General features: G+C 40.8%; 47 protein-coding genes and 1 pseudogene (1 of these 48 running past the window's edge). 25 read left to right on the top strand and 23 right to left on the bottom strand.

What is annotated here, in order from left to right; all coding sequences use genetic code 11:
• Positions 1–530 precede the first annotated feature (530 nt).
• Positions 531–1,187, top strand: coding sequence for a DUF1361 domain-containing protein (locus tag G1O98_RS04335; protein ID WP_163927450.1), 657 nt, complete (start codon positions 531–533; stop codon positions 1,185–1,187).
• Positions 1,188–1,412: 225 nt separating this feature from the next.
• A complete protein-coding gene (locus G1O98_RS04340) occupies positions 1,413–2,585 on the top strand; it encodes a hypothetical protein (RefSeq protein WP_163927451.1) in 1,173 nt (390 codons plus the stop codon).
• Positions 2,586–2,696: 111 nt separating this feature from the next.
• Here the strand turns inward: G1O98_RS04340 and G1O98_RS04345 are convergent, their stop codons facing one another.
• Together G1O98_RS04345 and G1O98_RS04350 are read right to left on the bottom strand one after the other, a co-directional pair.
• Positions 2,697–3,533, bottom strand: coding sequence for a hypothetical protein (locus G1O98_RS04345; RefSeq protein ID WP_163927452.1), 837 nt, complete (start codon positions 3,531–3,533; stop codon positions 2,697–2,699).
• A 375-nt stretch (positions 3,534–3,908) separates the two neighbouring features.
• A complete protein-coding gene (locus G1O98_RS04350; protein WP_163927453.1) occupies positions 3,909–6,254 on the bottom strand; it encodes a putative PEP-binding protein in 2,346 nt (781 codons plus the stop codon).
• A 502-nt stretch (positions 6,255–6,756) separates the two neighbouring features.
• On the opposite strand from G1O98_RS04350, the gene G1O98_RS04355 reads away from it, so the two are divergent.
• Positions 6,757–7,215: an MgtC/SapB family protein gene (locus G1O98_RS04355; protein WP_163927454.1), complete on the top strand. Its 459-nt coding sequence runs from the start codon at positions 6,757–6,759 to the stop codon at positions 7,213–7,215.
• Between the two features lie 255 nt (positions 7,216–7,470).
• On the opposite strand, the gene recF is transcribed toward G1O98_RS04355, so the two are convergent.
• Both recF and G1O98_RS04365 read right to left on the bottom strand, forming a co-directional pair.
• The gene (gene recF / locus G1O98_RS04360; protein WP_163927455.1) at positions 7,471–8,592 is read right to left on the bottom strand and encodes a DNA replication/repair protein RecF; all 1,122 of its coding nucleotides are present in this window, start codon (positions 8,590–8,592) and stop codon (positions 7,471–7,473) included.
• Positions 8,593–8,738: 146 nt separating this feature from the next.
• Positions 8,739–11,597 (bottom strand): cation-translocating P-type ATPase, encoded by a 2,859-nt coding sequence (locus G1O98_RS04365; RefSeq protein ID WP_163927456.1) that lies wholly within the window; start codon positions 11,595–11,597, stop codon positions 8,739–8,741.
• A 636-nt stretch (positions 11,598–12,233) separates the two neighbouring features.
• On the opposite strand from G1O98_RS04365, the gene G1O98_RS04370 reads away from it, so the two are divergent.
• Entirely contained in the window at positions 12,234–13,904 is a 1,671-nt protein-coding gene (locus G1O98_RS04370; protein ID WP_163927457.1) for a transglutaminase family protein, read from the top strand.
• 546 nt (positions 13,905–14,450) lie between these two features.
• Here G1O98_RS04370 and G1O98_RS04375 read toward each other — a convergent pair.
• Positions 14,451–15,305, bottom strand: a complete 855-nt coding sequence (locus tag G1O98_RS04375; protein WP_163927458.1) for a PD-(D/E)XK nuclease family protein — start codon at positions 15,303–15,305, stop codon at positions 14,451–14,453.
• Positions 15,306–15,451: 146 nt separating this feature from the next.
• Between G1O98_RS04375 and G1O98_RS04380 the strand changes: the two genes are divergently transcribed.
• From G1O98_RS04380 to G1O98_RS04400, 5 genes are all read left to right on the top strand, one after another.
• Positions 15,452–16,867 (top strand): phosphoglucomutase/phosphomannomutase family protein, encoded by a 1,416-nt coding sequence (locus tag G1O98_RS04380; RefSeq protein WP_163927459.1) that lies wholly within the window; start codon positions 15,452–15,454, stop codon positions 16,865–16,867.
• Positions 16,868–16,953: 86 nt separating this feature from the next.
• Positions 16,954–17,232, top strand: a complete 279-nt coding sequence (locus tag G1O98_RS04385; protein ID WP_163927460.1) for a LapA family protein — start codon at positions 16,954–16,956, stop codon at positions 17,230–17,232.
• A 12-nt stretch (positions 17,233–17,244) separates the two neighbouring features.
• Positions 17,245–17,442 (top strand): DUF433 domain-containing protein, encoded by a 198-nt coding sequence (locus G1O98_RS04390; protein WP_163927461.1) that lies wholly within the window; start codon positions 17,245–17,247, stop codon positions 17,440–17,442.
• 5 nt (positions 17,443–17,447) lie between these two features.
• A complete protein-coding gene (locus tag G1O98_RS39705; protein WP_163927462.1) occupies positions 17,448–17,573 on the top strand; it encodes a DUF29 domain-containing protein in 126 nt (41 codons plus the stop codon).
• 140 nt (positions 17,574–17,713) lie between these two features.
• The gene (locus tag G1O98_RS04400; RefSeq protein WP_163927463.1) at positions 17,714–17,887 is read left to right on the top strand and encodes a hypothetical protein; all 174 of its coding nucleotides are present in this window, start codon (positions 17,714–17,716) and stop codon (positions 17,885–17,887) included.
• A 300-nt stretch (positions 17,888–18,187) separates the two neighbouring features.
• Here the strand turns inward: G1O98_RS04400 and G1O98_RS04410 are convergent, their stop codons facing one another.
• The 4 genes from G1O98_RS04410 to G1O98_RS04425 all read right to left on the bottom strand — a co-directional run bounded on the left by G1O98_RS04410 (position 18,188) and on the right by G1O98_RS04425 (position 20,384).
• Positions 18,188–18,529 carry a DUF5615 family PIN-like protein gene (locus G1O98_RS04410; RefSeq protein ID WP_163927464.1) on the bottom strand — a complete coding sequence of 114 codons (342 nt, stop codon included), beginning with the start codon at positions 18,527–18,529 and terminating at the stop codon, positions 18,188–18,190.
• A complete protein-coding gene (locus G1O98_RS04415) occupies positions 18,526–18,759 on the bottom strand; it encodes a DUF433 domain-containing protein (protein ID WP_094347793.1) in 234 nt (77 codons plus the stop codon). Before G1O98_RS04415 ends, G1O98_RS04410 begins: the two co-directional genes overlap by 4 nt.
• Before the next feature lie 44 nt (positions 18,760–18,803).
• Positions 18,804–19,511: a hypothetical protein gene (locus tag G1O98_RS04420; RefSeq protein ID WP_163927465.1), complete on the bottom strand. Its 708-nt coding sequence runs from the start codon at positions 19,509–19,511 to the stop codon at positions 18,804–18,806.
• Between the two features lie 150 nt (positions 19,512–19,661).
• Positions 19,662–20,384 carry a Uma2 family endonuclease gene (locus G1O98_RS04425; protein ID WP_163927466.1) on the bottom strand — a complete coding sequence of 241 codons (723 nt, stop codon included), beginning with the start codon at positions 20,382–20,384 and terminating at the stop codon, positions 19,662–19,664.
• A 421-nt stretch (positions 20,385–20,805) separates the two neighbouring features.
• Here G1O98_RS04425 and G1O98_RS04430 point away from each other — a divergent pair, with 421 nt between their 5' ends.
• Entirely contained in the window at positions 20,806–23,406 is a 2,601-nt protein-coding gene (locus tag G1O98_RS04430) for an ATP-binding protein (RefSeq protein ID WP_163927467.1), read from the top strand.
• A 289-nt stretch (positions 23,407–23,695) separates the two neighbouring features.
• On the opposite strand, the gene G1O98_RS04435 is transcribed toward G1O98_RS04430, so the two are convergent.
• A complete protein-coding gene (locus G1O98_RS04435) occupies positions 23,696–25,273 on the bottom strand; it encodes an NAD(P)H-quinone oxidoreductase subunit 4 (RefSeq protein ID WP_163927468.1) in 1,578 nt (525 codons plus the stop codon).
• A 349-nt stretch (positions 25,274–25,622) separates the two neighbouring features.
• Between G1O98_RS04435 and G1O98_RS04440 the strand changes: the two genes are divergently transcribed.
• The 4 genes from G1O98_RS04440 (at position 25,623) to G1O98_RS04455 (ending at position 27,232) form a co-directional block, all read left to right on the top strand.
• Positions 25,623–25,886: a hypothetical protein gene (locus G1O98_RS04440; protein ID WP_163927469.1), complete on the top strand. Its 264-nt coding sequence runs from the start codon at positions 25,623–25,625 to the stop codon at positions 25,884–25,886.
• Between the two features lie 49 nt (positions 25,887–25,935).
• Positions 25,936–26,166 (top strand): hypothetical protein, encoded by a 231-nt coding sequence (locus tag G1O98_RS04445; RefSeq protein WP_163927470.1) that lies wholly within the window; start codon positions 25,936–25,938, stop codon positions 26,164–26,166.
• Positions 26,163–26,426: a hypothetical protein gene (locus tag G1O98_RS39710; protein ID WP_163927471.1), complete on the top strand. Its 264-nt coding sequence runs from the start codon at positions 26,163–26,165 to the stop codon at positions 26,424–26,426. The genes G1O98_RS04445 and G1O98_RS39710 overlap by 4 nt, the downstream gene beginning before the upstream one ends.
• A 236-nt stretch (positions 26,427–26,662) precedes the next feature.
• On the top strand, positions 26,663–27,232 hold the full coding sequence (locus G1O98_RS04455; protein WP_163927472.1) for a hypothetical protein: 570 nt from the start codon (positions 26,663–26,665) through the stop codon (positions 27,230–27,232).
• Between the two features lie 220 nt (positions 27,233–27,452).
• Here G1O98_RS04455 and G1O98_RS04460 read toward each other — a convergent pair whose 3' ends face one another.
• The 3 genes from G1O98_RS04460 to G1O98_RS04470 form a co-directional block, all read right to left on the bottom strand.
• Entirely contained in the window at positions 27,453–29,555 is a 2,103-nt protein-coding gene (locus tag G1O98_RS04460) for an NAD(P)H-quinone oxidoreductase subunit 5 (RefSeq protein ID WP_163927473.1), read from the bottom strand.
• Positions 29,556–29,775: 220 nt separating this feature from the next.
• Positions 29,776–30,162, bottom strand: coding sequence for a thioredoxin domain-containing protein (locus G1O98_RS04465; protein ID WP_163927474.1), 387 nt, complete (start codon positions 30,160–30,162; stop codon positions 29,776–29,778).
• 414 nt (positions 30,163–30,576) lie between these two features.
• Positions 30,577–31,299, bottom strand: a complete 723-nt coding sequence (locus G1O98_RS04470; protein ID WP_175586533.1) for an NnrU family protein — start codon at positions 31,297–31,299, stop codon at positions 30,577–30,579.
• 212 nt (positions 31,300–31,511) lie between these two features.
• Here G1O98_RS04470 and G1O98_RS04475 point away from each other — a divergent pair, with 212 nt between their 5' ends.
• From G1O98_RS04475 to G1O98_RS04495, 5 genes and pseudogenes are all read left to right on the top strand, one after another.
• Entirely contained in the window at positions 31,512–32,525 is a 1,014-nt protein-coding gene (locus G1O98_RS04475) for a LysR family transcriptional regulator (protein ID WP_114084359.1), read from the top strand.
• A gap of 253 nt (positions 32,526–32,778) precedes the next feature.
• Entirely contained in the window at positions 32,779–34,176 is a 1,398-nt protein-coding gene (locus tag G1O98_RS04480; RefSeq protein ID WP_163927475.1) for a serine/threonine-protein kinase, read from the top strand.
• 51 nt (positions 34,177–34,227) lie between these two features.
• Positions 34,228–34,551, top strand: a pseudogene (locus G1O98_RS04485) (phosphate ABC transporter substrate-binding protein); the annotation flags it as partial.
• Positions 34,552–34,608: 57 nt separating this feature from the next.
• Positions 34,609–36,009: an ABC transporter substrate-binding protein gene (locus G1O98_RS04490; RefSeq protein ID WP_163927476.1), complete on the top strand. Its 1,401-nt coding sequence runs from the start codon at positions 34,609–34,611 to the stop codon at positions 36,007–36,009.
• 288 nt (positions 36,010–36,297) lie between these two features.
• Entirely contained in the window at positions 36,298–37,344 is a 1,047-nt protein-coding gene (locus tag G1O98_RS04495; protein ID WP_163927477.1) for a PstS family phosphate ABC transporter substrate-binding protein, read from the top strand.
• Between the two features lie 54 nt (positions 37,345–37,398).
• On the opposite strand, the gene G1O98_RS04500 is transcribed toward G1O98_RS04495, so the two are convergent.
• On the bottom strand, positions 37,399–38,118 hold the full coding sequence (locus G1O98_RS04500) for a Crp/Fnr family transcriptional regulator (RefSeq protein ID WP_012412419.1): 720 nt from the start codon (positions 38,116–38,118) through the stop codon (positions 37,399–37,401).
• Positions 38,119–38,429: 311 nt separating this feature from the next.
• Here G1O98_RS04500 and G1O98_RS04505 point away from each other — a divergent pair, with 311 nt between their 5' ends.
• Positions 38,430–39,329, top strand: coding sequence for a DALR anticodon-binding domain-containing protein (locus G1O98_RS04505; RefSeq protein WP_163927478.1), 900 nt, complete (start codon positions 38,430–38,432; stop codon positions 39,327–39,329).
• Positions 39,330–39,509: 180 nt separating this feature from the next.
• Here G1O98_RS04505 and G1O98_RS04510 read toward each other — a convergent pair whose 3' ends face one another.
• Together G1O98_RS04510 and G1O98_RS04515 are read right to left on the bottom strand one after the other, a co-directional pair.
• On the bottom strand, positions 39,510–40,379 hold the full coding sequence (locus tag G1O98_RS04510) for a Cof-type HAD-IIB family hydrolase (protein ID WP_163927479.1): 870 nt from the start codon (positions 40,377–40,379) through the stop codon (positions 39,510–39,512).
• 284 nt (positions 40,380–40,663) lie between these two features.
• Positions 40,664–41,362, bottom strand: coding sequence for a choice-of-anchor E domain-containing protein (locus G1O98_RS04515; protein WP_163927480.1), 699 nt, complete (start codon positions 41,360–41,362; stop codon positions 40,664–40,666).
• A gap of 553 nt (positions 41,363–41,915) precedes the next feature.
• Between G1O98_RS04515 and polA the strand changes: the two genes are divergently transcribed.
• Positions 41,916–44,852, top strand: a complete 2,937-nt coding sequence (polA, locus tag G1O98_RS04520) for a DNA polymerase I (RefSeq protein WP_163927481.1) — start codon at positions 41,916–41,918, stop codon at positions 44,850–44,852.
• A 217-nt stretch (positions 44,853–45,069) separates the two neighbouring features.
• Here the strand turns inward: polA and psb27 are convergent, their stop codons facing one another.
• The 6 genes from psb27 to G1O98_RS04550 form a co-directional block, all read right to left on the bottom strand.
• Positions 45,070–45,474, bottom strand: a complete 405-nt coding sequence (psb27, locus tag G1O98_RS04525; RefSeq protein WP_175586534.1) for a photosystem II protein Psb27 — start codon at positions 45,472–45,474, stop codon at positions 45,070–45,072.
• 812 nt (positions 45,475–46,286) lie between these two features.
• Positions 46,287–46,985 carry a phosphatase PAP2 family protein gene (locus G1O98_RS04530; RefSeq protein WP_163927482.1) on the bottom strand — a complete coding sequence of 233 codons (699 nt, stop codon included), beginning with the start codon at positions 46,983–46,985 and terminating at the stop codon, positions 46,287–46,289.
• A gap of 147 nt (positions 46,986–47,132) precedes the next feature.
• On the bottom strand, positions 47,133–48,275 hold the full coding sequence (cofH, locus tag G1O98_RS04535) for a 7,8-didemethyl-8-hydroxy-5-deazariboflavin synthase subunit CofH (RefSeq protein ID WP_163927483.1): 1,143 nt from the start codon (positions 48,273–48,275) through the stop codon (positions 47,133–47,135).
• A gap of 48 nt (positions 48,276–48,323) precedes the next feature.
• Positions 48,324–50,270, bottom strand: a complete 1,947-nt coding sequence (locus tag G1O98_RS04540) for a glycosyltransferase family 39 protein (protein ID WP_163927484.1) — start codon at positions 50,268–50,270, stop codon at positions 48,324–48,326.
• Between the two features lie 413 nt (positions 50,271–50,683).
• A complete protein-coding gene (locus tag G1O98_RS04545) occupies positions 50,684–51,862 on the bottom strand; it encodes a hypothetical protein (RefSeq protein ID WP_163927485.1) in 1,179 nt (392 codons plus the stop codon).
• Between the two features lie 296 nt (positions 51,863–52,158).
• The gene (locus G1O98_RS04550; protein ID WP_163927486.1) at positions 52,159–52,350 is read right to left on the bottom strand and encodes a CbtB domain-containing protein; all 192 of its coding nucleotides are present in this window, start codon (positions 52,348–52,350) and stop codon (positions 52,159–52,161) included.
• Positions 52,351–53,061: 711 nt separating this feature from the next.
• On the opposite strand from G1O98_RS04550, the gene G1O98_RS04555 reads away from it, so the two are divergent.
• The 4 genes from G1O98_RS04555 (at position 53,062) to G1O98_RS04570 (ending at position 56,994) form a co-directional block, all read left to right on the top strand.
• Positions 53,062–54,087: a multicopper oxidase domain-containing protein gene (locus G1O98_RS04555; RefSeq protein ID WP_163927487.1), complete on the top strand. Its 1,026-nt coding sequence runs from the start codon at positions 53,062–53,064 to the stop codon at positions 54,085–54,087.
• Positions 54,088–54,252: 165 nt separating this feature from the next.
• Positions 54,253–55,290: a helix-hairpin-helix domain-containing protein gene (locus G1O98_RS04560; RefSeq protein ID WP_163927488.1), complete on the top strand. Its 1,038-nt coding sequence runs from the start codon at positions 54,253–54,255 to the stop codon at positions 55,288–55,290.
• 187 nt (positions 55,291–55,477) lie between these two features.
• Positions 55,478–55,912, top strand: coding sequence for a ferritin-like domain-containing protein (locus G1O98_RS04565; RefSeq protein WP_012412436.1), 435 nt, complete (start codon positions 55,478–55,480; stop codon positions 55,910–55,912).
• A 113-nt stretch (positions 55,913–56,025) separates the two neighbouring features.
• Positions 56,026–56,994 (top strand): FTR1 family protein, encoded by a 969-nt coding sequence (locus tag G1O98_RS04570; protein WP_163927489.1) that lies wholly within the window; start codon positions 56,026–56,028, stop codon positions 56,992–56,994.
• A 102-nt stretch (positions 56,995–57,096) separates the two neighbouring features.
• On the opposite strand, the gene G1O98_RS04575 is transcribed toward G1O98_RS04570, so the two are convergent.
• Positions 57,097–57,671, bottom strand: the 3' portion of a protein-coding gene (locus G1O98_RS04575) for an ABC transporter substrate-binding protein (protein WP_163927490.1). 361 nt of this gene lie beyond the right edge of the window; 575 of the gene's 936 nt are visible here — the last part of the coding sequence; its start codon lies beyond the right edge, outside the window; its stop codon occupies positions 57,097–57,099.

The following is a 57,671-nucleotide window of genomic DNA, read 5'->3' on the forward strand; positions in this document are numbered from 1 at the left end:
CATGGTTCACTCTTAGACCGATATTTACCTCAGTATTATCTCGTAGTCTTTTTCAAAAATCAAATATGATTCCTATAGCTCTGTAAACTGAGGAGGTTGGGGATGTGGTCTTGGCAAAAGTTTTAAGGTGCTTCTGGAATTCTAGCAGGACAAAATGGAATAAATATGATACCCAGGACAGGGGCAACATTGCAATTAAAAAAGTCCACTAGAAGTTATTCGTGGTGTTTTGGTTGCTCAGGCTTCGTCTCAGTGGTAGATTTTACCCTGATGATTTTCTGGCTATACTAGTGATTTAAGCTGATTGATTGATAAATTTAATCCCCCAGTATGAAAAACATAAAAACTATAAATTTCAGACATAATATTAAGTGTGCATTTCCTTTTAAGTGACACAAAAGCCTTGTCTGCTCTTAGAGGAAATAAATTTCCTTGGGGGTAAAAAATTTCATCAGTCAATCACTGAGGTTATTAACACTAACATTACAGAGTCAATCTAGAACAATCAAACATCTTCTGAGTTAGCACCTATGAAAGAAGAATTGATAGCCAGAATTATACAAGTATTGCAAATTAATATGAGGTGGATGACTTGGAATTTATTTCTGGCTTTTATACCTTTGGTCTTGAGTGTATGGCTATTTCGCATGAGGCGCGGCGGCACTTGGCTTTGGTGGCTAGGATTCTTAGTTTTCTATGCTTTCTTACCAAATGCACCGTATTTGTTGACCGATGTAATCCACTTGATAGATGATATCCGCACAATTCAATCTGTGTGGATGATTACTTTAGTACTCATACCTCTGTATTTGCTAGTAATTCTCGGTGGATTTGAAGCTTATGTAATCTCGTTAATTAATTGGGGTTACTACTTACATCGTATCGGTAAGAGTCAATGGATTTGGCGCGTTGAGTTAATTACACATTTTCTCTGCGCTGTTGGTGTTTATTGGGGACGATTTTTACGTTTCAACAGTTGGGATTTTATTACTCAACCCGATGCCTTACTTACTAAAGGAGTAGAAGAAATTCTGGGAAAACAACCCTTAGTAATTATTGCTATCACCTTTGTGGTACTTGCAGGTTTGTACTGGATTATGAAACGAGTAACTTTAGGTCTTAGCAAGCCAGGTAGTAGAATCGGAATCAAGTCAGAAAGCACTAACTCTAACACGCCAAACATTTGATGCTCCTGGCGATTTCAGATTTTAAATTGGGGTTTTCATTAGTAATTCTATTGATGAATATTGCCTATCAAAAGAAAGATGCAACTAAACCCTCCTTAAGGTGAAATAAACTCAGAGACAAACGGTCGGACTTTGACCACCATCTGAGAATAACGTCCTATCAGATCATTGAAAATCGATGGTCTGATCTGATGTTTTTGATCGCGTTCATAGGAGGGGTATCTTATGGAATTAATCTCTAGAGAAGAAATAAAGACATTAATAGAACAGCCAAAAGGAAATTGTGTTTCAATTTATATGCCAATGCACCCAGCCGGGCCAGAAGTGCGACAAAATCCAATTCGCTTTAAAAATTTGGTCAAGGAAGCGGAGACTCGTTTAATTGATGCGGGTTTGGAGGAGAAAGATGCGATCGCATTATTGGAAAAATCCCATGAAATTGATACCCAAGAGTTTTGGGAGCAAAAGGGAGAACCAGGGTTAGCGATTTTTATTTCTGAAAATATTTTTCGCTATTATCCTCTGCCAATTGATTTTCAAGAGTTGGTTGTGGTTACAGACCGATTTCACATCAAGCCACTGCTGCCAATTTTAAATGGCAATGGTCGCTTTTATATGCTGGCGTTGAGCCAAAAAGATGTCAGATTCTTTGAAGGAACACGCTACAGTGTTAATGAGGTGGAAGTAGAAAATCTCCCTAAAAGTCGAGATGAAGCTCTGCAAATAGACGAGACTGCCCAAGAAGGTGAGTTCCACCTCGCACCATCAAAAGGAGGAACCACTAATCCTTTTTCGCAGTCAGGCACATTTCACGGTCAGGGAAGTCCAGACAGAGATAAACAACAAGAATACATACTACAATTCTTTCAGATTATTGATCGCGCATTACATGAGAAACTGAAATTGCAAAAAGCGCCTTTGGTACTGGCTGGGGTAGAGTATCTCTTGCCTTTATATAAACAGGCAAATACTTACCAGCATTTGATGGATGAAGCTATTACTGGTAATCCAGAAATTCTCAGTGCCCAAGAGTTACATGACCAAGCTTGGCCGATTGTCGAGGCTGATTTCCAGAAGTCTCAAGAAGGGTTTTTAGAGCAATTTCACGAATTGTTTGGTGGTGGTACTGGTAAGGCATCTAACAACCTGAAAGAAATTGTCTCAGCAGCTTATTACCAACGAGTGGATTCATTATTAGTTGCAGTTGGTCAACAACAGTGGGGTTTATTCGATCCAACCTCAGAAACGGTTTATTTGCACCCAGAAAAAGAAACTGGTGATGAAGATTTGTTGGATTTTGTTGCTGCTCATACTTTATTAAATGGTGGCACGGTTTACGCTGTTCCTCCAGAACAGGTTCCATATAGCACACCTGTTGTAGCAATTTATCGATATTGAACAAACATTTTGACGGTGTTGTATAAAGCTGAATGTGCTATGTACAACACCAACGATGATTACTATTCGCTGCTTTAGGGACGTTTGGAAAGTATTTCGTCTGGAAGCCGCTTATGGATTTAATTTAATTGGGAAACTAGGATTAATCGGTAAATTAGGATTAATCGTGATACTAGGAACTACTTTAATCAGGCGAGAAACAGTGATATCAATCAGCTTATCTTGATTTGAGGCACTATGTCCTCCTTGTGATTGTCCAACGGAACATAAGTCATTTTTGTTCGGTACGAATAACCAGCTAGAAGGAGAGCAACCTATCCAAAAGTGTCTGATCATTTGAATTCTTGCTGTTGCCACAAACTCTCCCAGATTATTATAAGTTATGGGGCCACTAGCAATTAAGTATTGAGCAGAAGCAGGGGAAGGAGGCTCATCCGTTGGGCCTGCGTGTGTAAATTGTTTTACTACTGTTTGCGGATTTGATGAAATGCCGGAGTTAAATGTCACCTTATTATTCGTAAAAATTGTTGAGCTAGGATATAAAATTGGCCATGTGGTACCAGCACCAACATGAGGAACATACTTTGTACCATTTTCTTGATAGGATGCAGGTAAGAAGTATTGAGGGCCAATAAAAAAGTTTACCGATTCTCCTGATTTAATAACTAATGGATTGGGAGGAGAAGAAGTTCCACCGTATTGAGCTCCAAGACTTGGATTTAATAATGGTCTATTTTCTCTTGGCATGAGATTTAGAGCTTCATAAACATCAATATCCAAGCACGTCTTTGTTGAAGCACCAGGGCAACTATTAGTTTTTTGAGCTACAGCTTTTGAAGTTTGTGAATCTGTCCACGAATCCCAAGTTACAATTGTTGCTGTCAGACTAGCAATGGAAATACAAGCCACAATTGCTGTTGTAATAAATACGAGAATTTTTTTATTCATAAATTCAACTCCAAATCAATCAAAATTTATTAAAAATATCTCTGTTTTGCCAAAGCAAATCTAAACTATGAATAGGATCTCCAAAGATTTTGACTAGTTTCCGCCCTAGCGCATAAAAATAAAATCTATATAGACTACAGAGAAAATACCTTGCCTTTCGGAAAATATTTCAAAATAATTTCGTCAGCTTTTAGTGCGAGCTAACCTAGAAAAAATCATTGTTCGCAATTACAGAACATATTATATTTAGTCACGCCCATCTACTTAAAGCGCTTTTCTTGTGTAAAATACTGTAATTCATTGTGTGACAAAGTATTATAATAGATAATACTTCTTAATAAATTTATTCATCAGGTGTTTCTTATGCCCTTGCGCCTATTGTTGACGACGCGCTGCTGCTAAAATTAGGCGTTGTTCAGCACGAGCGATCGCCTGATATGTTCGCTCAACTGCCTCCGGTTCAACAGAAATGGAAGTTATGCCCCATTCCACTAATTTATCGATGATTTCTGGATAGAGGGCTGGTGCTTGACCGCAGATTGAACAAGGTATACCGGCACTTTTAGCCATTTGGATCAGTTGAGCGATCGCACCCATAACTGCGGGATGACGTTCATTAAATACTTTTGCTAGCTGTCCTTGTTCTCGATCCACTCCGAGCAATAATTGGGTTAGGTCGTTTGTACCAATGGAAATTCCGGCTGCACCTGCTTTCACATATTCCGGCAGCAAAAATAGTACGCTTGGCACTTCCGCCATCATCCACAATTGAAACTGCGACACCTCGGTTAAAAGAGCTTGCTCAACTTTGCGACGGCAAAAGACAAATTCTTCTACAGTCCGCACAAATGGTAATAGTAGGTTGACATTGCTGTAACCAGCCTGCTGTACCCTTGCTAAAGCTTGCAGTTCTAACTCAAACACTGCGGGATTTCGTAAATAGCTGAAGGTGCCGCGTTCACCCAACATCGACTGGGGTGAATATTCTAAATTATCACTCAATGATGGTAAATCCTGCGATCGCCAATCTAAAGAACGATAAAAAACTGGTCTTGGTGCAAAAGCACGAGCAAATTGCCTAATCTGCTCAGACCATAACTCTAATAATTCTGCCTGACGACCGCCTAAAATCCAACTATTGGGATGTTGTCCGTCCAATATATTTAATACCATCAATTCTGAGCGCAATAATCCCACGCCATCTACAGGGAAGCTTTGCACTTGTTCTATTAAACTGGACTGACTCAAGTTAACCAGTAGTTGGGTAGCAATCATGGGTAGATGAGAAGTAAAAGTAGGATAGGGCGCTTTCGGGTTGGGGTGATGTGGGGAAAGAAGTTTTTCTTCTCTCTCTTTCTCCATCTCCTCCTTTGAGTCTCCTTTGATGCGATAAACTTCTCCTCTGTCGCCATCAAGCAGTAGTCGTTCGCCCGTTTGGATTAAGGTTGTGGCAGATGTTGCGTTTACTACTGCTGTGATCCTTAATTCTCTCGCCAGAATTGCGGCATGGCTGGTTAATCCACCTTGTTCTGTGATAATACCAGCAACTTGGTGTAGTAATGGTAGCCAATCAGGAGTGATTGTTGGTACTACTAAAATCACATCCTTGGGTAGTTGTTCGGGTTTCTGTTGTGAATTATTAATTACTAAGGCATTGGCCACAACACGTCCCCCTGCTGCTCCTAGTCCCCTGATGAATTGTCCGTGGGGAATTACAGATTGGGGAGAACTAACTTGTGTGATGTAGAGTTTGTTAGATGTGGTTTGTTGAGCAATAGTCCATTTAATAGTGAAAGTTTTGCCTAGTTCACTTACTAGTTGAGTTCCCAGAGCAATTATTTGCTGTAAATATTCTTCTTGTAAAGCGTACTGTTCTTGTTGGGCTTTTTGAAGTACGTAGGTATTTAGAGAAATATGATCTGGTGTTAGCACTGAGTTAGGTGTGGGTTGCGAAAAAGCTTCAGATGCTGCATCATTCACACCATAAGCCAGCATTTTATTGCCTAACTGTTGCTCAAGCACAACCCCCGTTGCCTGTTGAATGTAGTAAATATCTGGCTGGACTTCACCAAGAGCGATCGCAATTCCTAATCCCCTAGTAGCCTCAATTTCCCACCCAGAGGAGTTGGCTTTGAGCAAACCACTGGCGATCGCATTCTCAACAGGTTGCACCAAAACTGCTAGATTTATTTGTTGTAGATTAATTCCTGCTCGTTGCCAATATAGGAGACTTCTGGCACGAAATATCTGACTCCAAGTGCGCTTTAACGCCCAAGCGATCGCTTCAGGTTCGCACTGGCAAAACACCGACTCCAGCAAACCAGATATATTCTTTATACCTGGAGTCGTATTTGATATTGATAAGGTAGGTCGAAGAATCAGACAGCTAGTTTGCCATTCCTTAGCTGCTTGGAAAATTGTACTCACCCACTGCTGCGGCACAGTCGCAGTGAGAATTTCTTGGCGCAAGCGACCAGCTACCTGCTGAAGTTGCCGCCAATTAGTAACATCTAGATGTAACGAAGAATGGGGTAAGTCAGCTACTAATGACTCTGAACTATTGAGATTTTCAAGAAATTGCCGCAAAATTTCTGCCGAAACGACAAAACCAGGCACCACCGGATAGCCACGCTGCATGATTCTGCTCAAGTAAAATGCTTTGTCACCTACTTTGGCGCGGTCTTGTAATTTAATTTGGTCTAGCCAGTAGAGTTTGTCCACTCAATTTGTTAGTTGTCTATTTGTAGCCACAGGCATTTCCTTCGGGTGCGTTATCAGCCATAAATCCACTGACTCTCTACTAGGAGGAGTTTCCAGTATTTACATTTAATTTGCTGACCTTATTAGGGGTTAATTGCTAGTGGTCTGTCTCATTAATTTTCCTAGGTGTTCAGATCCCCGACTTCTTTAAGAAGTCGGGGATCTGAACACCTTAACCTTTCAGAAATTGCCTATTAAGCCAAGATTAAGTTCAAAAAATAAAGCAGATGACTAGATGATATAAACTTTCAATTACATCCATTGAATTAGACTCTACCAATATAAAGAGTAAAATATTTTTGCACTATTTTGTAAAAAAATTAATAATTAACCTAGTACACTCTGGCGGAAAGTTGCCAACCTTTAACAAAGGTATTTTTTCCCAAGTCTTGTTAATTGAGATGGTAACTGCATTTTCCCGTGCTGTACTATGTATATAAAATTATTTACACCAGACTAAACATTGCCAAACACTTACTACATTGCAACTAATGATTGGCTAAATATCAGCTTCAGATTATGCTTTGCGTTATTTATAGGAGCGATTATCGGCTTAGAACGCCAAATTAGCCGCAAACCAGCTGGTTTAAGAACTCACACGCTAGTGAGTCTAGGTTCAGCTGTGTTTACCTTGATAATTATGCAAACAGGAGGATTGCAAAATAGTCCTGATGCACTTAGCCGCGTCATTCAAGGAATTGCAGCCGGTGTAGGATTTCTCGGTGCTGGAGAAATTGTGCGCCAATCTTCTCAAGAATCACAGCAACTTGAAATTCACGGACTCACATCAGCAGCAGCTATTTGGGTTTCGGCTGCATTGGGAATTGCTGCCGGTTGTGGTTTGTGGCAGTTAGGATTGATTGGTACTCTACTGACTTTTCTGATTCTCAACGTTTTTAAAAGGTTAGAAAAACGTCAATAAAAATTAGGATTTCAGCCTGACCCATAAATATTAACTATTGTCAATCAGCCATTTTTAAGGAATTAAACGGTTAACAAATCCCTTTTCATCTATGTGTTTTATAGTTGTTAGGTAGTTTATTTAACTACCTTTAAACCTCAGAGGTGTAGAGAAGCCAGTACGTTGCAGGGATTCTCACCGTTGTAGCAACTGGCCCAACACAGAGAAAAAAAGAGATTTTAGAGTCATCTTGAAAGGGCTAATCCTAAATCATCATTAATTTGCGATTATTTCTCCTGCTTTCACAAAAAGAATTTGGGAGGACTTTAACCACTGGGAATCAAAAGAACCCAAGTGAGTGGTAGTAATTAGGGTTTGAAAGCGGTCTTGAATAGCATCAAGCAATTGATTTTGACGGGATAAATCTAGTTCGGCAAGAACATCATCAAGTAATAGCAATGGTGGCTCTTTGACGACTTCTTCAATTAATTGTAATTCGGCTAATTTTAAGGCTAGAACCAGCGTTCGTTGTTGACCTTGAGAACCGTATTGACGAGCGGGTGTCTGGTTAATAGTTAATTCTATTTCGTCTCGATGGGGGCCGACAAGAGTAGTACCTTGGTGCATTTCAGCAACGGCTCGCTGCTGAATTTTTGCTAAAAAAGCTTGCTGTACTTCTTCTGGCTGGTTATCCTCTAAAGGAATATTAGGTACATATTTAATTTGTAGAACTTCTGTACTACCGCTAATACTGGCGTGCCAAGCACTAGCAATAGGAGCCAATCTTTGGATGGCGCGATCGCGTCTTCTAATTACTCTGGTTCCTGTGGTCGCTAACTGTGCATCCCATACCGCCAGTTCTGAGTGTAGAGACGTTGCATCCAAAGTCTCTACATGGCGTTTTAAAAAGGCATTGCGCTGGCGTAATACATGATTATACTGCTGCAAAATGTGAGCATAAACTGGTTCGAGTTGAATTAAGAGTGTATCCAACCAGTTGCGGCGACCTTCCGGGCCGCCGCGTACTAGGTCTAAATCCAGGCTGGAAAACTGCACTGCGTTGAGAACGCCGAGAAAATCCATTTGACGGCGGATAGACTCACCATTGAGAGCAACGCTCCGGCGACCATTGCGCCGGAGGGTTAAGGTAAGGTCACTAACGCCTGTTTGTCGCTCAAGGGTGGCATTAATTTGGGCTATAGCTTCCCCTTCTTGAACCAAATCGCGATCGCGGGTCATGCGGTGCGATCGCAATGTCGCCAGCAACTCTACCGCCTCCAACAAATTCGATTTTCCCTGAGCGTTATTACCTACCAAAATTGTTTTGGCAGCAGTAAATTCAACCTTTTGGTCTTGATAATTGCGAAATTGTCGGAGGTTTAGAGTTTTCAGGTACATAGCAGGGATTGGGAATTGGGAATTGGGAATTGGGAATTGAGCATTAGGAAGGATGGAGAAAAATAAGAAGTAAAAGATTAGAGGGGTAGAAGAGAATAACCAATGCCCCATTCCCCATTTCCCATTCCCAATTCCCCATGCCCAATTTACACAGCCTTCTTGCCCATAATCCGCAGAAATATCTTCTCCGCTTCAATCCAGACAAACATTAAGGCACTGAAGCCAATACAAACCCCCAACTCTTGCATATTCAGGTAGTGAGTACCAAAGAAATCTCGCAGGGGTGGAACATAAACTAGCATTAGCTGCAAAATCGTGGTGACGACAACAGCCGCTAGTACAAATATATTAGAGAAGGGATTCATCTCGATGGCTAGGCGATTGTTAGAGCGAATAGCGATCGCATGTCCCATTTGGGCAATACACAAGGTAGTAAATACCATTGTTTTCCAAGCTTCGGGATCGCCCTGATACCCAGCAGCATGGGTATGTTGATAAGCCCACCACATTAAGGCAATGCTGATAATGGCAAAAATGATCCCAATGCGAATCATGTAAGAACCCAATCCCCTAGCAAAAATACTTTCGCGGGGGCTAAAAGGCGGACGTTGCATGACATCCGGTTCTGGAGGTTCCACAGCTAATGCCAAGGCTGGTAAACCGTCTGTCACCAAGTTCATCCACAAAATTTGTAAGGGAGTCAGGGGAACGCCTCCCAAACCAATTAAGGGTGCAGCGGCAATTGTCAGAACTTCACCAATGTTACTGCCCAAGATGTATTTAATAAAGCGGCGAATGTTGGTATAAACAACTCTACCTTCCTTGGTGGCGCTGACAATTGTAGCGAAGTTGTCATCAAGTAACACCATATCGCTGGCTTCTTTACTGACATCAGTGCCAGTAATGCCCATTGCAATACCGATGTCGGCTTGTTTGAGGGCTGGGGCATCGTTAACACCATCGCCCGTCATGGCGACAAATCGACCCCGGCGTTGCAGTGCTTGGACAATTCGCAGTTTGTGTTCTGGGGAAACCCTAGCATAGATGCTCACCAGGTCAACGTTTTGCTCTAATTCCTCGTCACTCATCCGTTGCAATTCTTGACCTGTGAGAACACGATCGCCTTCTTGGGCAATTCCCAAATCGGTAGCGATCGCTCGTGCTGTTAATTGGTGGTCGCCAGTAATCATTACTGGGCGAATACCTGCATCCCGACATTCTTGGACTGCTGCCCTCACCTCTGGGCGTGGCGCATCCAGCATTCCCACCAATCCCAGCCATACCAAGCCTTGCTCAGATGCTTCATCTGAACCTTCCGGTGGAATTTCCGCAAGAGATTTGTAGGCAAAACCTAGTACCCGTAAACCTTTACTAGCCATTTGGTCATTTTCTGCCAAAATTTTCTGGCGTTGTTCTTCGGTTAAGGGGGCCGAGTGATTGCCCAAATAAATCTGAGTGGAACGTGCCAAGGTTAACTCTGGAGAACCTTTGGTAAACATTAAGTAAGGTTCAGATTGGAGAAAATCGGCGATCGCTGGGTCAACGCCTCTCGAAGACGCTTCACCTGTGGCGACTCCCTCCACTTGAGAAATCACGCTCATCCGCTTGCGTTCCGAAGAAAAGGGGAACTCAGCGACGCGAGGTAACTTACTGTTCCACTGGTCTTTTTCGATTCCGGCTTTTCCCGCCAGGCTAACTAATGCCCCCTCTGTCGGATCTCCCAAAATTGCCCATTCACCTTGTTCTTTTTGCAACACTGAATCATTGCAAACAGCACAGGCGACTGATAACGCGGAAATTTCTGGAGACTCCTCTAAGGAAACTTTTTGACCATCTAACTGAAAGTCCCCTGTAGGAGCATAACCTTCGCCGGTGACGCGAAAAGTTTTGTCATTGGTATAAACCGATTGCACGACCATTTTATTTTGAGTCAGAGTGCCGGTTTTATCAGAACAGATGGTTGTTACAGAACCTAATGTTTCTACTGCTGGCAGTTTGCGAATCAAGGCATTTTGGCGCACCATTCGCTGGGTTCCCAGTGCCAGTGTAACGGTAATTACAGCTGGTAAACCTTCTGGTACCACAGCAACCGCCATACTCAAGGAAACTTCCAAGAGTTCTTGGATGTTTTTAAAACCTCCGTCCTTGATGACACCACCAACGACAACGATCGCCACCAGAATTAAAGAACCCGTAACTAGGACATTACCCAGTTGAGTCATACGTTGCTGTAAAGGCGTAGGTTCACTTTCCACCGCCTGCAACATCGCAGCAATTTTACCCAATTCTGTTGTCATGCCGGTGTTAGTCACCAGAACCTTACCGCGTCCTTGGACTACTTCGGTTCCTTGATACACGACATTAAGGCGATCGCCTAATGATGTTTCCTCCGGCAATTTTAGTGATGCCTGTTTATTCACCGCTTCGGCTTCACCAGTCAATGCCGACTCACGCACTTGTAAATTAGACTGTTCTATCAAACGTCCATCCGCAGCTATCTGCATTCCAGCTTCCAGCAGCATTACATCCCCTGGAACTAGTTCCTTGGCTGCTATCTCCACCAGTCTGGTGTCGCGGATGACCCGTACTAAGGGAGAAGTCATTTTTTTCAGGGCTGCCAAGGCTTTTTCGGCACGGCTTTCTTGGACATAACCGAGTATGCCATTGAGAATCACAATTGCTAAGATAGCGATCGTATCTTTAAATGGCACTTCACCGGGCTTCAAATCGCCCGCCCGCAAAGCCATCAGGTCTAAAAACCCAGAAATCAGAGCTACGCCAATCAGCATCAACAACATAATGTTCTTGAACTGATCTAGCAGAATTTCCCAAGCACTACGGCCAGCACTTTCTTCAAGTTCGTTGGGGCCGTATTTTTGCAACCTCTGTTGAATTTCTTGAGGTGTTAAGCCACTGTCTGCATTACTATCGAGCAGTTCTAGCGCTTTATCAACTTCTAAACTATGCCAAACGGCGGCACCTTCAGGCAGAGAATTAGCAGACATCGTGTAGGTCACAGCAAATGGTTACAAAATTCGATCATAATTTAGTGATGGCAGGAATTCCATCTTCTAAAGTTACATTAAGGCGATCGCCTAGATATGTGAAGGAGACGGAAGGAACTTTTCAGTTGGGGATTTGACCCCGGATGAATTTAAGTCATTGAAGTCATTGAACTATCATTAATGGGGTTTTAAACCAAGCTTGCTCTGGTGAGAGCAGTTCAAGAGTGAGGACATTTTTCCTCCTGTCTTGCTTGATAAATGTATATGTAATTCTTAACATTTGTAAATCCCCCCATTTTGACATAGTATTATTTCTCACGAAAGAGTTGATCGGAACACATTTTACCGATAATTATGAGTAATAGAGCTTTGAAGCTTTGTTACAGAGGATATGTCACAATTAATTTTAGGCTGCCATTCCTTTCATTTCATCCCGTAGTCAATAGCCAGGATGTATGGCACGATTGCATTTCTTCATTTTTAATTTTGCGGAAAGTTGAGCCAGTCCCTTGTGTATTTCGCCGCTCAAGTAAACTGGAGTGCCATTAGGGTTTCCCAATCTAGCAAACTTTTCCAGCTGAATTTTGAATTTTGAATTACCCAGGCGTGCTAAACCATTCAATAAATATGCTTAATATGAGTTTTGCACTCCCCACTTTGACCGTTAGCCAGATGTTTGGGCAAAAAACAATTCGACCGCTTACTGCTGCTACCCTGTGTGGCATTACTTTCATTAAAGATAGACTCATTGCCATTGACAGTATTAAAGGGCATCTACTGGAGATTGATCCCACCTCTGACAACAGCAAAATTCTCAATCCCCATCAAGTTAAAGAATTTACCGATGTCACTGGTTTAGCGGTATGGGAAGATTCCCTGTGGGTGAGCCGAGAAAATAGTGTTTACTTGTGCAAGCTCAATGCTTTAGGTCTGGAACATTTTGTGACATTGCCTTATCCGGCTGACGGCGTTGCTGTTTGGGAAACAACAGTTTATGTCAGCTGCCAACGGCTGGGCTACATTTTGGTTTATGACCGCGAAACCCGAAAAGAGATTACCAGATTTTATGCCCCTGGAGTTGGGATAGAGAATTTAGCAGTTAACCAAGAAATGCTATGGATTTGCGATCGCACCGAACAATCAGTGTACGCAATGGACAGGGCAACAGGAGAACTTCAATTTAGTGTCCTGACACCGTTTGAATGTCCTACAGGTATAGCAATACATAAAAATGGCGAAACAGGTAAAGAAAGTATTTATGTTGCCTACGCCTCAGAGGAGCCTTATATCCGGGATAACCCCAATGCCGATCCGAGTCATGAGCTAACATTCCGCGATCGCACTTTTATTCATCCCCTGCATTATCATTACCAGCCAGATAAGCGCTACGCTCTCTCTAATGGCTATCTCATTGAAATGTCTTATGCTGAGGAAATTGCACCCTTAGACGAGGTGTATTTACCTGATGTAGAATGGCGCATCGCCCTACCATCGGAAACTGAGCGTCAAAAGGTGAAACACGTTGAAGCAATTGGTATACCCTTTACAGAAGAAGTAACAGAAGGGCAACGTGTAGCAGTCTTTAAATTTGATTCTCTTGCTCCAGGTGAACGGCATATATTTGGCTGGAAAGCACTTGTGGAAGTTCGAGGAATTAAGTATCGCATCACACCTAGAGATGTTGAAGATATACCTGAACTATCTCCAGAATTACAAACACGCTACCTAGTAGATGACGACGATTTAGCAATGGATACTACCATTGTTCGCCGTGCCGCCAGAGAAGCAATTGGTTCTGAAACCAATGTACTGCGGAAAATGCACAGTATCCGCAACTACGTATACGACCAGTTATCTTACGGTATTAAGCCTTACATTGACACGCCAGATATAGTTTTAGAACGGGGCGTTGGTTCCTGTGGGGAATATGTTGGCGTATTGCTTGCCCTAGCCCGTTTGAATGACATTCCCTGCCGCACCGTAGGTAGGTACAAATGTCCTCCCCATAGTGACTTACTAGGAGTACCACTACAACCAGACTTTAATCATGTTTGGCTGGAGTTCTACGTCCCGAATTTTGGCTGGTTGCCAATGGAATCAAATCCTGATGATGTGGGTGAAGGTGGGCCTTATCCGACGCGCTTTTTTATGGGCTTATGCTGGTATCACATTGAAATTGGTAAAGGTATCACTTTTGAAACCGTGACAAGTCAAGGTGCGCGGCTAACCAAAGAAGATATCCCCATCGGTGATTTGGCAATTAATCATATTCGGTTCACAATTCTTAAAGAATTACCACCTTTTTAAATTAGGACATGGGGTATTAGTTCAGGGTTGAATTATCAATAAAGCCAGGTTTTTTCGTTGCAATGCCTGGGTTTGGCTGTGCCTATGGATCTCGAAGTAGCATATTTTCGTTTTTGGTCTTAGCACTTTACAAAATTGCGTTGCTCGCCTCTTTTTCCAAGAGGCTATATTTTTAGCTATTCAAAACGTTTCTGTAGTGCCTCATGCTCGTCTACAGAATCGAAAAGTATTATTTTAGACCATGACTGACCTGAGTTAATTCTATATTTTTCTTCAATCCATAAAAGTACGAGGATTTAGCAGATGTTTTTGAACATTGAACCAAGATAAATAGGTAAACCAATTAGCTATGGCTCTTCATTACTTCTTATGCTAAATACGTCTGTAAATAAGCTTAAAATCCTTGCTGGGCAATAATAACAGCCGTTAGTATTAGCATTTGAGCCTTGATTCAGAAATTGAAGCTATAACTCCCTGTAAGGCTTGATTCTCAGGGTAAGTAAAGGACTTTAATTAAAAGTCCAGCATACTACGTACTGAAGAACCTTAGCTATTAACTCTTAAACTTGGCTGTGGATATGATTGAGTTTGCTTAAAATCGGCAAACTCACAGATGGAGTTAAACGGGCAAAACCGGCAGTGGGAGCCAGGATTTGCAGGAAAAATCTTACTGAAATTAGTAGTTTTTTCCTGATATTTTTGCAAATCGTGCTGGTGCTTGTGGGCAATATTAGCTAACTCAAATTTTAAAGATTCTAACTCGTAATTATTGATGCTAATTAACTCAGACTTTTTACATATTTCTAAATTATAAAATGATGCGACAGCTTCGTGTTCAGGGTAAAGATAACGAGCAGCTAGCAAATAAACTAATGCCTGTCGTTTGTCAAAAGCTGACTTACCTGTTTTGAAATCTAAAATATGTAAAGTCCTATCAGATTCAATGAAAACGCAGTCCATAGCCGCATATAACCGAAAGCAATAATCCTCTTGTTCAACTACTATTGGCTTAGGAAAACCTTCATCACCCGGAGTTAATTGGATAATATCTTTATCCAAAAGCAACGGCGCATTATGATATTTTTGCAAAATTTGCAGCACGCGTTGCTGAACTTGAACGCTTGAATTGCCTAATTTAAGTAGCTGTGCAACTCTTTCTACACCATCTGATTGCTTCAGCAGATGCCTATGATGATGAAACTCATAAACACCTTTTTGCGCGAGTATGCCAATGCGCTGGGGTGCAGTGGCTTGCGCTAGCAGTGCTTTGACTTGTGGTTCGTGTTGCCGTGCTTTGATAAACCCCCGTCTCATCTGGCAATGCCAGCGTTCTTGCCCAGTCGCTGGGGCAACTAGAGACCAAAGGTGATAACTGGCAAAAGGTCGATCGGGGGTTGACATTGCTCAGAAACAGTGAGAGAAAATACGGTGGGGAGAAGTTTAAACTAAGCCTTACTTAGAAAAGAACTTCGGAGGATAGTTGCTGCTAAACACGCTTTGCAGGAAGCTTTTATAGTACTGATAATGTACGGGAGCAAGTGGCAAGAATGTCTAGCAAGATAAAATTTGGCACCGATGGATGGCGAGGGATTATTGCCGATGACTTTACTTTCCCCAACGTGCGAAAAGTAACAAGGGCAATTGCCACTTACTTGGAAACAGCCTACACAAAAGATAGACCAGTACTTATTGCCTACGATACTCGCTTTTTAGCTGACCAGTTTGCCAAAACTGCGGCCCAAGTACTGGCAGACTTAGGTTGGACTGTGAAAATTACCGTTCGGGATTGCCCCACACCAGTAATTGCCTACAATGCCCGTCACCTAAATTCCGCAGGGGCGTTAATGTTTACTGCTAGTCATAATCCAGCACCTTACTGTGGAATTAAATATATACCCGATTATGCTGGGCCTGCCACTCCAGAGATTACTGATACTATTGTGGCAAATATAGAAAGTGCATCGGATGAGTTACCTGGAAGTAACCCATCAGGTTCAATTTCAATTTTCGATCCCAAACCTGATTACCTGCAATTTATCTACACTCTACTTGATATAGAAAAGATCAAAAGGGCTAATTTAAAGGTAAAGTACGATGCTTTGTATTCTACCTCCCGTGGCTATTTAGATGAAGTTTTGCAGCATAGTGGTGTTCAGTTAGAAAGTTTCCACGATTGGAGGGATGTTTTATTTGGCGGTGGAATGCCAGAACCCAAAGGAGAACAATTAGTTGAGTTAGTGGAAGCTGTAGTCCGCGATCAAGCTGATTTGGGCTTGGCGACGGATGGAGATAGCGATCGCTTTGGTATTGTTGATGAACAAGGAACTGTCCTCACTCCGAATACTGTGTTGTTAGTTCTAGCACGTCATTTAATTAAAAACAAAGGTAAAACCGGCGCGATAGTCCGCACTGTGGCTACAACCCACCTGCTGGATAATTTCGCTGCTAAAAATGGGCTGCAAATTTACGAAACAGCAGTTGGTTTTAAATACATCGGTGAAAAAATGCGGGAAACTGCCGTATTAATTGGTGGAGAAGAATCAGGCGGTTTGAGTATTATCGGGCATATTCCCGAAAAAGACGGGGTATTAGCCGATATGCTGGTGGCAGAAGCGATCGCTTATGAAGGTAAACCTTTAAGTCAGATGGTTAAGGAAGCGATCGCTGAAGCCGATGGCCCACTTTACAACAACCGCCTAGACTTGCACCTCACAGAGGCGCACAAAACCGCCGTCATCGGCTCCTTTACTAAAAATCCACCTACAGAGGTAGCAGGAATTAAAGTCAAGGAAGTCGGGCGTAAAGACGGTATTAAGCTGTATTTAGAAGAAGGTAGCTGGGTTTTATTGCGTCCCTCCGGTACAGAACCACTGGTGCGCGTCTACCTAGAAACCAACACTCCCGAAAAACTCACCCAAATTGCCCAAGAGTTAGAGAGTGTCATTGCTAAATTAGAGGGATAAGAATTAGCAGTTAAAAATTAAGAGTTATAAATTAATAATTCTTAACTCCTATTAACAGTTATCTCACTCCTAACTTTGCTCAAAGTATGAAAACTTTCGCTCCATTTTTGACATCTCTAGTTGTAGCGGTTTGGGTAATCGCGATCGCAATTATTTCAGTTCAAAATGCCACACCCGTATCGTTAAAATTCTTAACATTCCAATCGATTCAGATACCACTGGGTTTAGTGTTAGCTTTTAGTGCTTGTTTAGGGTTAATTGGCATGGCACTGCTGCAACCTCTTTGGGGACTTGCTGGTATTGGACAGCGTAATTCTCGATTAGAAGACGATGCGGAATTTTTTGTTGATGATGAAGATTTTTGAGGATTGATAGCTGTGCAGTATCAAAACATTATTACAATCGAACCAAGAAAACGAGGTGGTAAGCCTTGTATTCGAGGAATGCGAATTACTGTATACGATGTTTTATCTTATCTTGCCTCTGGCATGACCTACGAGGAATTACTTGATGACTTTCCTTATTTGACACAAGAGGATATTTTGGCTTGCCTAAGCTATGCAGCTAATCAATAAAGGCTATGAGCGCAACTTATAAGGCAGATTTTAATTTGTGGATTGAAGAGACAGCCCAACTATTGCGATCGCATCAAGTGCAGCCTTCTAATCGCTATTATTCTCAAAGCGTTTGTAGCCCGTCAGCCTAGTAGTACATGAAAAAAGCCTACCAACGTAGGCTTTTTTGAAAGATTTTGGGAGAGCGATCGCGCTGTTATAAAATCAAAATGTCCATTCGTGATCTGGATCATCTAGGGCGGCGCGAACAGAAGCTAAGTTAGCAAGGTCTTTGAAAGGGCTTGATTTAGCTATTTCTGTGATTGAGTTTAAGGTAAGAGCTAGTTGTTCATTATTTCCGGATGCGATCGCAGGGAGGCTAACACCTCAATACAATGGACAAGCGATCGCACTGAGCCTGACACTAGAATATTATTCGCAATCTTGTAGAGATGATTGGCGATGAAAATTAAAGCAGTTATCTGGCAAGAAGATGGTGTGTGGTGTGCTTATGTACCTGCCCTACCGGGATGTCACACTTGGGAAACAGCTATGAACATTTTTTAGAAATGTTACAAGATGCAATTCCAGTTTGGTTAGAAGTTCCCAGTCAACGAGAAGATCAGCTTGATTTAGCATCATTCTCATTACTGTACGCAGCTTCAATTCTCCCTGAAAGTAAAGAGACAACTTAGTAACATTCAACCCCGGTGATGTAGTCACAGTTGAGTTTCCCGGTACTACTGGTATGAGTTGAGCAATTTACTCATGAACTACTGCTAATTTCTACAATTGCTTCTCCTTGGCGCAGTTGTTCTATTGCATCAGGTAAAGCGATCGCAAGTAGTCGCTGCAAATTGCGATTTGTGACATCACCACAAGTCAGCCAAAGAATTTGAGGTGGTATTCCTAAACGACAAGCCAAATCAACAAAATCGCTATCTTTGGTCATGATTACTGCATTAGCGACTCGTGCTGCCTCAAAAATTTCCACATCTTTAGCATCTCGTAATCCAAGCTCTTTTAGGGCAGTAGCCTCTACCTCAAAAGTCTCAGTCAGCCAAAGTGCTAATGTAGGAGGCAACTGAGCATCAATCCAAATTTTCATGCTGTCAATCGAGGAAAGTCTGTTCGCCGTGCTGCAAACAATAGACAGGCTTGGATATCTTCGAGTTCAAGATCGGGAAAATCCTCTAAAATCTCAGAAACACTGACATTCTCAGCCAACATTTCTAAAATATCACTCACACGAATCCTCATACCTCGAATACAAGGACGACCACCACACTGACCAGGAGTTTGAGTAATGCGAGTCAACAAATCAACCCTTGAGTTCATGCAAGTATTTTAATATCAGATACTTTTATTTAACTCTAGTTATTTTAAGTTAGTTGTAGCTTCAAGTAATCAATAAAGTCCAAAATTTCTATATCAGTGAGTTGTAGACGCGATCGCTTGCCATATTTCTGCTGCAAATAATCCCTTCCCTGCTCTGGAGTCCAATTTAATTGGGCTAAATATGTGTCAGTTTTAGCTATAAAAACATCACGCGGTTCAGGCGTTTTTATATTGTCAATTGTTTCTGATTGAGATTGATTTTTATCTGGATTCAAATTGTGAATTTGATTAATTTTTAAACTTACTTTTTGCCCTATAGCTTGCCAGTCTAATTTCTTATGTCCATCCCAACTAACACCTACAGAACGATAAGTTATTGGATCGTAAATTTTACAAAAAACCACATTACTATCTCCAGGACTAACGGCGATCGTTAGTGGATTACACAATTCTTTATAAGTAAGGGTATCTAAAGATAACAATAAACTTTTAGAAAAGAAAGAGTCGCTACCTGAACGGATAATATAAGGTTTATCTGCCAAAATATATAAATCGTTTTTTTCAACTGGCCCGAATTTAGTTTCAACCTTTTTATTAACTTCTACCCCTGTAATCACCCCAGTCAAGGCTCTTTCATAAATTGGGATGCGTTTTTCATCTTCAGCAAGCATATACCAACAATGATCGCTTTCTTTGCTGACAAAGACATATTGAGGTTTTGGGACTGCTCCAAATCCTAATTTAACTTCCATATTTTTGATGAAGGTTTTGGTAAATATATTTATTGAGCAACTAGCTTTTCCCATTTGTACTGTCAAGCTATGAGTTACTTTATAGATATAATTCCCAAGCCAGCAACCAAATTCACATTAAGGCAGCGAAAATTCCGAAATTTGGTGAATCTATAACAAACTTTCTGGATCGAGACCTAGCGCATTCAACCTTTCAATTAACATTTTCACTTTTTGTTCTGCTTCCACACGTCGCTGTTCTTCAAAAGCTGCGCGTTCTTCCGCTTCTCTAATGCGTTCTTCTGGTGTGAGCAATTTTTGCCCTTCCTCGTCATACCAGTAAAGCCATTCCCGGACTATACCTTGATAAATTCCCCGTTCTCGCCCAATTCCTAAACCAATTTCTGGTAGCCAAACGGGATTTCCTGACATTAAGATATATTCCCCATCAACTAGGTGATACACCTCCAAAGGTGTCTTTTTCCGGCGAAGGGGACTATACACAACATAGTACAAAATTCCTAATTCTTTGGCATAGAGTTCTTTCTTGCTGCTATGTTCTTCCCGATATATTTGAGAAACAACTTCTAGTGCTAAAATTGGCAGCTTTTTTTCTTCCCATAGCACATAACTTAGGCGTAAGTCCTCATCAATTACACGTTTAACTCCTAAGCTGAGAAACCCATCAGGGACAATGGCTGGTTTGTCTGGGTGATAATAAATACCCATATCAACACCAAAAAACCAATCCCAACGATCGCACCAAACTAAAGCCAGTGTCGTTTTCAGTAAGCCGGGAATTAAATTTTGGACTTCATTATCCACAGGGGTATCATTTGAGTCGGGTAGCTCTTCGGAAGATGGCAAACAATGTAGCGGATTGTAGTTTAACATGAGCGGTTTTGCCAAATCTGATTCTAGATAGATTGTACGTAATCTATTGATGTGCGATCGCAGCGACAGAATAAAGAACCATTTTTAGCGATGCCGAATAGCCTGTCGTAGCCATAGCTTCTCTTTATTTTCAGTATTGAAAAGCAATTGCAAGTGTAATTTTCTAATTAGGTAATTTTTCGGTACTGACTATGAGAGTGTCTAACCCACAATAGCAAAAAAGGGTGGAATATTGTTCAACTAGAACATTCCAGAAGTCGCAGAGTATTCAATTTCATGGTGAATTTGGTAGCTGGGCTGATTAGCTATACCTACCAAGAGAAAAAAGCTTTTCTCAACCTTGACTCCGAAAATATGGCGTAGCTGGAACTTAGCTGATTTTTAGCCCGATTTTTTTCTGAATCGTACTTAAGTATCAGATATGTCACCACAGAGCCATTCACGAATTTTAATCAAACACTTTTTAGCCGTTTTTTTACCATTATCGGCCTTCCTTGGAAGTGTTGTAGGGACTATTTATTACCAACAGGTACAGACTGAGAAAATTGTATTAAAAACTAATGAACTTGACAAGGTAGATTTACAAACAAAAGTAATTAGTGGAGACTTTCACTCCGTTGTTTCAGATTTGATTGTCATTTCTAAACAAAACGAGCTACAGAGAATTTTAGAAGGAGTAGATGCAGATAAACAGGCACTATCCAGAGAATTCTTATCATTTTCTCAATATAAAAAACTTTACGACCAAATTCGCTTTTTGGATCAATCAGGTAAAGAAGTTGTCAGAGTCAACTTCAAACAAGGTGAACCAGAGATTGTCCCCGAAGAAAAACTGCAAGTGCAAGCCAAGCGCTACTGGTTTAATGACACTTTGCGGCTGAAGCAAGGAGAAGTGTTTGTCTCTCCCCTTGACCTCAACATTGAACGAGGTGAGGTTGAACAACCCTTGAAGCCAATGATCCGCTTTGGCACACCCGTTTTTGATCGTCGTGGACAGAAACGAGGCATTGTAGTGTTAAATTATTTCGGTGCTAAACTGCTGGATAATTTTAATCAAGCTTTCGCTAACGTACCTAGTCAGGGAATGCTGCTGAATGCTGATGGTTATTGGTTAAAAGGGGCTAAATCTGAGGACGAATGGGGATTTATGTTTCCCGATCGCAAAAACCATACTTTTGGCAAAACTTTTCCTCAAGCATGGCAGCAAATTTCTCAAAAAGAATCGGGACAATTCCAAACTGCTGAGGGAATGTTCACTTTTACTACAGTTTATCCACTTCTTGAAGGACAAAAATCTAGTACAGGAGCAGGACAGGCTTTTGCACCAAGCCAAAATCAAATTGATACGAAATCCTATTATTGGAAGATTGTCTCATGGGTATCACCAGAGATGTTGATGGCCAAATCAAACCGATTTTTGAGCCAATTACTACTTCTATATGCTGGGTTAGTAGGACTCATTGGCATTGGTTCTTGGCTACTAGCAAAAGCTCGTGTCAATCGTCAGATGGGTCAGCTAGAGTTAAAGCAGTCTGAAGACCAGTTACGAAAGCTAGTTAAACGGGAAAAAATTCTTAAAACTCGTTTATCTAGTCAGATTCGCAACTCGTTGGATCTAAATACGATTTTGAGTACAGTAGTAGTTGAAGTTCGGGAACTGCTACAGATTGATCGATGCCAGTTTTTTTGGTGTCATCAAGAAGATGAATCTACTAGTTTTGAACTCAGTCAACAAGCTTGCGCTCCCGACTTGCTAGAACCTTTAGGCTGTTCTCCTATCCAAAATGTGGAAGCACTAAGTGAGGCTATTCTGCAAGGAAATTTGCTTTGCTTTGATGACATTGCAACAGATCCCTGGCTTGATTTCAAAAATCGGAATTTACTGGTGACATTGGGCTTTAAGTCTCTACTAATAGTTTCGGTTCAAACTCAGTCGGGTCGCTTGGGTGTGATTGTCTGCGAACATAGTAGGGCGCTGCGTTCTTGGAGTGATGAAGAGGTGGAACTGATTCGAGGCGTAGCTGACCAGTTAGCGATCGCCATTGACCAGGCGCAATTGTATAATCAAAGCCGCGCTGCGACTGCTGCTGCAACTACTCAAGCAGAACAACTCAACCAAGTACTGCACAATCTCAAACAGACCCAAGCTCAACTAATTCAAACTGAAAAAATGTCGAGTTTAGGTCAATTAGTGGCTGGGGTAGCTCACGAAATCAATAACCCAGTTAACTTTATCTACGGTAATCTGACCCATGTAAATGAATATACGCTGGGCTTATTGGAACTGGTAGAACTTTATCAAAAGTCCAATGCTAATCCAACACATGAAGTACAAGCTTATATAGAAGCGATCGATCTTGACTTTATGGCTGAGGATCTACCTAAAATCCTAAGTTCAATGAAAATGGGAGCTAACCGCATTCGTGAAATAGTTCTATCCTTGCGGAATTTTTCTCGACTTGACGAAGCGGATATGAAGCCTGTCAACATTCACGAAGGTATTGATAGCACACTACTGATTTTACAAAATCGCCTCAAACAAACGTCTGTAAATACCGGAATTGAGATAATAAAAGAATATGGTGATATCCCTTTAGTAGATTGCTATGCTGGACAACTCAATCAGGTATTTATGAATCTCATCAGTAATGCCATTGATGCCCTAGATAGTTATAACAGTCAGCGAACTCTTGAAGACATAGAAGCTAACCCCAGCCAAATTGTAATTCGTACTCAGTTACGCAACCCAGATCGCATAACTATACAAATTGCAGATAATGGTGCTGGCATAAACCCAGCAGTTAAGCAACGATTATTTGACCCTTTCTTTACCACAAAACCCGCAGGTAAAGGCACAGGATTAGGATTGGCAATTAGCGCTCAGATTGTCGCAGAAAAACACAATGGAGCTATCTGGTGTATTTCAGAACCAGGACAGGGAGCAGAATTTTGGGTTGAGATTCCGATTTCTCAAAGTAGTACACTAGCTAATACAAGTACTGCTACTCTATCTAAAATTTGATGCCACTCTGGGCAAATAACATGACTAATGTTAACGACCGTGCTGATTTTGATAGCCCTTGGAAAGAAATCATAGAAGCTTATTTTCCCCAAGCAATTACAGTTACAATTATCCCAATACTCGCTTAAACTTTGAGTTTGGCAGTATTAAACTTTTGGATTATGAAAATCGCTTCCAGGAGTTAGAAAATAGCGTGCCCCATAAAAAGTTACGAATAAGTAACAAAAAGGGCAAGTATAAAACCTGCCCTTAAAGCAATCAATATTAAAACTAAACTAGCGATCGCTACTTAATTACCAATTTGGGGCGCACTCAAAGAAACTTTTAGGGTTTCGTCTTTTTGCTGTGCTAATGTCGGTACGGAATCACGCAATCTTGCTGTCAATTGTACAGTTGTCGCGTCATACATCTGAGTCAGCAATTTTGGATAGAAACCAATACCAATAATTGGAATTAACAAACAGGCAATGATAAAGACTTCACGGGGTTCGGCATCTATCAAAGCTTGGTGAGAAACTAATTCCTTGTTCTCTTCTCCATAGAAAATTTCTCGCAACATCGACAACAGATAAATCGGAGTTAAAATCACTCCAACTGCCATCAAGAACACTACAATGACTTTGAAGGTAGAGCTATAAGCATCGCTAGTAGCAAAGCCTACAAACACCATCAATTCTGCTACGAAACCGCTCATCCCTGGCAATGCCAAAGAAGCCATCGAACAGGTGGTGAACATAGCGAAAATTTTCGGCATTCTCTTCGCAACACCGCCCATTTCATCCAACATCAGGGTGTGGGTGCGATCGTAAGTTGCGCCAACCAGGAAGAACAAACTCGCCCCAATTAACCCGTGGGAAACCATTTGTAACACCGCCCCACTCAATCCTAAATCAGTGAAGGAGGCGATACCAATCATCACAAAGCCCATGTGAGAAATTGAAGAGTAGGCAATTTTTCGCTTTAGGTTGCGCTGGGCAAAGGATGTCAAGGCAGCGTAGATGATATTAACTACCCCTAAAACCACTAACACTGGTGCAAAATAAGCGTGGGCATCGGGGAGCATTTGGGCATTCATCCGAATTAAGGCGTAACCGCCCATTTTCAAGAGAATACCTGCTAATAACATGTGTACAGGTGCTGTCGCTTCACCGTGGGCATCAGGTAGCCAGGTGTGCAAAGGAATAATCGGCAACTTGACGGCGTAGGCAATTAGGAAGCCAGCATAGAGAGCTAGTTGGAAATTCAGGGCGAAATCTTTTAAGGCGATCGCTCTCATGTCGAACGTCACCGTATCGCCGTAAAATCCCATTGTCAGGGCAGACAGCAAAATAAATAGCGAACCGCCAGCAGTGTATAAAATGAATTTGGTCGCTGCATATTGCCGCCTTTTACCTCCCCAAATCGACAGCAGGAAGTATATCGGTACTAGTTCCAGTTCCCACACCAGGAAAAATAACAGCATATCCTGGACGGCGAACACGGCAATCTGACCGCCATACATCGCCAAAATCAAGAAGTAAAATAGCTTGGGCTTGAAGGTGACAGGCCAAGCTGCTAAAATCGCCAGCGTGGTAATGAATCCAGTCAAAATAATTAGGGGCATGGATAAGCCATCTGCCCCTACTGACCAATTCAAACCGATTTGTGGTACCCAGGGGTAACTTTCCACCAACTGCAAATCTGGATTGGAGAAATCATACCCAGTATAAAAAGCATAAACAATTAGTGCAAAATCTATCAGCCCCACGATAAGGGAGTACCAGCGCACTGTTTTGCCTTCTTTATCAGGAATGACGGGAAGAAGTAGCGACGCGGCTATCGGAAACAGAATAATCGTCGTCAGCCACGGAAAATTAGCTATATTCATCACAATTCGTCTGCTATCAAAATCATGTTTGGCAAAAAGTCACTAGTTATTAAGTAACAGCTTTTTAGGGATTTCGTCTTCCTCGTTAGGTTGATTTAATTAAATTGGCAATCCCTCGTTTCTTCTGTTGGGAGTCTCTTTTGACCTTTGGGCGTGCGGAATGTAGGTTGTGATACTCCCGGTCAGGTCAACAATTTACCCTAAAAAAGTTGGTAAACTAGAATTTTAGCGGTGCGATGTCTACGACAAGCCGCTCCATGTCTACGCGTAGCCTACCGCATCTCTAAAAATACAAGATGCTGTTTAGTGTTGATTCGGTACAAAAAAGCATCACAGGAGAAATAACACTATGATAATCGCACAAATTGAAAGTCAGATTCGTTATGTCACCAACGTAAATGGAGAAACAACTGATGTACTCGTCCCTGTAGAACTTTGGCAACAGCTTATAAGTTCCATAAATTCTGATAACGTCAGTGGTTTAGCTTGGATTGATGAACAAGAGCCAAAAGCACAAATATTAGCCGATTTGCAAGAGTCCGTGCGACAAGCAGCACTAGGACAAACCTTTCCAGTTTCAGAGCTTTGGGACTACAGTAAGCGATTTGATTGAGTTTTTTTTAGTAAAATAGACAGGGAAAGTTGATAAGGGAAATTCGATTATGTCATCTCCAGCGATCGCTACTGTAGTTAAGATGATGGAATCTTTATCTGAAGATGTACAAGAAAGAGTTGTGGAACATCTTCTAGAGTACCTGGAAGATTTGCAAGATGAATTGAAATGGAATAAATCATTTAAGAAAACTCAACAACAACTGATTGCATCTGCCCAATCTGCTAAAAGAGAGATTGCAGAAGGACTTGCAAAACCTATGAACTATGAAAATTTGTGAAGTCTGCAACTCTTCCTTCTTTTTGGGATAAATATCAGTCTCTTGAAATGCAAGTTAGACAGAGTGCGAAAAAAGCTTATCAGTTATGGAGAGAAAATTCTTTTCATCCGTCTTTGCATTTCAAATGTATAAATAACGAGGAGAATATTTGGTCTGTCAGAATAACTCGCAATTATCGAGCAATTGGGGTTTTGGAGGGTGATACAGTTACATGGTTCTGGATAGGTAGCCATGACGATTATGAAAGCTTTTTTTCATAACACGATCGCTATTTTATTTACCAATTATAATAAAATTCCATAATCTGAATAACCCATCGCTAAAGCAGAAACACAAATAAGAACACTAAACTGCATATCTAATAATCTCCAATTCTGCTCCATTATTAACAGCTAACTCTGCTTTTTATAAAACTTTTACAGTTTGTCAATGAATCTTTAGCTCTTCTTCGATACTTTCAGATATCATGGATTTTGAGTGAGCTTAAGCAATTGCTATGACGAAGAAGTGGATTCTGTATAGTAAAGAAGATAGGCAAGTTAAATGGCCTACTTGCATTAATAAGTTGTCGCCTGTTAAAAATAAACATCCACTAGAGGGAGAATCGCTCGCCGAACTAAGAGAGGCACACAGCTGGACAGATAGATTCGATGAAATGCTCTTTTCAATTCGGTCAGTTTCAATTCTAGGAAAATGTAGTACGGCAAAATACTTAGAATGTCCAAACATACCCGATCATCATAGAGAAAATGCTAAAGATTCTACTAGGCTTTATAGAGAGCATCCATCAAAGTATTTCGATAATATTGGACAGTATTACTGGGTAGATTTTGATATTATTACTTCAGATAAATCGACAATGAAATTACGAATGGTTGTCAATGAAGGTGAGGCTGATTGTAATGATGGTCAGTGGGGAGAAGTTTGGCAGCGCAATACGGGAAAGCCTGTTGCACAGATATTGAGTACTGGTGACATGGAAACGACAGTGCAAACCAGTTCAAGCGAATTGGGAAAGCTTGTGAGTTTTATAATCGAAATCGTAGTGTTTTACTCTTGGCGTTGATATCTATATAATCAAAGTCTCCGGTCTAACATAACCTCTGAGACAGACGAGAAAATCATTTGCCTATTCGCTACCTTTTTCTGAACTAGGAGGTTTTTGAGTAATCTAGGAGACTGTATATTAAATTACTAAACTATCAGCCAAAAAAAAAGGAGTCTAAATTAGACTCTTAAAACTCTTAAAAAACTTAGGGGTGGACGATCGCCCACCCCAATGAAAATCAGGTAACACCAAAGACAATCACTAAACCCAAAACCGCCCCAAACACAATCAAGGCATAGAATTGAGCGCGACCGTTTTCTAGGTACTTCAGACCTTCACCGCTAACAAGAGTAAAAAAGCCTGTGAGGTTAACAGCACCATCTACAACGCGGAAGTCAACTTCCATAACTTGTCTAGCTACGCGACGCAAGCCGAGGACAAAAACCCGATGGTAAATGTCATCAAAGTACCACTTGTTGAGCGATAACTCGTAAAGTGGTTGGATTTTAGCAGCGATCGCAGCCGGGTCAATTTTACGGCGCAAATACATCAGCGAAGCCAGGGTAATCGCAATCAAAGAAATTCCGACTGAGGCACCCGCCATGATGTAGAATTCCGTCGGATTAAACTCGGAAGCCTTTTCTATAACTTCGGAGAGAGTTTCACTAGGAGGAAAGATAAACTCTTCAAAATAATTGGCGTAGGGAGTTCCCACCAAACCAATCAAAATCGAAGGCACAGCCAACAGTGCCAACGGCAGCGTCATCGTCCACGGCGATTCGTGGGGGGAGTCGCTGTGATGCCCGTGGGAGTCATGGGAGTCATGATGCTGACTAGTTGCTGCCAATTCTCCTTTCTTCATCGCCCCAGGCCCAAAATTCGGGACTGGTTCTTCTGACTCTAATTCCAGGACAATTGTCGCCGCAGCTTTCTTGAGTTTTTCCTTGATTTTCTCGTCAGTACCCCGGAATTTGCCTTCAAATGTCATGAAATACATTCTAAACATATAGAAAGCTGTAATCCCGGCAGTTAGCCAGCCAATCATCCAAAGAAATGGGTTAGCCTCAAAAGCCTTCCCTAGAATTTCATCTTTTGACCAGAAACCAGCAAAAGGCGGAATACCAGAAATTGCCAAGCAACCAATCAAAAAGGTAATTGAGGTGACGGGCATATATTTTCGCAGTCCACCCATCAGCCGCATATCTTGCGCTAAGGCCGGGTCGTGACCGACGACACCTTCCATACCGTGAATTACAGAACCTGAACCCAAGAACAGCATCGCCTTGAAATAGGCGTGGGTCATCAGGTGGAATAGTCCAGCACTGTAGGAACCTATTCCCATTGCCATCACCATATAACCAAGTTGGGAAATGGTGGAGTAAGCCAAGCCTTTTTTGATGTCGTTTTGGGTAATGGCAATGGTTGCCCCCAAAAACGCCGTAAACGCCCCAGTAAAGGCAATGACATTCATTGCGGCTGGAACGTCTTCAAATACTGGGTACATCCGGGCAATCAGGAAAACACCAGCCGCCACCATTGTTGCCGCGTGAATCAAGGCAGAAATGGGGGTGGGGCCTTCCATCGCATCTGGTAGCCAGACATGGAGGGGAAATTGGGCTGATTTTGCAACTGGGCCTAAGAAAACTAAAATCGCCAACAGGACAGCGAGAAAATTGCTGATAGAACCTGATTGCACGAGCTGAGCGAGGCGATCGCCCATGATATTAAAATCAAAGCTTCCTGTTGCCCAGAACAACCCCAAAATGCCGAGTAACAAACCAAAGTCGCCGACGCGGTTGGTAACAAACGCTTTTTGAGCGGCATCGGCTGCTGACTTGCGATCGTACCAAAAGCCGACCAGCAAGTAGGAACACATCCCCACAAGTTCCCAGAATATATAAATCTGTACTAGGTTGGGGCTGACCACCAGACCTAACATTGAGGAGCCAAACAAACTGAGATAGGCGTAAAACCTCACGTAGCCGGGATCGTGAGCCATATAGCCATCGGTGTAAACCATGACTAAACAGGCTACCGTTGTTACAATCACCAGCATTAGGGCTGTCAGGTGGTCAATAGTGTAGCCCATGCTCAGGTGAAAATTACCTGCTGCCGCCCACTCAAAGGTGCGGAGATAGGGCGGGTGTCCTTGAATTTGACTCCATAACAAGGCAAACGACAGCCCCATAGCTGCTGCCATCATGAAGATAATCACCACAGCGTTAAGCTGCCGTAGGCGGTTTGTCACCTGATTCAACGAGATTAACCCTAGACCGACCAGCATTGCCCCAAAAAGAGGGAACACCGGAATCAGCCAGGCATACTGATAGATTACTTCCATCACTGACGCCTACTTTTAGAATTCTTGATTTAGCGTGTCGAAACTGTTAATAATTGTGACACACACCCTTTAGGATAAAATAACCCACCCAAGACTGATTGGGTGGGGTGTTAAGCATGGTTTTAGATTTGGTCATTAGTCATTAGTCATTAGTCATTGGTCATTAGTCATTTGTCCAATGCCCCATGCCCCATGCCCCATGCCCTATTCCCAATATTCATCAAGCTGATCGACACTCTAAGTCCACTGTTTTTGGACTCTTGTAGATTTTCGCGTAATTGCTGTAGCTGGCTTTAATGTCTTCTAAAGCTAGACGTAAATCTTCTCTGCCGCGAAAGCCTTCTAAGCGATGGCGAACAGTGCCATTTTGAATCAGTAGTAAAGTTGGCAGTGACTTTAGCCTATAAGTAGTAGACAATTTAAAATTTTGATCGGCGTTAACCCCAACTAATTTAATTTCGTCCCCACATTGGGCTTGAAATTGCAACAACAGTGGGTGGATAATCCGACACAAGCCACACCAAGGTGCTTCAAAGTTAACTAAAACAGGAATAGGTGATTCTAAAACTTCTTGAGTAAATGTCCGTTCACTAACCGACAACACCATGACGCCTCTTGGATTATAAGGTTTTTATATCAAACTACCTATCAGTACTGAAGTGAAGGATTGGTAAGTCAGTAACTGCCGATAGATACTTTCAGGAACCAAATCTCAGGACACAGAATAATTGGGCAAAAATTCAGCATGTTAATGTGTCTCTGACGTAAAAAGCCACTGCGACTCTCACTGTGGCTTTTTCGGATGTTAGACTCCTGATTGCTTTGTCCGCCTGGGATTTGACTGAATCTGCTACTGACTCCCAAGGAAAGACAACGGGTCTTCAACTACCAATATAAAATCTTAAGCCGACTAAACGCACCCCCACTGATAGATGTTTGAATTTATCCTACATTGATTCGGAGCAATTGATAAGCGGAAATTCCAATCTATTTGGGATTTTCTGCTGACATTGGGGATCGCTTAAATCTCCCATTTTATTCTACCAGTTGCTTCCATCAACAGAGGGTGCGACCACCAAAGCAAAGCGATAAAAATGGCAACTCCCAAATAGGAAGGGCGGAGAAATTCCTGCCATAAGATAGATTGACGGCCGTCAATAATTGCTTTAAAGGGAATAATTGAAGTCCGTTGTTTGGCAATTTCAAAGGCTTCCCCATAGCGATCGCTTAGACGGCGATCCCCATGCCAAACCCCAAACAAGTGATGCAACACTAATCCAATGGAAGTCACAAGGGTAAAGGTAGTACCTAGCCAGAGAGTATGGGCAACACACCAGATTATTTGTCCCACCATCTGGGGATGACGGGTAATTCGAATAATTCCTGTTTCGTAGAGATGAACTTGGGGCTTTTGAATGGCAGCAATTTCTAGTAGATTGAAGGTAGCAGGATATAAAAACAAAAACGAGATTGCTGACAGCAGCCAAACAAATTCTCGTACTCCTGGCACTCCTTGTACCTGCCAAAGTTGCAAACCATCATAGCGGTGCCCAAAAAAGTAAATAATTAATATCACAGCCAACGGTAGGCTGACTAATGCAAAGAAAATGCGATAAAGCCTTGGGCCAATATATTTTTCTGCCCAAGGACGCAAAGCAGCGCCTCCACTGTGAGCGATCGCAAAAACTATTTGTAACCCCAGTATGACAAAATGACTGGGTGTCAACCAAGAAATCAGCAGCATATAAACGGGTGAAGTAATTTAAAGAAAATTGAATTCAGTACAACCAATACCACAAAGTATTCCAAAGGAGACTTTAGTCAAGATGTTGTGCTACTGTCCTTTTCGAGTCAAGTCTTCAAGTTTAATATGCAACAAATCAGACGCGGCTGATTGCTGCCAAAGTTTATTTGTTGTGTGCATCCGCTCCTTTCAATGTTTGTGGGTTGAGCCTTATGTCTGACCTTCCTTTCACTTTAGATCAGTTACGGATTTTAAAAGCGATCGCACAAGAAGGAAGCTTCAAGCGTGCCGCCGATAGTCTTTATGTCTCCCAGCCTGCCGTCAGCTTACAAGTCCAAAATCTTGAACGGCAGCTAGATGTCCCTTTATTCGACCGTGGAGGACGACGTGCCCAATTAACTGAAGCAGGACATCTACTCCTAAATTACGGTGAAAAAATCCTCAGTCTGTGTCAAGAAACCTGCCGCGCCATTGAGGATTTACAAAATCTCCAAGGCGGTACGTTAATTGTCGGTGCTTCTCAAACCACCGGCACTTATCTTTTGCCTAGAATGATCGGAATGTTCCGACAAAAATATCCAGATGTGGCAGTGCAATTACACGTCCACTCTACCCGGCGGACTGCTTGGAGTGTCGCTAACGGACAAGTTGATCTGGCAATAATCGGCGGTGAAATTCCTGGTGAACTGTCAGAATCTTTGGAAGTTCTTTCTTACGCAGAAGATGAACTAGCGTTGATTTTACCTGTCTTTCACCCCTTTGCCAAACTTGAAACAATCCAAAAAGAAGACCTATATAAATTACAATTCATTGCCCTAGATTCCCAATCGACCATCCGCAAAGTCATCGATCAAGTGCTAGGACGTTGTGAAATTGATACCAGACGTTTTAAGGTTGAAATGGAACTAAATTCCATTGAAGCAATTAAGAATGCTGTGCAATCTGGTTTAGGGGCTGCTTTTGTTTCAACAAGTGCGATCGCTAAAGAGTTACAAATGGGTGTTCTGCACCGTACCCCTATTGAAGGGGTAGTCGTCAAACGGACGCTATGGTTGATTTTTAATCCCAATCGCTATAGATCCAAGGCCGCAGAAGCCTTTAGTCAAGAAATTTTGCCCCAGTTTGCTAACCCTGGATGGAGTCAAGATGTGTTAAAATTTACACAAAAAAACATCGTGGTAACTACATTGGATATAGCAATACCCGCCTCCTCTGGCGAAGACTAAAATCTGGTAACACAATTTTGGATTTTAAATTTAAGATTTTGGATTGACCCCATAGGAAAAGTGGAGCTTGAGATCATGAAATTATTTGATTCATCTCCACGAATTAATTCAAGGGTATAAAGCCAACATTTTAGATTTTGGATGGGAAATTTTTCCTTAACTCCAAAATCTAAAATCTAAAATCTAAAATTAGTTAAGGTTATTAGTCCTTTGTTTTTTGTAAATGACCAATGACTAATGACTAATCACGAAAATGGAAGTTTACTGTACTCGTCCACGTTGTCCACGCCCACAAAACTATTTTGCTGATTTAGATGATATTACAACCCTGAAAACAACGCAGCAAAAATACTGTACTACGTGTGGTATGCCACTGCTGTTAGATGGTCGATATGTACCCACGAAGTTGCTGGGAAGGGGTGGATTTGGAGCAGCATTTTTGGCACGCGATCGCCGCATCCCAGGAATGCGTCAATGCGTGGTTAAGCAGTTTCAACCAGTGGGTAATTTAACCTCAACTCAACTGCAACAAGCACAGATAATGTTTGAGAGAGAGGCAGACGTTCTAGCACAACTTGGTAACGATCACGAACAAATTCCTGACCTGTTTGCCTTCTTCCCAGTGATAGTTAATAGTTCGCAATCAGGACAGGAAGACCAATTTTTTTACTTAGCACAAGAATATATTGATGGGCAAAATTTAGAAGAAGAATTAGTTCAACAGGGTAAATTTTCTGAACACCAAGTCTTAGAGGTGCTGCAAGAAATCCTGAAGGTGCTAAAGTTTGTCCATGATCGAGGCATTATCCACAGAGATATTAAACCTTCTAACATCATGCGCCGTCGTGATGGGAAACTTTTCCTCTTAGATTTTGGCGCAGTTAAGCAAGTAACAAATGTTGCACTAGGAGCTGCTTCTTCCACAGGAATTTATTCTATGGGATTTGCACCACCTGAACAGATGGCTGGGGGGCAAGTATTCCCATGTACAGACTTATACGCTTTAGCTGTAACTATTATTACCTTATTAACAAATCAAGAAGCAATTCAACTATTTGATGCCTATAGCAACCAGTGGAAATGGCGGGAGCAAGTAAATGTCAATCCTCGCCTTGCTGACATTTTAGATAAGATGCTGTTACCTGCTGCTAATCAGCGCTTTCAATCGGCGCAGGAAGTTCTAAATACACTTTACTCACAGCCTCTAGCCGCTACACAGCTTAATTCGCCTTCTGTAACACTTCCACCACAATCACCTAAAAGTTTTAATCCCGTCGTCTCCCAGCCTTCACCAACTCAACCAGCGTTTTCTACAGTGGAATTGTTGGGTGGAGCGGCATTTAGTGGATTTGAGGGGGCATTGATAGCGATCGCCCTCTTCAGTCTAGTACAATCACCAATAGTTACTTTAAGCGTTGTATGTGTAATTTTGGGAATACTGGTATTTGCCCAAACCAGACGCTGGATTGAAAAGTTCGATTTATTAATTATTCCGACAATTACTTTTGCGATTATTTTTTTTATTCCCTTTTTACAAGGGGGTCTTGGCATTCAGGCAGTGGTCATTTTATCAGTTGCAGCAGCATTGGTAGCCATTTCACTTACAGCCATATTTCGGCTTATTTATAAATTATTATCTCTCATCCTTTAAAAAGCTTTTGGTGCTAATAGTCACATAATGTCTCAGAAAAACGAAACACTTCCTGGGGGAATTTACTATGCTTCTGCCCCAGAGGTTGTACCTCAGTGTATTATTAAATCCATACCACTGGGACGCACAAGCAGTCAATTAGTGCCTCCTTACCAACAACCGTTTGTACCTCCATCTCAATGTCCCAGTAAACGTAATCAATTGAATAGTCAGGCATTTCGTAGTGGAGATTATGCAATTACCCGCAATTTATTTGTAATTATTAAACAGAATGGTCAAGCAGATCAGCAAGCTGGCGAAGCTTATGCAAATTGGCTGCTGACACCTCAGAGTCAAGGCCTGATCGAAAAGGCTGGATTTGTCAGAATTAAATGATCAAATGAGTTAGATTTAGCCAAATAATAAACATTTTTATTTTATTAAAATTTGTTCATGTCACAAAAGAATGAAACCGCAGTTTTAGCTTTGGCTCTGTTGCTGACAGTTGGAATAGTTGGCGGAGGTGTGTGGTGGTTTACTAATGGCTCTGGAGTCAAAATAAGTAATACCATCATTCCAGGTTCAGAAGCAGGCAAAAATCCATCCCTAAAAGATCGGATTAGTTTTGGGGACAAAACTTTGACTCCAGGTGCGGTTTCTGCTGCAAAAAAAGAAGGAGTCCAGGCGATCGCTGCTAAAAGTTATGATAAAGCGATCGCTAATTTCACAGATTCCCTAAAACTCAACCGTAACGATCCAGAAGCACTGATCTTTCTTAATAACGCCCGCATTGGCTCTTCCAAGAGTTACACCATTGTGGCTTCCGTAGCAATAGGCACTGACCCCAATGCGTCTTTAGAAATTTTACGTGGCATCGCTCAAGCCCAAAATGAAATTAATACCTCTGGGGGAGCTAAAGGAGTACTGTTGAGGGTAGGTATAGCTAACGACGACGACAATCCAGAAATAGCAAAGCAAATCGCTTCTAGCCTAGTCAGCAATTCAGAAGTATTAGGTGTAGTTGGGCCCATCACTAGCGATTCTACTTTAGCCGCAGGTACTATTTATACTTCTGGACAACTTGTAGCTATTTCCCCTACCAGTACATCTGTCAAAATTTCTAACTTTAGCCGCTACGTTTTTCGCACGGTTCCCAGTGATTTTATGGCTGCGAGAAGTTTAGCCAACTATATGGTGAGAACTTTGCAGAAAAAAAATGCAGTGGTTTTCTTTAATTCACAAAGCAACTATAGCCAGTCCTTAAAGTCTGAATTTGTTTCATCTGTTTCTTTAGAAGGTGGACAGATATCCAGCGAATTTGACTTATCCAAGGCAGATTTTAGTGCAGCTAAAAGTATAGAAGAAGCAACTAAACAAGGTGCAGAAGTGTTGATGTTAGCTGCTAATACAGCAACTCTCGATAAAGCGCTGCAAGTAATTCATATTAATCAGAAACGGTTAACTCTGCTGGCAGGAGATGATGTTTATACCGCCAAAACTTTAGAGATTGGTAGAGAACAAGCTGTGGGGATGGTAGTGGCGGTTCCCTGGCATATTGACGGCGATCCTAAATCAGATTTCCCCCAGAAATCTCGGCAGCTATGGGGTGGTGATGTGAGTTGGCGAAGCGCTCTCAGCTATGATGCTACAGTGGCTTTGATTACGGCATTAAAACGCAATCCCACACGTTCTGGAGTCCAACAAGCACTCTTTTCCTCTGACTTCTCTGCCACCGGCGCTTCTGGTACAATTCGGTTTTTAGCATCAGGCGATCGCAATGCGCCAGTCCAACTTGTAAAAATCGTTCCTGGTTCTCGCTCTCGCACTGGTTATGACTTTGAACCAGTGCGTTAATCAGCAATAAAAAATTAAAAATTAACCAATAGTTAACCTAAAAAAGCTCTCAAGATGAGAAATTGAGCTTTATAGGGAAAAATATTAACGCCAACTAACAATTTATGCCTTATAGAAAAGTAACAAATAATTCAAAGGAAATTTACTATATCTAAAACCGTAAGTAATTCAGAAGTTAGGATTTGTCATAATTCACTAACAAAACACCCGTCCTGCCAATACAATCGCAAGTAGCAAGCACCTATTAAGTTAAGCACTTATATTGAATGGACGTGTGGGTAATTTACTATGTCTCAAAAAAATGAAACAACTATTCTTGTTTTATCCATCCTAATCACAGCCGGGTTAATAGCTGGCGGTTTTTGGTGGTTTACTAGAAAGTCTAGTGTCAATCTAAATACAATTAATTCTGGTAGCACCAAAACGCCCCAAACTGGCTCAGAACAACCTAGTGGCAATACTTTCACTTCAGTAAAGGATGTTCCTACAGGATTATTTAATTACGGAGGCAGTACATCTTGGGCACCGATTCGCTTGGTAGTTGATTCACCAATTCAAGCGGCGCGACCAGAGTTTCGGCTGCGTTATGTAGAACCCAGTAATGCATCTCCTGGTACTGGTACTGGCATCCAGTCACTGATAGACGGTCAACTAGCCTTTGCCCAGTCTTCCCGACCAGTTCTCGATCAGGAATTAAGCCGCGCCCAGCAGCGTGGATTCAGTTTGAAACAAATTCCTGTAGCTATTGATGGTTTAGCAGTCGCAGTTAACCCCAACCTCAAAATCCCAGGACTGACTGTAGACCAATTAAAGTCAATTTACACAGGCAAAATCAATAATTGGAGCCAGGTGGGTGGCCCCAATATCCCGATTAAGCCCTATTCTCGCCGCATTGCTGATGGCGGTACTGTAGAACTTTTTGTCCAAGACATCTTGGGTGGTCAAGCTTTTAGCCCCAATGTGGAATTTGTCTCCACAACCACCCAAGCCTTGCAAAAATTGGCTGGTAGTTCTGGTGGTATCTACTACGCTTCTGCCCCAGAGGTGATTCCTCAATGTTCAATCAAACCCTTACCGTTGGGGCGAACACAAGGGCAATATATCGCTCCTTACCAAGAAACATTTGTCCTCCCGTCTGAATGTCCTGGTAAACGGAACAAATTGAATATTGAGGCTTTCCAATCAGGAAAATACCCGATTACCCGCAATCTGTTTGTGGTGGTCAAACAGAATGGTCAGACTGAGCAGCAAGCAGGTGTCGCTTACGCCAACTTACTGCTGACTGAGCAGGGACAGGAATTGATTACCCAAGCTGGATTTGTCAAAATTCGCTGACACCTGGGATTACACTCAGGCAGAGTGGCGGAAATCGCCGCTCTGAACTCTGCTTTAACCAGCTCTATTAATCGATTCTGCTGGCAAACAAATTAAATTATCCCCTTGGGTGAGGATTAAGCCGCGTTGACGCAGCTTACCCATCAAGCGGGTGACGGTGACACGGGTCGAACCAATCGCGCTACCAATTTGGGCATGGGTGAGGGGGAAAGGCAGACAATAGCCGCGAATCACATCAGGATCGGTGTCGCTCATTGCTGGCTCTCCATATTCCTCAATTAACAATGTGAGAAATCCTAAGAGTCGATCAATTGTACGGCGTTGTCCCAAGGCACTCAGCCACAGCAGCTTACGCTGGTGCTGATACCTAAAGGCATCCATAACTTCACGACGGAAGTGAGGCCAGTTGTCTAGATCATGCCAGTACATCCACAGCACCGCAGTTTGGTCAACATGGGCGTAAGCCTGGAGTGTAAATGGTGACTGAGCAACAATTTCAAATGGCTGTCCCGCTCCCACAAAACCCAAGAACGCTTCTTCTGGGGTTCTGTTGATTCGTCGAGACGTTAGCTGACTAGCTGTTGCACTAACTTGGGCAGTGCCTACCATGCGGATCGCACCCCTTTGCACCAAATATAGCAATCCAGGCCGGGCTGGAATGCGCTCATCTTTGCTAAAGGTACGGCATCGATAGTGTTCTTGAGCCCAGTCAAGAATTCGTTGCCAAGTTAAAAAAGGCCGTGATGCCTCAGAAAAGGAGGATGGAGATTGCATAGGTAACAAAGAGCGTTCGGCTGAAGACAAAGACGTGATCAAAAGGTGCAAGGAGTGTCTTTGTGTTGACGAGGCAGGCTTAACGCCTAACAGCGTCAGCCAATCCAAAGAATAGAAAGAAAATTACTCTCTACTCTTTTGTTATACTTCCTACTGTACAATGATGGTAGTAAAGTTTACTTACTATTCATCGATTATTCATCAAATTTTATCCTCTTCTCATTTTTCTTCATCTAAATTCAATTTATACCGCAAGATAGATGACAGAAAAGTAACAAATATATCTTACATGGCTGTTTAAATAATATTACGTGCATTATAAATTACCAGTTAGCAAATATAAGTCAATCAAGCAGTTATTGTACAGTTATTTAAGAAAATCACTAAGCATTGATACTTATAACCCAGAGAATGGATGCATAAAAGATAAAAAAATTCCTCTACATAAAGATAGAGATGAAAATAGAGTTTTATATACCTCAAATGTGTCTCTGCAACTGTCAAAATCTCAGAATCGAAAAGCTATGGAGCTTGCTAGTGCGATCGCATCTGATTTATCAAGGACTTGTGGTGGCGTTTTTCGCATCCAAATTGTTCCTCCTGGCTGGATACATTTTGAATTGACTCACTCGACCTTAGCGACTTGGTTACAAAGTCTCGTAGTTGGGAGTTTGGGGGAAGAGGGGGAGCAGGGAGCAGGGGGAGGCAAGGTGAATAACCAATGCCCAATCCCCAATGCCCAATCCCCAATCCCCAATTCACTATTTGCTATTCAGCACGCCCATGCACGTTGCTGTTCGCTGGTATTTCTGGCTCACCGAGAGGGATTGATTAAACTTAAACAACCTGTTACAAATACTAGTCAAGGTTTTTGGGATGTTATTTCTCCTAACCCTCTACCTTGGCTCAACTGTAATGAAACATTACGACTAAATCATCCAGCTGAGCGTCGTTTAATTGCCGAGTTAATACAAGTAGTAGACAACATAGAGTCCCCTGATATTAACGGTTCTGTGAAATGGGAAAAATTAGCGCTGAATTTGAGTCAAGCTTTTGAACACTTCTGGTCTAATTGCCGGATTTGGGGTGAGGTGAAAGTTACATTACCAGAGTTAGCACAAGCCAGACTTGGATTACTTATGGCTACTCAGTCAGTATTAAGATACGTACTAGAGGAAAACTTGGGTGTTTTTGCGCCCTTGGAGTTATAAATCGGTAATGTCGCTTAGGCACAAATAAAAACTTTTATAATAGCTATTGACTCAATGCATCACCTCGGCTACATTAGCAGGTGTGTGAGGAGCGAACCAGCTAGGGCACCGAGACGAAACACGGCCAGTCGTCGGTGTCCTTTCTGATTTATAGGGTTTAGGCTTGAAAAAGTGTCCTCATTACAGCAAGAACTTTTCAATTGCTACTGCTGCTCCGTCTTCCTCTACACTAGGAGCTACCCACTGCGCGATCGCTTGGACTCCTTCGGGTGCGTTGCCCATAGCTACACCAAGTCCAACAGACTCTAGCATTTCTACATCATTGAAGTTATCACCAATCGCCATAACGTTGGCTATCTCTAATCCCAGTAATTCTTCGGCTAGGTAACGCACAGCACTTCCCTTATTCACAGAGGCGTTAGTTGCTTCAAAAAAGCTAGCAACAGATGTTGTGAGATAAAGTTCAGCAGGTGTATATTGGCGGCGCAAATTCCCCAATAACTGATCGATTAAATCTATGTCATCAGACAAAGCGAGAATTTTTGTCGGTTCATTTGTTAAAGTTTGGCGCAAATCACCAACCGGAATCGGAGTAATACCAGAACGTTCTGCATAAATTTGGGTTTCTCTGGTTATTTCACGGACGTATAGCTGATCGTTGATGTAAAAGTGGACAGATAGGAGCGATCGCAACTCAGGCTGTTCAAAATAGTCGAGTAGTTGATGAGCCATTTCCCTGGAAACAGGCCAATGGCGATGAATTTTTTGAGTAATTGGATCTTGAATCCAGGCTCCTTGATAGGCCATTAATGGTAATGTAGAGCCGATTTCTTGGTGAAAACGCAAGGCTGAACGGTACATCCTACCTGTAGCGATCGCCACTGGAATTCCTCGTGCTTGCGCTGCAACAATAGCTTGCTTTACACCTGCGCTGATGGTGTTAGAGTGTCCTGCGATCGTGCCGTCTATATCCAAAACTAGTAGTTTAATGTCTTTTGCAGCAGCCTGATAATCGGTGGATGCCAAATGGGTGGCAGATGCTTTCTGCATAATTTCCTAGATTTTAAGTTCCAGTAAGAGGTTAACAGGCTCTAGCGACCAGTGGGCAGTAATAGCAAAAATTGGGTTCTTTAGTCAACCTAACTTTTCTAACATGAGGATGCTGAATCACATGATTTTAGATTGCTATAGTTTTTTTTATATTCAAAATTCTGGATAATAATCACAACAAAAAACCCCGATTTTTTCGAGAATCGGGGTTTTTCATTTAAATTAGAAAGCCTGATGGATAGATAATATGAGAAAAACCACCTATTCAATAAAGCCTATAAATTTTACCCTTTGTTCCAGCTTTTTTTGCTTTGTGACAACAGACAAAGCCCAGCAATTAAAGCAACTCCAAGTGTGGCAGAGGGTTCAGGTACTGATTTTACATCATCGTAGTTATAGGTTACTTTGATACCTGCTTTGGCATAAGTATCAATATAGGATCTTATGTTGCCCGATCCTGTAACTAATGAGTTGGCTATGGCTGAGAACAAAAAGTCTATGTTGCCATTACCAATGAAAGACTGCAAGAATTGCGTATCAGTAAAAGTCTGGATACCAGATTGTGTGGCAGTTAAGTTAGAAAGAGTCTTTCCAGATGTGCCACTATAATCAGTGATGTTATCGTATTTGGCAACTTGGTAACTGGAAGTATATTGTGGATTCAGTGCCAACAAAGACTGATTATTTAGTTGTAAGCTAAATTGACTGTCAAGTTTTACTGTGGTTTGACTTGGGGTTGGACTTCTATTTTCAAAACCTGCATTTCCGAGTATATCTCCAGTAAATTCTATTGTTACACCTTGGAGTGTGCCTAGAGATGAGTTAAATTGTTGGACGCTTAGAGGTGTATCAATAATATCTGTGAATTCGTAATTACTAGAACTAGTGTAAGAGAGAGAAGCTGCATTAGCTGCTCCAGATGTCGCAACAATTCCTACCAGAGTTGTAGCAACAGCTAGAGTGTTCAATAGTTTTGTTGTCATGATGGAAGATGCTTTTCTAAAACGAATCATTACAGGATTACTAAGTTATTTCTAACTCTGAAACTTTGCTTGTAGTATTGATAAATTCACGTAAATTTATGTAAAGTTTTTATGTCCAAGTGCCTTCGAAAAATCTACTTTTTGATTTGTATATATAAAGTTTTGTTAAGTTAAAGAGGCTTTTATAGCGGTAATTTTATGTCGAAATATTAAGCTAGTTTTTGTTGGTTTCTGAGAAGTAAGCTAGGTCAACCTTATTAAACATAAAACGCTCAGGATATAGATCCCCGACTTCTGGTGAGAAATTGGGAATCTAGTTACTATCTGGTTATTATATTGATACTCACGTACTTAATTAGGGTGGTATCCCTGTCAAAAGTTTGTTTTACTGGGCTTCCGTACTAAAGCTGTAAATGCGTAGACATAACTTTGTCTAAAATTATATGTCAGGAGCAATTGATACGCAAAAAGTGCGCTATTGTCGCCAAAGCCAAGCTGAACAAGCATCGTAAATTGCTAACTATGTGACAAAGCTTCTGGCTAAAATAGGGCTATGTCTGAAACTTTCACTTCTGTAACTGCAACACGCCCCACGTTCATCCTTGTAGATGGACACTCGCTGGCTTATCGTTCATACTTTGCTTTCGCCAAAGGGCGAGATGGAGGACTGCGTACTAAAGCAGGGATTCCTACGAGTATATGTTTTGGTTTTGTGAAGTGCTTGCTGGAGGTAATGGCAACACAACAGCCTCAAGCAATGGCGATCGCTTTTGATTTGGGTGAGGCCACTTTTCGCCACGAAGCTGACGAGACTTATAAAGCCGATCGCAAAGAAACGCCAGAAGACTTCATTCCCGACTTAGCAAACCTGCATGAGTTGCTAAATGGCTTCAATCTACCAATTTTCACTGCCCCTGGTTACGAGGCGGATGATGTTTTGGGAACCTTAGCACAGCGAGTAACTGCGGCTGGGTATAGGGTAAAGATTCTAACTGGCGATCGCGATTTATTTCAACTGATCGACTCTGACAAAGAAATCACTGTTCTGAATTTTAGTCCAGATGCCATAAAACGCTCTACAAATAGCATTACGGAATTTGAAGCAGAACAAGTTAAAGAGAAGATGGGTGTTTTACCTTCACAAATTATCGATTTCAAAGCTCTTTGTGGAGATAAATCAGATAATATTCCTGGAGTTAAAGGAATTGGAGAAAAGACAGCAGTACAGCTGCTAAATACCTATGGTTCCCTTGACAATATTTATGCTGCATTAGATGAAATTAAAGGCGCAACTCAGAAAAAACTGGCAAGTGGTAAAGAAGATGCCGATAAGTCTCGTTATTTGGCAACCATAGTTTTAGATGTTCCTATAGAAATTAATTTAGAAGATTGCAAATTAAGAGGATTTGATACAAGCGTTTTATCCCCCATTTTAGAAAAGTTAGAATTCAAGTCTTTTTTAGGGAAAATTAACGACCTTCAACAACGTTTTGGTGGCAAAGTTGAAGAAAAGCAAGAAGCCAAAACAGATGTAGTTAATCCTAAATCAGAATTGAGAGATGATGAAGATAATGATTTGTGGTTTTTTAGCGCTAGCGATACAGCAGCAGTTCCACAACAATCTACTTCTCCTATTACACCACGCATCATCAACACCGAAGCCAAACTAACTGAGTTAGTGAAACTTTTGCAAACATTCACTAACCCCAATATTCCCGTTGCTTGGGATACTGAAACTACCGCTTTAGAACCAAGAGATGCTGAGTTAGTAGGAATTGGTTGCTGTTGGGGAATGCAACCAGATGAGGTAGCGTATATTCCTCTGGGGCATAAAACTGGAGAAAATTTGCATAAAGATTTAGTACTAGAAGCATTACGCCCAATTCTTGAAAGCGCTGATTACCCTAAAGCTTTACAGAATGCTAAATTTGATCGCCTAGTTTTAAAGTGTCAAGGGATTAATTTGGCAGGAGTAGTGTTTGATCCCATGCTGGCAAGTTACATTCTAAATCCAGATTCAAGTCATAATTTGATGGATTTAGGGCAGCGATATTTGGGATTGATAGCAAAAAGTTACTTAGATTTAGTTCCTAAAGGCAAAACCATCGCTGATATAGATGTTCCCTCCGTTGCAGATTACTGCGGTATGGATGCCTATTCTACTTTTGGCTTAGTGCCGAAATTGCGTGAAGAACTGGATAAACTTCCAACTTTGTCTAAGCTGTTAGTGGAAGTGGAACAGCCACTAGAAGCGGTTTTAGCCCAAATGGAATACACGGGTGTCCGCATTAATTCAGCTTATTTAAAAGAACTTTCGCAGCATTTAGAAACGGAGTTAGCCAGGTTAAAAGAAGAAGCAACTAAAATAGCTGGGGAAAATTTTAACTTGGGTTCTCCTAAGCAATTGAGCCAAATATTGTTTGAAAAGTTGGGGTTAAGTACCAAACATTCTCGTAAAATTCAAACTGGCTTCTCTACAGACGCAGCCACACTAGAAAAACTCCAAGAAGATGATAAAAGTGGTTTTGTTGAGGCGATCATTGAGTATCGCACTCTATCTAAATTAAAGTCTACTTATGTTGATGCCTTACCTGCATTGGTGCGTCCAGATACTCAGAGGGTGCATACTGATTTTAATCAAGCAGCAACATCAACTGGTAGGTTATCTTCTTCTAATCCGAATTTGCAAAATATCCCCATTCGTACAGCTTTTAGTCGCCAAATTCGGAAGGCGTTTTTGCCTGAAGCTGGTTGGTTAATGGTGGCTGCTGATTACTCACAAATTGAATTGCGGATTTTGGCTCATTTGAGTCAAGAGCCAATATTAGTGCAAGCATATCAGCAAAATGAAGATGTTCACACTGTTACCGCACGGTTAGTTTTTGAAAAAGAAAATATAACCTCAGAAGAACGAGGGATAGCAAAAACTATCAATTTTGGCGTGATTTATGGAATGGGTTCTTTAAGATTTTCGCGCTCAACTGGGATAGATAAGAACATTGCCAACGAGTTCATTAAGCGGTTTAATGAACGATATCCTAAAGTTTTTGCATATTTGGAGCAAGTAAAAAAAGAAGCGATCGCTCTTGGTTATGTAGAAACTATTCTCGGTCGTCGTCGTTACTTTGATTTTACTAATAACAGTTTACGCAAATTAAAAGGCAGCAACCCAGAAGATATTGATCTGAGTAAATTGAAGAATTTGGGCCCTTATGATGCGGGTTTATTACGCTCGGCGGCTAATGCACCAATTCAAGGTTCTAACGCTGATATTATCAAAATTGCGATGGTAAGACTGCATGAAGTTTTGAAAAACTATCAGGCGCGTTTATTGTTGCAAGTACACGATGAATTAGTGTTTGAAATTCCCCCTGATGAGTGGAAAGAATTACAACCGCAAATTAAATCGGTGATGGAAAACGCAGTTCAGTTGAGCGTGCCGTTGCTGGTAGAGGCGCGTGTAGGTGAAAATTGGATGGATACAAAGTAAGTTGAATTTGGGACTGCGGATTTAGACAATTTTTAGTGAAAAATTTCAAAGGTAATCAAGAGTCAAAAATTTTGACTCTTGATTCTTGATCATTGCATAGATAATAAGCTGTTTAACATTTAAATTGCATAAACTGGGCGGGCTTTTCGGCCTACCGCACAAGAGTTATATTTAATTTAGTTATGCAAATTAGATGTTTTTTCGCTTAGTCTAAAAGTTAACCGCCACGTTTTAGTGCGGCTTCAACCTGCTGTAATTCCTTCTCTAAACGATTTTTGAGTTTTTCGGGTACGGGACGATTTGGATAAGAACTGTAGTGTCCAGCCAGGGAATTAAGGGCTGTCCGCATGGTTGTAAAGGAACCAAGACCAGAAACAGAGTTAACTCGCTGATAGCGAGCCGAAAAGTCATTAATTTTCTGACGCGCTTCTGCTTGAACTGCTGTTTTGTCTGATGAATCTTGTGATAGATTCAGAGCCTGTCTCATAACATTGACCACAGCTAAGGTATCTTGGCGATAATCCCCAGTCAAACTATCTGGACTGCCAGAACAGCCCATTAAGCCGATAGACACAACCAAAACCAGCGCAAGCAAACGCGACCAATAGCGCTTCATATGCATTAATTAAAAGAATACGTAAATCAACGTCCATCCTATCTTGGATTGGTAACTTGGGGATCAATTGAATGGGGAGTAGGAAGTTGGTAAGGGCTATTTTATTCCCTAAAAGGCTTTCATTTACAAGCATCTTGGGCAAAAAATTAGATGATTAAAAAATCTGATTGGATAATTATCATAGTCATGGTTTCTCTGCCAGATGCTACGCGCATAGTTTGCTTCGCCGTATAAGTACAGCAACACACTTAAATTTACTTGTTGAGGTGGTAGCTTTTCGATTACCAACTGGGTGCAGATTTCTCGCTTAGACTCTTGACAATATTCCTGTGACAGTTGGTGAGTAGGGATTTCAATCGCCAATTCGACGAAATCTTCACAAGAGATAATGCTTTCGTTCTGGACTTACTACCTAGAGTGAGAGCAACAGTTTTCAGTCTATGGAAAATAGTAGCTTGCGAGTTAGATTTATAAAATGAGAAGTTATACCGTTTCTTTGTGAAGCTGCATATATTTACCCCCCGGCTGTCGCCGTCCCCCCTTACCAAGGCTACCGTGTATACACAAGTTGAGTTGGGAATCACATAGACACAAAAGAACGGAAAATTTTTTTAAAATCCAAGATTATCCGTTAAACCTCTATCAATAAGCTGACACTATTGATAATTAGCTTGCTCGGTTCAAAACCTTGCCTACTAAGGCTTGTATCCTACCAGGCAAGGATTTTAGGACTTGTGTATACACAGTAGCTTGCCAAGGGGGGACTACAGGGGGGTCTTGTTATGTGCATCTTCATAGAGAATTGGTATTAAAACTATTTAATCAACTGACTTCCCTTGCCTCAATCTCTGCAATTTCAGCATCGTAATACATATCATTAACCACAAAAAGCCAACTCCATAACCTGCAATTATGTCTGTGGGCCAATGGACTCCTAAATATAAACGGCTAATACCAATAGCAGCAATTAAAATAACTGTCAAACTGTAAATTAACTTGGCAAAACGAGGATAATGAGTTGCCAATTCGTGAGCAATAAAACCATAAAGCACCATAGAGCCAAGTGCATGACCGCTAGGAAAACTAAAAGATTTTTCAGAAATTAATTGATGCCAGAGTTCCGGGCGAGGTTTAGAAAAAAATAACTTTAGCCCTGTATTTAAAATGAATGCTCCCAGGCAAGCAAGTAGAAAAAATCTTGCTTCTTCTCGATAACGTCGCCACCAAAGTAATAATAGATTAACGCCGACAACGATGACTACTGTTGTAGGATTACCAAGATTTGTAATAAACAGCATTAAATTATCTAAATTTGGATTGGCAAACTGATGTAGCCATAACAGAAAAGTAGTATCAAATCTAAAAGCATCTCGCTCTAAAACCTCTTCAGCCAGTTGTGCTAAAACAAAAAGGATGAGAAGACAACTAGTAAGTCCAACAATACCAATTGTCGCAATTAAGGGAGCCAAACGAGGGTGTATATGACGTAACCAGAAGTTAGAAATTTTTCGAATCATACTTTAATATCATTTTTTTCGCTGCACCTCTGGGGTTAAAAAGTAATTTATTTAACCCCAGAGGTGCAGAGAACACAGAGTAAAGAGATTGGAAAGGAATTTTTTAACTAAAATTTTTATCCACCTTGAAAAGGCTACTCCTAACTCTTAAATCCTAACTTTTTGATAAAGAGTCTCACGTTGTTGGTAAGGTCGTCCTAAAGAAGCGATCGCAGTTTTTAAAGTTTCCACTTCCATACATGTACCACCCAAAGCACCCGCCATTGTGGTGATATGCTCCTCCATCAAGGTGCCACCGATATCGTTGCAACCCCAAATTAGGGCTTCAGTTGCACCTGCAAGCCCCAGTTTTACCCAACTCTGCTGATGGTTGGGAATCCAATTACCCAAGTAAATTCGCGCCACAGCGCCTAGCAGCAGCGCATCGCTTAAAACTGGTTGATCGCGTCCAACACGGCGACGTAAGGGTTTGGGCGCTTCTTGACCAACGAAGGGTAATAAAATAAACTCTGTGATCTTTGCGGGATATCCCTGATTAATGGCGGTTTGTTGGAGCGATCGCAATTTTTCTAAATGTCCAATTTGCTGCTCGTGGGTTTCAATATGCCCAGATAACATGGTGCTAGTGGTATATAACCCTAATTTATGAGCGGTGCTGACAATTTCTAGCCAAGTGGCTGTATTAATCTTCTCTGGACATAATATCCGCCTTACTTCATCGTCTAAGATTTCTGCTGCTGTTCCCGGCATTGAGCCAACACCAGCATCACGCAAAGCAATAATTACATCGGCATATTCAAGTCCATCAAGTCTGGCGATAAATTCCACTTCCTGGGGAGAAAAAGCATGGAGATGAATCTGCGGAAATTCCTGTTTGATGGTTTCCACTACCTTGAGATAGTAGGGCAAAGATTTACCATTTATCTGCGCTTGTGGATTTAACCCACCCTGCATACAGATTTCTGTAGCACCCCGTCGCACTGCATCTGTTGCCTTTTCCAAAATTTGCGCTGAATCTAACCAGTATGCACCCACATCACCATCATCTCGACGGAATGCACAAAAACTACAGTGCTGCTCACAAATATTAGTGAAGTTGATATTACGGTTAATTATGTATGTAACCGTATCGCCTGCTTGGGTATGGCGAAGTGCATCTGATGTAGCACGAATTGCTGCGATCGCTTCTGGCTCTGTTTGTTGTAGCAATACCACTCCCTCTTGGGGAGATAAGTCGTACCCCATCAAGGCACGCTCAAGAATTTTTTCCACAGAAATTTTCGTTAGCATTATTTTCTCAGTAAATCTTAAATTGAAGATCCAGTAATAAATAAAATTTTACTTAATAAATATACCAAGGTCTGGAGAATCCCATGCTCGAAGATAAGTTTTACCTTTAAAATTAATCTCTTGATATTTATTGTTTTTACTTTTTTTAGTTTCCATCGAAATAATCCCACAAGGTTCAAAATCTTTATAAGAATCTTCTTTTTCTAAAACTGCCGAAATATTGGTTACATTAATATGTTGAATTTTAACCATTTCTTGATTTTTTTGCTGCCAAAGTACCCAAAAAGGATATTCCCAAGGGTCATTTCCCATTGATAGCCCAATAGTAGAGCATTTCTTTGAGTTTAAAAACTCAACTGCTCCTATATAAGTATTTTTTAGATAAGGTCTATTACTAAAATACTGCTCAATTCTCTGAGTTTGGAATATATTGTTGTTATCAAAAATAGGTTTATACCTATTACAAAATACCCAAGGTAATGATGATATTAGTAAAAACGTTACTATAACAATTGCTATTTTTTCATTTTTAAGCTTAGATAAAACAACACCTAAGAATGGAGACATTAAGATAAAAAAAGGCAAATGAAGGCGACTATTCCAGGCTTGCCATTTTACAAAGTAGCAAAATAGAAAAAATGTAGCTGCGGTAGTAATTAGATAATCTAAAACATTACTTTCTTGTCGAATATATTTTCTAGATATGAAAATTCTAATACATATTATTATCAATACAAGATGTACTAAATTTTCTGCACTATTTTCATTACCAGATATCCCAATTGTTGACCAACCTCCTGGGACAAAAAATGATTTTGAGAAAGTTATTCGAGGATCGTTAACATCGACACCGATAAATATATGGATAATTTGAATTAATCTATTTGTTATTCCATTCCATAAACCAATCGGTGTACCTATATGCAAAGCAATATTCCTCAAAATATTAGAAATTACTATATTAATACCGAGTACTTCATTACGATAGCCACCTGGTTCACCCAATGGCGAACCAAATAAATTATAATTACGTAAATAGTGACTAATATTAAGTAATAAAGATATACTTCCTACTATTAATGCTGGCTTCCATATTTTCCAGCGTAAATTTTTAATCTGGTAAAATCCAAACCAAATCAAAAAGGGAAATACATAAAAATAAGCAGTCCCTTTACTTAAAATAGCTAGTCCTATGCTACTACCAATATTAAATGAGTTTGTCCAAATATCTCTTCTTCTTGCTTCGATAGCCGATAGTAAGTAGTAGGCAAGACAAACTACCCTAAACGCAAGCACATAATCATTTTGAGTGTTTGAAGCTTGCAAAATTCCCATAGGAATTGTTGCAGTTATAACAGCAGAGAAAACTTGACCTCGTAAATCTGCTTCAAGTTTTTTAGCAATTAATGAGACTGCAATAATACAGCCAATCATGCTAAACCATTGAACTAAGTTAGCGAAGTAGTCACCACCGCTCAAAATTTGAAAGTGCAAAATTACGAACTCTGACCAAGGATTTTGATATAGCTGTGGAGTATAATTTGTTGGATAATGAGCAATGCTATGATTTTGTATCCAATGAGCAACACGACTCATGTGATAATCCATAGAATCCCAGTTATTTGGTGGTGCGATGATGGCAATTAATCCAACTATTGCTACAACGAAACCTACACCACATAACAATAAATTTACAAATGATGGGATTTGAATATTTTTATTTGCTTGGAAATAATTCTTTGTATCTAAAATCTTAGAGTTTTGGGAATTTAACCGAAAGCATATATAAATTAAGATGATACATATTAATCCCCAAGTTGCTAATATCCAGCCAAAAGTAATTAATTTAAAAATACTCAAAAATTCTGTGATTACAGCGATCAAAATTCCCCAGTAAGTAGATGTTAATATCAGCGATTCACGCCAATCGGTACGATTTTTATTAATTAACCAAAAAATAGCAATCCAAGCAAGGAGAGGCAAAAATATAAACATAATAAAAATTAGACTAATATTAGTATTCGTAATTAATCAATGCTTGACAAGTATATGCAATAGCTTAGGTTTTCTTAGCACACTGTCTTTTTATGATTTGCATAACCCATTAACAAAAAAATAGTGTGATTTTACCACAACTATTTTAATTTATTAATATGCATCGTTGTCTTATAGGATGTTTGAAAAGTTTTCTTCTCGTTAACAAAAGTTCTAGATCCCCCTAAATCCCCCTTAAAAAGGGGGACTTTGATTCCGGTTCCCCTCTTTTTAAGGGGGGCTAGGGGGGATCAGTTAGTACCTAAAATCACAGCCAAACACTTTTCAAACAACCTGTTAGGGACTTGCAAAAAATAAATTATCCCAAATTATTTATAGATTTGTAGGGGCGCAAGACCTTGCGCCCCTAAGACTTAAGCATTGGTATTACTAATTTCTCGCGGTGTTCGTCGGTGCTGTATTAGCAACCCAATCGCCATACCAATGCCGACGAAGGCTGTAAAGTAGAATAAACCAATTAATCGGATATAAATTGGTGGTGCGATCGCTTCAACTTCCACTTCTTGCGCTACTTTCACTGGTGCAAATTGACGGTTAGATCCTGGTAGAGGAGTTGCTTCCACCTCGATTTTGTGGGGTGAACCATCAAAAAACTGTTCTTGCCATGTAAACTTACCCTGTTCGTCGGGAATACCTTTGTAGTCAAAGACTGTTAAATTATGTTCTGTGGCGATCGCTTTCACTTGCAACGCTACATCTGTGATCGGTTGTCCACTTGTTGTATCTTTCAGTTGTAGTGCTAAATTCGCAAGTTTTCCGACAGTTGCGTTTTTATCTCCGTCAAGGCTAATTTCCAATCCCTGAGATTTCTGAGATGATGGTGCAATTACTTCGGTACTACTTGGGTGGTGTTCGCTGCCATGAGCTTCTGCAACTTCTGCACTAATATTGATAACTAATAGAGTTACTATAGCTACTACTGTCAATGCACTCAATAAAAGGCGTACTGACTGTGGCGCAATTTCTCCTTGTTGCAGTTCTTCTTGTCCGCCGATAACCCAACCACCTAACAATCCAAGTGCTAATAAAATAGCTGCTATAACTACAAAATATTTATATTTGATTGGATTTTCGTGGACATTCAGATTTAAAGTTTGCTGATATGGAGCAAAAGGATTTGCTACTAAAGGTGAAACATTCACTATTAGTTGGTAGTTACCACGAATAGGTAACATCTGCTGAATTTCTAGCTTACCATCAGGTGCAGTAGCATCTATTTCCAGCAGTTTTGTTCCCTCAACAATAGGGAAATCTGTTGTTAACCAAGGATTACGCGGTGGTGTTAGAATTTGTAAGCTAATGTTGGTATTTTCTAAATGTTTACCCGCAGCATCAACAGCTTGTAACGTCAGGGTGACAGGAGATTGTGGTTTTTCTGCCTCTGCTTCAAAGGGAAGAATACGTTCTAAAGGTGGGTTGGTAGAGAGTAGCACTCTGGATGTAGGAGTTTGGGAATTCCCTACAAAGGAATAAAGAATTGACAAGGTAATGCAAACAGCACTGATAACCCCAAAAAGTCGATATTTTTTCATAAAAACTGACGGTAAATGTGAAACTTTTGTACTTTTTACAACTTAAAGCTCAATAGCAGTGGATGAAACTTACTCCATATTTTTATTACCAAGTAAAAGAATTATTCATAAATTCAGACACCATCCAAAATACAGTTAAGGTAATGTGGAGATGAAAAAAAGCATCTCTACATTACCTAAAAGTTATTCCAAGCAAAAACACTCGTGCGAAACCTGCGATATTTTAGCGTTGTAACTTTGTTATGTTAACTAGCAAAGTTTTTCATTCACCTAAAAAATCTTGGGATTATGATAATTTAGTGACATGCAACGCCTAATGTATGGTGACGCGCTGAGTGTGCTGTGTTATGAACCGCAGGATAGGTGGAGAACAAAACAGTCCAGATAACTAAAGAAGATAGCAGCATATAAAGTGTTACCTGCACAGGTTTGGATAAGGTAATACCTGCGGTCTTTTGCAATACTGACATCTGAGAAAAAGTAGTCATTTTTGACCTCCTATAATTAATTTGGGTAATTTATCAATCAAAAGGCATGATGCCACTTGATTGGAAAAAGATATACGATCAACTTTGGATTTGACAAGTGTGTATCAAATGTATTGTGTAATTCGACTTTAGTGAATACTATACTATCCTTTGAACATCGGCTCATCAGGATGTAGAAATCTCCACATAAAATCCATACAAATAACAAAAGAATGACACATGGATTTGAATGACGGCATTTTCAAAGCTGATAACACGAAGGTAACAGATTAAAATTAAAAATCAAAAATGCTCATGTTACCAAGCATCCAAAATTCCTTGAAATGTAATTGATGTTATCTCTAAGCCAATTAAATACACTACTGATTAACGATATTTGCTTGCTTGTGTCTATATCCAAGATGCTATTATACTCATTGTTTGTACTACAGGTATTGCTGAAGCAATAAGCATATCAGGAATAGGTATAAAACAGTTAGTTTTTGCTAAACATAATTTATACATAATTTAAACGTAAAAATACCGTTAAAATAAAGCAAGGTTGGCTAAAATTTTTAAAGACTGATTCTAGCTTGATCTAGATTTATCAACCTAAATAACAGTTTTTAAGCACTATCAAATTATTGACAATAATTATTAATTCCTCTAAGCTTTAAAAGCAATTGCAAATCTTTTGCAATTCTTTTTTGGTGCTAACCGTAACTAAATGTCATGCCCAACAACTTTGCTTTAGGTAACGGAAAGCCTTGGAGCCGCCGTCAATTATTGAAGCTGGGCCTAGCAGGTGCTGGAGTGACTGGTGCAGCTGGAGTTTGGCAGATGCTAAATCTACAAAGCAAGTCAATCGTCAAAGTGCCACCATTCAATAGGTCAGTACCAGACGATGTTACTAACCCGATGAAGATGTTAAGGGATTTTGATTATGGGACGGTAAAGCAAGAAAATGGGCGGACTATCCGTGAATTTCAACTAACAGCTGGTACTTCCATCATAAAGCTCAATAGTGCTGTGTCTTACAACATCTGGGACTTAAATGGTCGCATACCAGGCCCAACGCTACGGGCTAAACAGGGCGATCGCATTCGAATACTATTTCTCAATAACGCGGGACATTCTCACTCTTTGCATTTTCATGGGGTTCATCCGGCGGAAATGGATGGTGTTCGCCCAATCAGCAATGGTAGCGCCACAATTTATGAATTTGATGCTGAACCTTATGGCGTTCACTTATACCACTGCCATATTGAACCCGTCACCCGTCACATTGCCAAAGGACTGTACGGGATGTTTATCATCGATCCACCTACTCCCCGTCCCCCGGCTGATGAGATTGTACTAGTGATGGGTGGGTATGACGTAAATGATGACAGCCATAACGATTATTATGCTTTCAATGGTCTGCCACACTATTACATGCATAATCCTATTCGTATTTACAAAGATCAGTTGATTAGGCTGTATGTCCTCAACATCATTGAATACGATCCAGCAGTGACTTTTCATCTCCATGCCAACTTCTTTGATGTCTATCGCTATGGCATGAGTATGACTCCTAGCGAGAAAACTGATGTGATTACGATGGGTGTAGCGGAAAGGCACATCTTGGAATTTGCTTTTCGCTACCCAGGTAAGTATATGTTCCATCCGCATCAGGATGCGATCGCAGAAAACGGTTGCATGGGTCAATTTGAAGTACTTACTGAGAGCAACTCTCAAAATACTGTTAAAAATTCTTAAATAAATAATTTGTTATTAATTTCTTAAAATTTTAGTTCAACTAGTTGATAACAACTGTCATTATATGTCAAAGTAAAGTCTACTACAACGTGTCAAACAAACTAGCTTCTACTAATAGTTTGAAATGTTTCAATTAATACCTTTTTATTTGTGTGAGGAGCAAAAATGATAAAAGTTCGTTATATCTGCTTAACTGTTGCAACTGCGGCAATAATTACCTTGAGTTCCTGTAGCAGTACACCAACCGCAGAAAATCCATCAGCACCAGTTGTTAGTACCCCAGCTACAGAGGCAGTCAGTAATAACAGTCATAGCGGTCATGGTAGCAAAGAAAAAATTAACATTAACACTGCTATTTTGTCAGAATTAGATAAGTTTGAAGCCAAACTAGGTGTTCCAGCTTTATCTAACAAAATCCAGGCAGGTCGTCCTTATGGCAGCCCAGAAGATTTAGTTACTAAAAAAGTAATTACTCAAGAACAATTTGACCAAATTAAAGACCAGGTTGGTGTTCAAGAAGTGGCACTCACAGGTGAGGCGAAAGATGTTGACTACATGAGTAAATTGGGCTTAATGAAAGGGCATCTTTTGGTAGCACAAGAGCTGCTAGATCAGAATCAGCCAAAACAAGCAGAACCTCATATTGGACATCCAGTTGAGGAAATTTATGTTGATGTAGAAGACCAATTAAATGAGCGCAAAGTCAAAGAATTTAAGACAACATTAGTGAGTTTGCAAGATTTAGTAAAATCTAGTCCGAAGGATAGCAAAGTTAAAACTAATTTTACTTCTTCAGTGCAAGCAGTTGACGGAGCGATCGCAGCTTTGCCAGAAGCTCAACGCTCAAAACCAGGATTTGTGCTACAGGTAATTAACGAACTGCTAGATTCAGCTAACTCCGAATATGGCGCTGCGATCGCAAATGGTAAAATAACCGCGCCCATCGAGTATCAAGACTCCCGTGGTTTTGTCGTTTACGCCAATGATTTATACAAAGGAATTTCTAGTCAAGTAGCTCAAGCAGATCCCGAAGCGCATAAAGCGATCGATTCTAGTTTCGCTGAACTCATAAAAGTTTGGCCCGCCGCCATCCCACCAGCTAAAGCAGTCAAAACACCTAGTGATGTCACCAAGCTGGTGAAAACCATTGAGGAAAACTCTCAAAAAGTAGTTGACAAATCCAATACCCAAGCACAGCGATAACACTTTGTTTTAATGGAAAGCTGATGCGAAGGAGTTTAAAATGATGAAATCGTTAAGAGTTAGGGGTTATGAATTAAGAGTCCTGAGTTAAGAATCCCGATTTGCTAACTCTTGACTTCCAACTCCTCACTCCTAACTCCTAACTTCTACCTAATTACACTCCATTCGTTACTTGAACTAAGAACTGATGCAAGAACTTGACTATAAAAAGACTATCGACTTGCTGAACGCCATCATGGAATTTGAACTAGCAGGAGTAGTGCGTTATACACATTATTCTTTGATGGTGACTGGCCCTAACCGTATTCCAATTGTGGCTTTTTTCAAAGCACAGGCAAGCGAGTCTTTACTTCATGCTGAACAAGTAGGAGAAATTCTCACCGGTTTAGATGGGCATCCCTCCCTGAAAATTGCCCCAATGGAAGAAACTTACCAGCATAAAGTCAAGGATATCTTGGAAGAAAGCTTATCTCACGAAAAAAAGGCATTGGATCTGTATAAAAATCTGCTCGAAACTGTCACCAATGCTAGTATTTATCTGGAAGAATTCGCTCGCGGCATGATTGGACAAGAAGAGATGCATAATCTCGAACTGAAAAAGATGCTACGCGATTTTAGCTAATAGTCATTAGTCATTAGTCATTAGTCATTGGTCATTGGTCATTAGTTAAAAACAAATTCAAATGACAAAGGACAACTGACTAATGACAAAAGACAAAAGACAAAGGACAAAAAATGAATTTTAGTACTGCTCTACCTACTTTTATAATCACACTCCGAGAAGGAGTAGAAGCGGCCCTTGTTGTTGGTATTGTGCTAGCGTTGCTAAAAAAAGCTAAACAATCCCGACTCAACTCTTGGGTATATGCTGGTATCGGCGTTGGCATTGTTGTCAGTGCTTTTATAGGTGTGCTATTCAGTTGGGTAATTCAAATACTGGGAGCAGCGAATCCTCAATACACCTCGGTAGTTGAACCAGCCTTGGAAGGTGTATTTAGCGTATTAGCGATCGCAATGCTGAGTTGGATGCTAATCTGGATGACTAAACAAGCCAGATTCATGAAAGCTACGGTTGAGGGAGCAGTAACAGAAGCGCTGACACAAAACTCAAATGCTGGCTGGGGTGTTTTTACTTTAATTTTAATTGCCGTTGTCCGTGAAGGCTTTGAAACTGTTCTGTTCGTTGCTGCTAATTTTCAACAGGGATTAATGCCAGCATTGGGCGCTATTGCTGGTTTGGTAGCGGCATCTGCTATTGGGGTGCTGCTATTTAAATGGGGTGTCAAAATTAACATCCGCCAGTTTTTCCAGGTAATGGGCGTTTTCTTAGTGTTGATTGTCGCTGGGTTGGTAGTTTCAAGCTTGAAACACTTTGACGAAGCTGTGGCTAACCTTGCTCTTAGTAGTCGTTCCACAGAAGGACTTTGTTTCTATTACGAACGTTTTACAAAAGTCCACTCCTGTATTTTGGGGCCAATGGTTGCAAATACTTCCACAATCTTGCCTGACGAACAGTTTCCTGGGATTATTCTTAAATCTTTATTTGGTTATAGAGATAATCTCTATCTTGTGCAAGCAGTTGGATATGTGGCATTTTTACTCACCATTGGAGGACTGTATTTCCGCAGCCTTGGAGGTGCTTCTCCCGAAAGTAAAAAAAATATCCCCTTTGGTCAAAAACCGATTAGTTCTGCAAAAGATTAAAAGCACAAGCAACGATAACCCCGATTTATTAAATAAGTCGGGGTTCTGAGGTCTTACAATTTTCATAAATTAAATTAAGATTACTAATTATATTTAATTCAATTAAGTACCCTGTGGTGCAAACAACACTTGCTTAAGCTGCTGACAAGCCTTTTCAATTGCATCTATACTACCTGGATTGACCAAACCAAAATAATCAAACACATAAACTCGGTTATTTTTAGTTGCTTGTAGTTGCTGCCAAAAAGCTTCCTTCTTCAGCGAATCTAAAAGTGCTGCTTCTGAATTCCCTTGTGGGGGATTAACCAAAATTATCACCTCTGGATTTGCTTCTAAAACTTTCTCAGCAGAAAGCGTCACATAACCACCAATTGGACTTTTTCCTTGTAAATCTGCTGCTATATTTTTTGCCTGAAATTTTGCCAACAAATCCCCAGCCCAACTATTTTTATTCGGCGCTAAGATGGGTTGACGACTAACCAGCGCTAGAGTAGAAAAACCCTGAGTTGGCTTTTCTGCCAAGAAAGTTTTATAACGATTTAACAAAGGCAGAGGATCGGCATCAATTTTTTTAGCAAGAATTTTAGTAAGTTCTTCTAGAGATTCCCAGTTATTCACCTTAGTAAGAAAGGTTTTAATTCCTAGCTGCTGAAGTTTTTGAATTGGGATGTTAGAAA

The sequence above is a fragment of the Nostoc sp. UIC 10630 genome, from assembly GCF_010747425.1.
Classification (GTDB): domain Bacteria; phylum Cyanobacteriota; class Cyanobacteriia; order Cyanobacteriales; family Nostocaceae; genus Nostoc.

Coding starts and splice junctions, on each gene's coding strand:
- G1O98_RS04480 (WP_163927475.1), top strand. CDS start 32,779: ATGGAAGTTTACTGTACTCGTCCACGTTGTCCACGCCCACAAAACTAT.
- psb27 (WP_175586534.1), bottom strand. CDS start 45,474: ATGCATATGAAGCGCTATTGGTCGCGTTTGCTTGCGCTGGTTTTGGTT.
- G1O98_RS04445 (WP_163927470.1), top strand. CDS start 25,936: ATGTCATCTCCAGCGATCGCTACTGTAGTTAAGATGATGGAATCTTTA.
- G1O98_RS04560 (WP_163927488.1), top strand. CDS start 54,253: ATGATAAAAGTTCGTTATATCTGCTTAACTGTTGCAACTGCGGCAATA.
- G1O98_RS04565 (WP_012412436.1), top strand. CDS start 55,478: ATGCAAGAACTTGACTATAAAAAGACTATCGACTTGCTGAACGCCATC.
- G1O98_RS04430 (WP_163927467.1), top strand. CDS start 20,806: ATGTCACCACAGAGCCATTCACGAATTTTAATCAAACACTTTTTAGCC.
- G1O98_RS04340 (WP_163927451.1), top strand. CDS start 1,413: ATGGAATTAATCTCTAGAGAAGAAATAAAGACATTAATAGAACAGCCA.
- G1O98_RS04380 (WP_163927459.1), top strand. CDS start 15,452: ATGTCTAGCAAGATAAAATTTGGCACCGATGGATGGCGAGGGATTATT.
- G1O98_RS04440 (WP_163927469.1), top strand. CDS start 25,623: ATGATAATCGCACAAATTGAAAGTCAGATTCGTTATGTCACCAACGTA.
- G1O98_RS04545 (WP_163927485.1), bottom strand. CDS start 51,862: ATGAAAAAATATCGACTTTTTGGGGTTATCAGTGCTGTTTGCATTACC.
- G1O98_RS04490 (WP_163927476.1), top strand. CDS start 34,609: ATGTCACAAAAGAATGAAACCGCAGTTTTAGCTTTGGCTCTGTTGCTG.
- G1O98_RS04410 (WP_163927464.1), bottom strand. CDS start 18,529: ATGAAAATTTGGATTGATGCTCAGTTGCCTCCTACATTAGCACTTTGG.
- G1O98_RS04435 (WP_163927468.1), bottom strand. CDS start 25,273: ATGAATATAGCTAATTTTCCGTGGCTGACGACGATTATTCTGTTTCCG.
- G1O98_RS04515 (WP_163927480.1), bottom strand. CDS start 41,362: ATGACAACAAAACTATTGAACACTCTAGCTGTTGCTACAACTCTGGTA.
- G1O98_RS04460 (WP_163927473.1), bottom strand. CDS start 29,555: ATGGAAGTAATCTATCAGTATGCCTGGCTGATTCCGGTGTTCCCTCTT.
- G1O98_RS04425 (WP_163927466.1), bottom strand. CDS start 20,384: ATGTTAAACTACAATCCGCTACATTGTTTGCCATCTTCCGAAGAGCTA.
- G1O98_RS04465 (WP_163927474.1), bottom strand. CDS start 30,162: ATGGTGTTGTCGGTTAGTGAACGGACATTTACTCAAGAAGTTTTAGAA.
- G1O98_RS04495 (WP_163927477.1), top strand. CDS start 36,298: ATGTCTCAAAAAAATGAAACAACTATTCTTGTTTTATCCATCCTAATC.
- G1O98_RS04415 (WP_094347793.1), bottom strand. CDS start 18,759: ATGAACTCAAGGGTTGATTTGTTGACTCGCATTACTCAAACTCCTGGT.
- G1O98_RS04500 (WP_012412419.1), bottom strand. CDS start 38,118: ATGCAATCTCCATCCTCCTTTTCTGAGGCATCACGGCCTTTTTTAACT.
- G1O98_RS04555 (WP_163927487.1), top strand. CDS start 53,062: ATGCCCAACAACTTTGCTTTAGGTAACGGAAAGCCTTGGAGCCGCCGT.
- cofH (WP_163927483.1), bottom strand. CDS start 48,275: ATGCTAACGAAAATTTCTGTGGAAAAAATTCTTGAGCGTGCCTTGATG.
- G1O98_RS04335 (WP_163927450.1), top strand. CDS start 531: ATGAAAGAAGAATTGATAGCCAGAATTATACAAGTATTGCAAATTAAT.
- G1O98_RS04455 (WP_163927472.1), top strand. CDS start 26,663: ATGACGAAGAAGTGGATTCTGTATAGTAAAGAAGATAGGCAAGTTAAA.
- G1O98_RS04420 (WP_163927465.1), bottom strand. CDS start 19,511: ATGGAAGTTAAATTAGGATTTGGAGCAGTCCCAAAACCTCAATATGTC.
- G1O98_RS04365 (WP_163927456.1), bottom strand. CDS start 11,597: ATGTCTGCTAATTCTCTGCCTGAAGGTGCCGCCGTTTGGCATAGTTTA.
- recF (WP_163927455.1), bottom strand. CDS start 8,592: ATGTACCTGAAAACTCTAAACCTCCGACAATTTCGCAATTATCAAGAC.
- G1O98_RS04370 (WP_163927457.1), top strand. CDS start 12,234: ATGAGTTTTGCACTCCCCACTTTGACCGTTAGCCAGATGTTTGGGCAA.
- G1O98_RS04375 (WP_163927458.1), bottom strand. CDS start 15,305: ATGTCAACCCCCGATCGACCTTTTGCCAGTTATCACCTTTGGTCTCTA.
- G1O98_RS04385 (WP_163927460.1), top strand. CDS start 16,954: ATGAAAACTTTCGCTCCATTTTTGACATCTCTAGTTGTAGCGGTTTGG.
- G1O98_RS04550 (WP_163927486.1), bottom strand. CDS start 52,350: ATGACTACTTTTTCTCAGATGTCAGTATTGCAAAAGACCGCAGGTATT.
- G1O98_RS04530 (WP_163927482.1), bottom strand. CDS start 46,985: ATGATTCGAAAAATTTCTAACTTCTGGTTACGTCATATACACCCTCGT.
- G1O98_RS04510 (WP_163927479.1), bottom strand. CDS start 40,379: ATGCAGAAAGCATCTGCCACCCATTTGGCATCCACCGATTATCAGGCT.
- G1O98_RS39705 (WP_163927462.1), top strand. CDS start 17,448: ATGAGCGCAACTTATAAGGCAGATTTTAATTTGTGGATTGAAGAGACA.
- G1O98_RS04540 (WP_163927484.1), bottom strand. CDS start 50,270: ATGTTTATATTTTTGCCTCTCCTTGCTTGGATTGCTATTTTTTGGTTA.
- G1O98_RS04570 (WP_163927489.1), top strand. CDS start 56,026: ATGAATTTTAGTACTGCTCTACCTACTTTTATAATCACACTCCGAGAA.
- G1O98_RS04470 (WP_175586533.1), bottom strand. CDS start 31,299: ATGCTGCTGATTTCTTGGTTGACACCCAGTCATTTTGTCATACTGGGG.
- G1O98_RS04475 (WP_114084359.1), top strand. CDS start 31,512: ATGTCTGACCTTCCTTTCACTTTAGATCAGTTACGGATTTTAAAAGCG.
- G1O98_RS04345 (WP_163927452.1), bottom strand. CDS start 3,533: ATGAATAAAAAAATTCTCGTATTTATTACAACAGCAATTGTGGCTTGT.
- polA (WP_163927481.1), top strand. CDS start 41,916: ATGTCTGAAACTTTCACTTCTGTAACTGCAACACGCCCCACGTTCATC.